59 protein-coding genes (2 of these 59 only partly in view) are annotated in these 57671 nt (G+C 35.7%); 27 read left to right on the top strand and 32 right to left on the bottom strand.

Annotated features, from left to right (window positions below; genetic code table 11):
- Positions 1 to 2269 carry the 3' portion of a preprotein translocase subunit SecA gene (gene secA / locus ACY2RT_RS03720; RefSeq protein ID WP_490154529.1) on the top strand. Its footprint begins 1085 nt before the window's first position, so only the last 2269 of its 3354 coding nucleotides appear in the window; the start codon falls outside the window, past its left edge; it ends in the stop codon at positions 2267 to 2269.
- A 99-nt stretch (positions 2270 to 2368) separates the two neighbouring features.
- Positions 2369 to 2845 (top strand): DUF4199 domain-containing protein, encoded by a 477-nt coding sequence (locus ACY2RT_RS03725; RefSeq protein WP_490154530.1) that lies wholly within the window; start codon positions 2369 to 2371, stop codon positions 2843 to 2845.
- Between the two features lies 1 nt (position 2846).
- On the opposite strand, the gene ACY2RT_RS03730 is transcribed toward ACY2RT_RS03725, so the two are convergent.
- The gene (locus ACY2RT_RS03730) at positions 2847 to 3239 is read right to left on the bottom strand and encodes a hypothetical protein (protein ID WP_490154531.1); all 393 of its coding nucleotides are present in this window, start codon (positions 3237 to 3239) and stop codon (positions 2847 to 2849) included.
- On the bottom strand, positions 3223 to 3810 hold the full coding sequence (locus ACY2RT_RS03735; RefSeq protein WP_490154532.1) for an RNA polymerase sigma factor: 588 nt from the start codon (positions 3808 to 3810) through the stop codon (positions 3223 to 3225). Before ACY2RT_RS03735 ends, ACY2RT_RS03730 begins: the two co-directional genes overlap by 17 nt.
- 138 nt (positions 3811 to 3948) lie before the next feature.
- Between ACY2RT_RS03735 and ACY2RT_RS03740 the strand changes: the two genes are divergently transcribed.
- Positions 3949 to 4299, top strand: a complete 351-nt coding sequence (locus tag ACY2RT_RS03740) for a DUF6249 domain-containing protein (RefSeq protein WP_490154533.1) — start codon at positions 3949 to 3951, stop codon at positions 4297 to 4299.
- Between the two features lie 61 nt (positions 4300 to 4360).
- Here ACY2RT_RS03740 and ACY2RT_RS03745 read toward each other — a convergent pair whose 3' ends face one another.
- Genes ACY2RT_RS03745 through ACY2RT_RS03755 form a run of 3 tightly spaced genes read right to left on the bottom strand, consistent with a single transcriptional unit; the run spans position 4361 to position 7011 of the window.
- Positions 4361 to 5914 (bottom strand): hypothetical protein, encoded by a 1554-nt coding sequence (locus ACY2RT_RS03745; RefSeq protein WP_490154534.1) that lies wholly within the window; start codon positions 5912 to 5914, stop codon positions 4361 to 4363.
- Positions 5886 to 6479, bottom strand: a complete 594-nt coding sequence (locus ACY2RT_RS03750; protein WP_490154535.1) for a hypothetical protein — start codon at positions 6477 to 6479, stop codon at positions 5886 to 5888. Before ACY2RT_RS03750 ends, ACY2RT_RS03745 begins: the two co-directional genes overlap by 29 nt.
- Positions 6463 to 7011: an RNA polymerase sigma factor gene (locus tag ACY2RT_RS03755; protein ID WP_490154536.1), complete on the bottom strand. Its 549-nt coding sequence runs from the start codon at positions 7009 to 7011 to the stop codon at positions 6463 to 6465. Before ACY2RT_RS03755 ends, ACY2RT_RS03750 begins: the two co-directional genes overlap by 17 nt.
- 108 nt (positions 7012 to 7119) lie before the next feature.
- Between ACY2RT_RS03755 and ACY2RT_RS03760 the strand changes: the two genes are divergently transcribed.
- A complete protein-coding gene (locus ACY2RT_RS03760; protein WP_490154537.1) occupies positions 7120 to 7692 on the top strand; it encodes a DUF2911 domain-containing protein in 573 nt (190 codons plus the stop codon).
- 1 nt (position 7693) lies between these two features.
- Here the strand turns inward: ACY2RT_RS03760 and ACY2RT_RS03765 are convergent, their stop codons facing one another.
- Positions 7694 to 8119, bottom strand: coding sequence for an organic hydroperoxide resistance protein (locus tag ACY2RT_RS03765; protein ID WP_490154538.1), 426 nt, complete (start codon positions 8117 to 8119; stop codon positions 7694 to 7696).
- A 91-nt stretch (positions 8120 to 8210) separates the two neighbouring features.
- Between ACY2RT_RS03765 and meaB the strand changes: the two genes are divergently transcribed.
- On the top strand, positions 8211 to 9293 hold the full coding sequence (meaB, locus tag ACY2RT_RS03770; protein ID WP_490154539.1) for a methylmalonyl Co-A mutase-associated GTPase MeaB: 1083 nt from the start codon (positions 8211 to 8213) through the stop codon (positions 9291 to 9293).
- Positions 9294 to 9345: 52 nt separating this feature from the next.
- On the opposite strand, the gene ACY2RT_RS03775 is transcribed toward meaB, so the two are convergent.
- Positions 9346 to 10284 (bottom strand): NAD-dependent epimerase/dehydratase family protein, encoded by a 939-nt coding sequence (locus tag ACY2RT_RS03775; RefSeq protein ID WP_490154540.1) that lies wholly within the window; start codon positions 10282 to 10284, stop codon positions 9346 to 9348.
- 107 nt (positions 10285 to 10391) lie between these two features.
- On the opposite strand from ACY2RT_RS03775, the gene ACY2RT_RS03780 reads away from it, so the two are divergent.
- From ACY2RT_RS03780 to ACY2RT_RS03790, 3 genes are read left to right on the top strand one after another with little or no spacing between them, the layout of a single operon-like run.
- Positions 10392 to 11102 (top strand): glycosyltransferase family 2 protein, encoded by a 711-nt coding sequence (locus ACY2RT_RS03780; RefSeq protein ID WP_490154541.1) that lies wholly within the window; start codon positions 10392 to 10394, stop codon positions 11100 to 11102.
- Complete coding sequence (locus ACY2RT_RS03785) at positions 11099 to 11731, top strand: lipid-A-disaccharide synthase N-terminal domain-containing protein (RefSeq protein WP_490154542.1); 633 nt, start codon at positions 11099 to 11101, stop codon at positions 11729 to 11731. The genes ACY2RT_RS03780 and ACY2RT_RS03785 overlap by 4 nt, the downstream gene beginning before the upstream one ends.
- Entirely contained in the window at positions 11718 to 13352 is a 1635-nt protein-coding gene (locus tag ACY2RT_RS03790) for an ArnT family glycosyltransferase (protein WP_490154543.1), read from the top strand. The genes ACY2RT_RS03785 and ACY2RT_RS03790 overlap by 14 nt, the downstream gene beginning before the upstream one ends.
- Here the strand turns inward: ACY2RT_RS03790 and ACY2RT_RS03795 are convergent.
- Genes ACY2RT_RS03795 through ACY2RT_RS03805 form a run of 3 tightly spaced genes read right to left on the bottom strand, consistent with a single transcriptional unit; the run spans position 13336 to position 15528 of the window.
- Positions 13336 to 13854: a phosphatase PAP2 family protein gene (locus tag ACY2RT_RS03795; RefSeq protein ID WP_490154544.1), complete on the bottom strand. Its 519-nt coding sequence runs from the start codon at positions 13852 to 13854 to the stop codon at positions 13336 to 13338. The genes ACY2RT_RS03790 and ACY2RT_RS03795 overlap by 17 nt on opposite strands.
- A gap of 46 nt (positions 13855 to 13900) precedes the next feature.
- Complete coding sequence (locus ACY2RT_RS03800; protein ID WP_490154545.1) at positions 13901 to 14131, bottom strand: DUF8828 family protein; 231 nt, start codon at positions 14129 to 14131, stop codon at positions 13901 to 13903.
- A gap of 20 nt (positions 14132 to 14151) precedes the next feature.
- Positions 14152 to 15528, bottom strand: coding sequence for an MATE family efflux transporter (locus ACY2RT_RS03805; protein WP_490154546.1), 1377 nt, complete (start codon positions 15526 to 15528; stop codon positions 14152 to 14154).
- Between the two features lie 141 nt (positions 15529 to 15669).
- Here ACY2RT_RS03805 and ACY2RT_RS03810 point away from each other — a divergent pair, with 141 nt between their 5' ends.
- Positions 15670 to 16131: a DUF1801 domain-containing protein gene (locus ACY2RT_RS03810; RefSeq protein ID WP_490154547.1), complete on the top strand. Its 462-nt coding sequence runs from the start codon at positions 15670 to 15672 to the stop codon at positions 16129 to 16131.
- A gap of 243 nt (positions 16132 to 16374) precedes the next feature.
- Here the strand turns inward: ACY2RT_RS03810 and ACY2RT_RS03815 are convergent, their stop codons facing one another.
- The 10 genes from ACY2RT_RS03815 to ACY2RT_RS03860 all read right to left on the bottom strand — a co-directional run bounded on the left by ACY2RT_RS03815 (position 16375) and on the right by ACY2RT_RS03860 (position 27535).
- Entirely contained in the window at positions 16375 to 17862 is a 1488-nt protein-coding gene (locus ACY2RT_RS03815; protein ID WP_490154548.1) for a helix-turn-helix domain-containing protein, read from the bottom strand.
- Between the two features lie 195 nt (positions 17863 to 18057).
- Positions 18058 to 19470, bottom strand: a complete 1413-nt coding sequence (locus ACY2RT_RS03820) for a M28 family peptidase (RefSeq protein ID WP_490154549.1) — start codon at positions 19468 to 19470, stop codon at positions 18058 to 18060.
- Positions 19471 to 19480: 10 nt separating this feature from the next.
- The gene (locus ACY2RT_RS03825; protein ID WP_490154550.1) at positions 19481 to 20359 is read right to left on the bottom strand and encodes a PPK2 family polyphosphate kinase; all 879 of its coding nucleotides are present in this window, start codon (positions 20357 to 20359) and stop codon (positions 19481 to 19483) included.
- Positions 20360 to 20365: 6 nt separating this feature from the next.
- Positions 20366 to 21529: a sigma-54-dependent transcriptional regulator gene (locus ACY2RT_RS03830; RefSeq protein ID WP_490154551.1), complete on the bottom strand. Its 1164-nt coding sequence runs from the start codon at positions 21527 to 21529 to the stop codon at positions 20366 to 20368.
- Positions 21530 to 21531: 2 nt separating this feature from the next.
- A complete protein-coding gene (locus tag ACY2RT_RS03835) occupies positions 21532 to 22425 on the bottom strand; it encodes a DUF6268 family outer membrane beta-barrel protein (protein WP_490154552.1) in 894 nt (297 codons plus the stop codon).
- Between the two features lie 15 nt (positions 22426 to 22440).
- Positions 22441 to 23367, bottom strand: coding sequence for a mechanosensitive ion channel family protein (locus tag ACY2RT_RS03840; RefSeq protein ID WP_490154553.1), 927 nt, complete (start codon positions 23365 to 23367; stop codon positions 22441 to 22443).
- Positions 23368 to 23373: 6 nt separating this feature from the next.
- Positions 23374 to 24681, bottom strand: a complete 1308-nt coding sequence (locus ACY2RT_RS03845; protein WP_490154554.1) for an ABC transporter permease — start codon at positions 24679 to 24681, stop codon at positions 23374 to 23376.
- A 9-nt stretch (positions 24682 to 24690) separates the two neighbouring features.
- Positions 24691 to 25617, bottom strand: coding sequence for an ABC transporter ATP-binding protein (locus tag ACY2RT_RS03850; RefSeq protein WP_490154555.1), 927 nt, complete (start codon positions 25615 to 25617; stop codon positions 24691 to 24693).
- Between the two features lie 252 nt (positions 25618 to 25869).
- Entirely contained in the window at positions 25870 to 26991 is a 1122-nt protein-coding gene (gene dnaJ / locus ACY2RT_RS03855; protein ID WP_490154556.1) for a molecular chaperone DnaJ, read from the bottom strand.
- 1 nt (position 26992) lies between these two features.
- Complete coding sequence (locus tag ACY2RT_RS03860) at positions 26993 to 27535, bottom strand: nucleotide exchange factor GrpE (protein WP_490154557.1); 543 nt, start codon at positions 27533 to 27535, stop codon at positions 26993 to 26995.
- A 491-nt stretch (positions 27536 to 28026) separates the two neighbouring features.
- Between ACY2RT_RS03860 and ACY2RT_RS03865 the strand changes: the two genes are divergently transcribed.
- Both ACY2RT_RS03865 and ACY2RT_RS03870 read left to right on the top strand, forming a co-directional pair.
- Complete coding sequence (locus ACY2RT_RS03865) at positions 28027 to 28965, top strand: IS1595 family transposase (protein WP_490154558.1); 939 nt, start codon at positions 28027 to 28029, stop codon at positions 28963 to 28965.
- A complete protein-coding gene (locus ACY2RT_RS03870) occupies positions 28958 to 29083 on the top strand; it encodes a hypothetical protein (RefSeq protein ID WP_490154559.1) in 126 nt (41 codons plus the stop codon). Before ACY2RT_RS03865 ends, ACY2RT_RS03870 begins: the two co-directional genes overlap by 8 nt.
- Before the next feature lie 200 nt (positions 29084 to 29283).
- Here ACY2RT_RS03870 and ACY2RT_RS03875 read toward each other — a convergent pair whose 3' ends face one another.
- Complete coding sequence (locus ACY2RT_RS03875) at positions 29284 to 29925, bottom strand: hypothetical protein (protein ID WP_490154560.1); 642 nt, start codon at positions 29923 to 29925, stop codon at positions 29284 to 29286.
- 328 nt (positions 29926 to 30253) lie between these two features.
- On the opposite strand from ACY2RT_RS03875, the gene ACY2RT_RS03880 reads away from it, so the two are divergent.
- Both ACY2RT_RS03880 and ACY2RT_RS03885 read left to right on the top strand, forming a co-directional pair.
- A complete protein-coding gene (locus tag ACY2RT_RS03880; protein WP_490154561.1) occupies positions 30254 to 30766 on the top strand; it encodes a hypothetical protein in 513 nt (170 codons plus the stop codon).
- Positions 30767 to 30907: 141 nt separating this feature from the next.
- Positions 30908 to 31579, top strand: a complete 672-nt coding sequence (locus ACY2RT_RS03885) for a YceI family protein (RefSeq protein ID WP_490154562.1) — start codon at positions 30908 to 30910, stop codon at positions 31577 to 31579.
- Positions 31580 to 31631: 52 nt separating this feature from the next.
- Here ACY2RT_RS03885 and ACY2RT_RS03890 read toward each other — a convergent pair whose 3' ends face one another.
- From ACY2RT_RS03890 to ACY2RT_RS03900, 3 genes are read right to left on the bottom strand one after another with little or no spacing between them, the layout of a single operon-like run.
- Positions 31632 to 32534 carry a TIGR01777 family oxidoreductase gene (locus ACY2RT_RS03890; RefSeq protein WP_490154563.1) on the bottom strand — a complete coding sequence of 301 codons (903 nt, stop codon included), beginning with the start codon at positions 32532 to 32534 and terminating at the stop codon, positions 31632 to 31634.
- 30 nt (positions 32535 to 32564) lie between these two features.
- On the bottom strand, positions 32565 to 33239 hold the full coding sequence (gene mnmC2, locus ACY2RT_RS03895; RefSeq protein WP_490154564.1) for a tRNA (5-methylaminomethyl-2-thiouridine)(34)-methyltransferase MnmC2: 675 nt from the start codon (positions 33237 to 33239) through the stop codon (positions 32565 to 32567).
- 3 nt (positions 33240 to 33242) lie between these two features.
- Positions 33243 to 33752 (bottom strand): DUF4920 domain-containing protein, encoded by a 510-nt coding sequence (locus ACY2RT_RS03900; protein WP_490154565.1) that lies wholly within the window; start codon positions 33750 to 33752, stop codon positions 33243 to 33245.
- Positions 33753 to 33864: 112 nt separating this feature from the next.
- Between ACY2RT_RS03900 and ACY2RT_RS03905 the strand changes: the two genes are divergently transcribed.
- Positions 33865 to 34932 (top strand): branched-chain amino acid aminotransferase, encoded by a 1068-nt coding sequence (locus ACY2RT_RS03905; protein ID WP_490154566.1) that lies wholly within the window; start codon positions 33865 to 33867, stop codon positions 34930 to 34932.
- Between the two features lie 18 nt (positions 34933 to 34950).
- Here ACY2RT_RS03905 and ACY2RT_RS03910 read toward each other — a convergent pair whose 3' ends face one another.
- Entirely contained in the window at positions 34951 to 35337 is a 387-nt protein-coding gene (locus ACY2RT_RS03910; RefSeq protein ID WP_490154567.1) for a pyrophosphohydrolase domain-containing protein, read from the bottom strand.
- A gap of 737 nt (positions 35338 to 36074) precedes the next feature.
- Between ACY2RT_RS03910 and ACY2RT_RS03915 the strand changes: the two genes are divergently transcribed.
- The 6 genes from ACY2RT_RS03915 (at position 36075) to ACY2RT_RS03940 (ending at position 41915) form a co-directional block, all read left to right on the top strand.
- Positions 36075 to 36404 carry a hypothetical protein gene (locus ACY2RT_RS03915; protein WP_490154568.1) on the top strand — a complete coding sequence of 110 codons (330 nt, stop codon included), beginning with the start codon at positions 36075 to 36077 and terminating at the stop codon, positions 36402 to 36404.
- Between the two features lie 2 nt (positions 36405 to 36406).
- The gene (locus tag ACY2RT_RS03920; RefSeq protein ID WP_490154569.1) at positions 36407 to 37687 is read left to right on the top strand and encodes a hypothetical protein; all 1281 of its coding nucleotides are present in this window, start codon (positions 36407 to 36409) and stop codon (positions 37685 to 37687) included.
- The gene (locus ACY2RT_RS03925) at positions 37675 to 38109 is read left to right on the top strand and encodes a hypothetical protein (protein ID WP_490154570.1); all 435 of its coding nucleotides are present in this window, start codon (positions 37675 to 37677) and stop codon (positions 38107 to 38109) included. The genes ACY2RT_RS03920 and ACY2RT_RS03925 overlap by 13 nt, the downstream gene beginning before the upstream one ends.
- Entirely contained in the window at positions 38109 to 39893 is a 1785-nt protein-coding gene (locus tag ACY2RT_RS03930) for a sensor histidine kinase (RefSeq protein WP_490154571.1), read from the top strand. Before ACY2RT_RS03925 ends, ACY2RT_RS03930 begins: the two co-directional genes overlap by 1 nt.
- On the top strand, positions 39890 to 40516 hold the full coding sequence (locus tag ACY2RT_RS03935; protein ID WP_490154572.1) for a response regulator transcription factor: 627 nt from the start codon (positions 39890 to 39892) through the stop codon (positions 40514 to 40516). The genes ACY2RT_RS03930 and ACY2RT_RS03935 overlap by 4 nt, the downstream gene beginning before the upstream one ends.
- Positions 40517 to 40622: 106 nt before the next feature.
- Entirely contained in the window at positions 40623 to 41915 is a 1293-nt protein-coding gene (locus ACY2RT_RS03940) for a hypothetical protein (RefSeq protein WP_490154573.1), read from the top strand.
- Positions 41916 to 41971: 56 nt separating this feature from the next.
- Here ACY2RT_RS03940 and ACY2RT_RS03945 read toward each other — a convergent pair whose 3' ends face one another.
- On the bottom strand, positions 41972 to 44023 hold the full coding sequence (locus tag ACY2RT_RS03945) for a dipeptidyl-peptidase 3 family protein (protein ID WP_490154574.1): 2052 nt from the start codon (positions 44021 to 44023) through the stop codon (positions 41972 to 41974).
- A 92-nt stretch (positions 44024 to 44115) separates the two neighbouring features.
- Between ACY2RT_RS03945 and ACY2RT_RS03950 the strand changes: the two genes are divergently transcribed.
- Positions 44116 to 45177, top strand: coding sequence for an SRPBCC family protein (locus ACY2RT_RS03950; RefSeq protein ID WP_490154575.1), 1062 nt, complete (start codon positions 44116 to 44118; stop codon positions 45175 to 45177).
- Entirely contained in the window at positions 45177 to 45548 is a 372-nt protein-coding gene (gene crcB, locus ACY2RT_RS03955) for a fluoride efflux transporter CrcB (RefSeq protein WP_490154576.1), read from the top strand. Before ACY2RT_RS03950 ends, crcB begins: the two co-directional genes overlap by 1 nt.
- Here crcB and ACY2RT_RS03960 read toward each other — a convergent pair.
- A complete protein-coding gene (locus tag ACY2RT_RS03960) occupies positions 45545 to 46156 on the bottom strand; it encodes a DUF1684 domain-containing protein (RefSeq protein ID WP_490154577.1) in 612 nt (203 codons plus the stop codon). The two genes, crcB and ACY2RT_RS03960, sit on opposite strands and share 4 nt — an antisense overlap.
- A gap of 250 nt (positions 46157 to 46406) precedes the next feature.
- Here ACY2RT_RS03960 and ACY2RT_RS03965 point away from each other — a divergent pair, with 250 nt between their 5' ends.
- Both ACY2RT_RS03965 and ACY2RT_RS03970 read left to right on the top strand, forming a co-directional pair.
- The gene (locus tag ACY2RT_RS03965) at positions 46407 to 47633 is read left to right on the top strand and encodes an MDR family MFS transporter (RefSeq protein ID WP_490154578.1); all 1227 of its coding nucleotides are present in this window, start codon (positions 46407 to 46409) and stop codon (positions 47631 to 47633) included.
- Between the two features lie 14 nt (positions 47634 to 47647).
- Positions 47648 to 48400, top strand: a complete 753-nt coding sequence (locus tag ACY2RT_RS03970) for a DJ-1/PfpI family protein (RefSeq protein WP_490154579.1) — start codon at positions 47648 to 47650, stop codon at positions 48398 to 48400.
- Positions 48401 to 48404: 4 nt separating this feature from the next.
- Here the strand turns inward: ACY2RT_RS03970 and ACY2RT_RS03975 are convergent, their stop codons facing one another.
- Positions 48405 to 48848 (bottom strand): Lrp/AsnC family transcriptional regulator, encoded by a 444-nt coding sequence (locus ACY2RT_RS03975; protein WP_490154580.1) that lies wholly within the window; start codon positions 48846 to 48848, stop codon positions 48405 to 48407.
- Positions 48849 to 48979: 131 nt separating this feature from the next.
- Between ACY2RT_RS03975 and ACY2RT_RS03980 the strand changes: the two genes are divergently transcribed.
- A complete protein-coding gene (locus ACY2RT_RS03980; RefSeq protein ID WP_490154581.1) occupies positions 48980 to 49375 on the top strand; it encodes a hypothetical protein in 396 nt (131 codons plus the stop codon).
- Positions 49376 to 49608: 233 nt separating this feature from the next.
- On the opposite strand, the gene ACY2RT_RS03985 is transcribed toward ACY2RT_RS03980, so the two are convergent.
- The 3 genes from ACY2RT_RS03985 to ACY2RT_RS03995 form a co-directional block, all read right to left on the bottom strand.
- Positions 49609 to 51147: an alanine/glycine:cation symporter family protein gene (locus ACY2RT_RS03985; protein WP_490154582.1), complete on the bottom strand. Its 1539-nt coding sequence runs from the start codon at positions 51145 to 51147 to the stop codon at positions 49609 to 49611.
- 96 nt (positions 51148 to 51243) lie between these two features.
- A complete protein-coding gene (locus ACY2RT_RS03990; protein WP_490154583.1) occupies positions 51244 to 52362 on the bottom strand; it encodes a helix-turn-helix transcriptional regulator in 1119 nt (372 codons plus the stop codon).
- Positions 52363 to 52468: 106 nt separating this feature from the next.
- Positions 52469 to 55918, bottom strand: coding sequence for a methylmalonyl-CoA mutase family protein (locus ACY2RT_RS03995; protein WP_490154584.1), 3450 nt, complete (start codon positions 55916 to 55918; stop codon positions 52469 to 52471).
- 180 nt (positions 55919 to 56098) lie between these two features.
- Between ACY2RT_RS03995 and ACY2RT_RS04000 the strand changes: the two genes are divergently transcribed.
- Positions 56099 to 56809, top strand: a complete 711-nt coding sequence (locus ACY2RT_RS04000; protein WP_490154585.1) for a DUF4197 domain-containing protein — start codon at positions 56099 to 56101, stop codon at positions 56807 to 56809.
- Between the two features lie 128 nt (positions 56810 to 56937).
- On the top strand, positions 56938 to 57108 hold the full coding sequence (locus tag ACY2RT_RS04005; RefSeq protein WP_490154586.1) for a Lacal_2735 family protein: 171 nt from the start codon (positions 56938 to 56940) through the stop codon (positions 57106 to 57108).
- 12 nt (positions 57109 to 57120) lie between these two features.
- On the opposite strand, the gene ACY2RT_RS04010 is transcribed toward ACY2RT_RS04005, so the two are convergent.
- Positions 57121 to 57671 carry the 3' portion of an ABC transporter substrate-binding protein gene (locus tag ACY2RT_RS04010; RefSeq protein WP_490154587.1) on the bottom strand. The gene runs 157 nt beyond the window's last position, so only the last 551 of its 708 coding nucleotides appear in the window; the start codon falls outside the window, past its right edge; it ends in the stop codon at positions 57121 to 57123.

The following is a 57671-nucleotide window of genomic DNA, read 5'->3' on the forward strand; positions in this document are numbered from 1 at the left end:
CAAAGAGGGTGGTTTCCAGTTGTTGCGTGTCTATCGTGGTTTACCAAAAAATAAAGCATTAATCAAGTTTTTATCAGAAGAAGGAGTAAGACAAGTTCTTCAAAAAACAGAAAACTTTTATATGCAGGATAACAATCGTGAAATGCCAAAGGTAGATGCCGAACTGTATTTTGTGATTGAAGAAAAAAACAATCAGATCGAGTTAACAGATAAAGGAGTGGACTTTCTTTCAGGCGCGGATAATCCGGATTTCTTTGTGATGCCCGAGATTGGTGTAGAGATCGCAAAAATTGAAGAAAAAGGATTAACTCCAGAAGAAGAAGCCGAAGAAAAAGAAGAGCTCTTCAGGGATTTTGGTGTAAAAAGCGAACGTATACATACACTTAACCAGTTACTTAAAGCATATACCTTGTTTGAAAAAGATACCCAGTATGTGGTAATGGAAAACAAAGTAATGATCGTAGATGAGTCAACAGGTCGTATCATGGATGGACGTCGTTATAGTGATGGCTTACACCAGGCGATCGAGGCCAAAGAAAATGTAAAGATAGAAGCTGCAACTCAAACCTTCGCTACTATTACGCTTCAAAACTATTTTAGAATGTATCGCAAGCTTTCGGGAATGACAGGTACTGCTGTAACCGAAGCAGGCGAGCTTTGGGAAATCTATAAATTGGATGTAGTAGAGATTCCTACCAATCGACCCATTGCGCGTCATGACCGGGATGATAAAATTTACAAAACAAAACGGGAAAAATACAATGCAGTTATTGATGAAGTAACCGAACTTTCAAATGCAGGACGCCCTGTATTGATTGGTACTACTTCTGTAGAAATTAGTGAATTGCTAAGCCGTATGTTGAGTATTCGAAATATTCAACACAATGTTCTGAATGCTAAAATGCATAAAAAAGAGGCAGATATCGTTGCCGAAGCCGGAAAAAGTGGAATGGTAACCATTGCAACCAATATGGCAGGACGTGGTACGGACATTAAGCTAAGTGACGAGGTAAAGACAGCAGGAGGTTTAGCAATTGTAGGTACAGAGCGCCATGATTCGCGTCGTGTGGATAGACAGTTACGAGGTCGTAGCGGTCGTCAGGGAGACCCTGGAAGTTCACAGTTCTATGTTTCGTTAGAAGATAATTTGATGCGCCTCTTCGGAAGTGAACGTATCGCCAAAATGATGGACCGTATGGGCTTGAAGGAAGGCGAAGTGATTCAGCATTCTATGATTTCAAAATCTATTGAACGTGCACAGAAAAAAGTAGAAGAGAATAACTTTGGAATTCGTAAGCGATTACTAGAATATGACGATGTAATGAATGCACAGCGTGAAGTAGTATACAAACGTCGTTACCATGCGCTTTTTGGAGAACGTTTACGCGTGGATATTGCAAATATGATCTATGATACTGCTGAAGTAATTACTGATGGTAATAAGGCAGCACAGGATTACAAGAATTTTGAATTTGAATTGATTCGTTATTTTTCTATGAGTTCTCCTGTTTCCAGTGAGGAATTTGAAAAAATGGATGTTCAGGAAATTGCCGGAAAAGTTTATAAATCTGCATATAGTCACTATCAGGAAAAAATGATCCGTAGTGCCGAAACTGCTTTCCCTGTAATTAAAAATGTGTACGAAACACAAAAAGATAAGTATAAGCGTATTTTGGTGCCATTCACAGATGGTATTAAAACACTTAATGTTGCTACCGATCTTGAAAAAGCTTATGAAACAGAAGGAAAACAGTTGGTGCAGGATTTTGAGAAGAACATTAGCCTTGCCATAATAGACGATGCGTGGAAAACACATCTTAGAAAAATGGATGAGTTAAAACAATCTGTACAGCTGGCAGTTCACGAACAAAAAGATCCATTACTTATCTACAAGTTTGAAGCTTTTGAATTGTTTAAAGAGATGATCGAAAAAGTAAATAAGGATGTTATTTCTTTCTTGTTCAAAGGAGAACTTCCACAGGAAAATCAACAACAGATACAAGAAGCTCGTCAGGTAAAGCCCAATGAAAAACTAAACGAACAAAAGGATGAGATTCCAAATATGGATGAACGTGCTGCACAATCTCGTGCTGCAGGGAATACCCAACGTCAACAAGTTACCGAAACTATTGTCCGTGAAAGACCTAAAATAGGACGTAATGAAAGAGTTACCATTAAACATGTGATGAGCGGTGAAAATAAAACCCTAAAATTCAAACAGGCAATTCCTTTATTGGACAAGGGCGAATGGGTACTTATTGACGAATAGAATTTTAAATATCTTTCAAAATAAAACCTCGAAACTTAATTGTTTTCGAGGTTTTTTATTTTTAGTATCTTCGAATAAAGCTATTGATACCTTCTAAAAATGAAGCATATTAAGATTGAATTAAAATGGGCTGTTGTATTTACTATTATGACGCTGGCATGGATGTTACTTGAAAAAACTCTGGGTTGGCATGATGAAGATATAGCAGATCATTACTGGCTTACACTCCTCTTTATACCCTTTGCTATTTTTATGTATGTCTTGGAAATTAGAGAAAAAAGAAGGCGTTTCTATAATAAAAAAATTACCTGGAAACAGGCATTTTTGAGTGGTTTGCTTATGAGTGTTTTTGTTGCTTTACTCTCCCCTTTGGCTCAATACATTACCCACAATTACATCACGCCGGAATATTTTAAAAATGTAATTGATTATTCCGTTACCAATAAATTAATGACGATCGAAGCAGCCAACAACTATTTCAACATCAATAGTTATATACTACAGTCTGTCTTAGGTGCCTTGATTGGTGGAATTACTACTTCTGCAATCGTAGCTATTTTCATGAGAAGGAAATAAGTTATTTATATCGCTTTAAAACATAATGTTTCAGAAAAGGGATTTGTACCAAAAACAATGCTAAAAAACCTAACGCATAGGTAAAGGTTTTGGATGCTTTGAGTTCAGGAAAAGAAAAATTGAAATTCATTTTTTGAGAGATTCCTAAATTTTCAAAAAAAGGATTATTAACTATTGGTAAGAAGTAAATTCCAACGAAACTAATAATTGCCGTTATTGCCAGAATATTCCATGCTCTTCTTGTAATTAAGGGCCTGTACACTTTTGAAGGTACTGTCTTGGCAGCTATAGCTTCCATCACTCTATCTGAAAAGTCTACCGAAGGTTTTGATACTCCGGCTTCTTTGATCATTTTTTGAGTGAACGCTTCGAAATCTTTATATGGCTTTTCCATTACTGTTTGATATTTCAGGCAGCACAAAATGTTTTAGTAAAATAAACAATTTTTTTCTGCTTCGGTATAATTTTATTTTAATATTGTCTTCTGAAAGCTCCGTTATAGAAGCTATTTCCTTTATAGATTGCTCTTCAAAATAATATAGGGTTATAATGGCCGCTTCTGCCTCAGCTAATTTCAATATGGCTTCCTGTATTATTTTTTTTCGTTCTTCATCCTGTAAATATTGCAAAGCATTTTCAATAGATTCAAAATTGCTTTCTGTTATTTCTTCAATTAATTCTGAAATTTGATACTTACTGTTCTTTCTAATGCGGTCCAAAGCTTTTCTGTATGCGATACTGTACAACCAGCTCGAAAATTTAGAATCTCCACGAAAAGTGGATAAAGACTCGAAAGCCTTTATAAATGTATCCTGAGATACCTCTTCTGCTTCCTCCCTGACCTTGACCATTCTGTATACAATAGTGAATACAAAATCCTGATATCGCTCCACTAACACACCATAGGCTCTTGTATCGCCCTGCACCGTTTTATCGATGTAATATTGGTCAGTGTTCCGGTTCATTCTATAGTAAGACGTATTAAAAAATAGATTGGTTACATAAATATCCCCAAAATAATCTAAATAAACTTGTAACCGATCTGAAGATAGCTACGTCTTAATAGCAAACGAACAGTAAAATCAATCTAAAAAATTAAAATTATGGGATCAGAGTTAATTATTATACCAATTATGTTCGGAGTTATCTTCGGAATCTTTTATTTATTTATTTCGGCAAGGAATAAAGAACGGTTGGCCTTAATTGAAAAAGGAGCAGATGCTTCTATATTTTATGGCAGGGATAAAAGAGTGACACCTATGTGGAAGGTCATTGTTATCAATCTTGCTTTATTGCTTATGGGTATAGGTATAGGGATCTTTATTGCAGCAATCATGCATTACAATTTGGGAGTGGATGAAGATGTTGCCTATCCCGGAACTATCTTTTTAATGGCAGGAATTGGTCTTTTTGCCGGATTCTATTTTACCAAAAAATTGAATAACGACGCTTAAAGCCCGTTTGTGTTTAGTTGAAGAAAATCATTTTGGGTAGTTTCTACCTGAAATGATTTTTTTATTGCATTCTTACATTACTATAAGTTGCATCTATAGTAATTTGCTTGTTGGTTGTATTGTCTTTATTAAATCCTTTTACGATAACCTTACCATTCTTTTTTGAGTTATTTAATTGTAATGATTTTGGATAAAGTAATGGAGATTTTTTTCCGGTGAAATTAAATGAAAAAGCCGTTTTAGGTAAGCTTATTTTTGCATCTGTATTTTCTAAAACAATATCTAAACTCTTAAACTCATTTGAAATAGTATTGATTATCAAATTCCCAAAAGATCCCGAAAGCAAAGCACGGTCTATAATATTATTTATAACAACATCACTTGAATTTGCATCCAGATTAATTCTGGTCACATTATTAATACGACAGTTATCTACAAACTTAAGGTCTAATTCACCCTGTTTCCAATTGTTTATCATTACAGGGGCATAGGAAGCATTGATGAGGGTTTCCCCCCCATCAATACTGTTAGCAGATAATGCCGAGTAATTCAAAATTGCTTTTATATTGTAAGCATCTGCCATTTTCACTTCACCATGTCTTACATTGATATCGGTCTTAGTGCCTTTAGGCATTCTTATAATAATGGTTTTCTTGGCTTTTGTATTTCCTTCATAAAGAAGATCACTTTTATCGCTATTAATGATAATATTTCTATTAGGTGAAATGATCACTCGATCTCCTTCAAAATCTTCAAACTGCTCGGCCCATTTTTCCATATCCTTACCAAAGGATTCTCCCCATTCTTCCATCTTTTCACCAAAGGATTCTCCCCATTCTTCCATATAACTACCAAATTCTTCTCCCCATTTCTCCATTTTCTTCTCGAATTCAGGACCAAATTTATCTTCAAATTCTTTTCCAAAATCTTCTCCCCACTCTTCCATCACTTCTGAAAAATCTTCACTCCATTCTTCAACTTTATCCAGCCAGACATCTACTTCTCTAACAGTAGCATTAGCCTTGTATTTTTTATTTAGTTTGTTTACGTACCCTTGTTTGTCTTTTTCATATTCATCTGTATCAAAATTCATAGACCTTCTCCTGTCTATTGTAATGTTCATATTGCCATTACCCGAAGAAATACTAGGTTGATCGTCTCCAAAAGGCCAATTAGGAAAATCTCTAAAATCCGGTACATCAGGAACTACAAAATTGAAATTGAAATTTCCTAATTCTGAAAGACCATACAAACCCTCCAAGCCCTTTAATGCCTCAAGATTCCCTATAGATTCTACTCCACCCCAAAGGCTTCCTGAATTTGAAGTAATTACAACTTTCTTACTGTTACCTAGTACATCAATATCCCAATTTTCGAATATTTCTGTTTTCTCTTTTTCGGTTAATTCTTCCCCGTCTATAAAGGCTTCTACTTCAACATAATTTTTGTTCCATGTTTCAAAAACAACATTGGTATGCGAAGTATTCACAGATACTAACGCATCATTGCCAATTTTAAATGTCTCCTTGTAACTATTTTGAGCTACAAGTACCGGTATACTGAGCAGTAAAGCAAATATTGCAATACTACGCTTCCATATTAATAAATTGCTCATTTTCTAAATTTTTAAGTTCTTTTAATTTGTTTTTAAGTTTGAACAGCAATTCCAAACGTAATTTCAAATTATCTATTAATGCAGTGATGGTTGCTTCAGTAGGGCCTACTTCGTTTAATTCTTTATTAAGTACTGTATATTCAGCATCCAATTCGCTTAATCGTTTCATATAACCATTAATAAGTTCCTTATTATCATCTGTAAGCTCCAGAGAAGCCAATTGAACATTGATTCCGTTTAAATAGAAATTCTCTATTTTTTTAAGATCCGGAGAGATATCGCCCAATGTAATCTGGTTGATATTCTCCTCGTTTTCTGTCTCTGTTTTTGAAGGAGTATCTGCCAGTGAATCTGTAGTATCTGTTGATAGTTGTTGGTATCCAAAATAACCTGCTCCCAAAATTACTATAGCAATGGCCACCACTTTTAACCAATAGAATGAGTTTTGCTTCTTTTGAGTAAAAGCCTTATTTAAGCGTGCTTCAAAACGAGCTTCATGTCCCTGAGGTAAACCGGAAGGTTCCTGCTTGTGTTCCTCCATCATCTTTCTAATATCCTGTACCATATTGCAAATGTTTTAAGTGTTGTTTTAATTGTAATTTTCCACGGTGTAAGTTAGTTCGGGAGGCGCTTTCAGAAATATTCAATATTTCAGAAATTTCCTGGTGGTCATAGCCTTCCAATAAATAAAGTTTCACTACCGTTTTATAATTGCTGGATAATTTATCGATTGCAGAAATTATTTCAGAATGAGTTGTTTCATCAGACACCTGCCAATCGCTGTCATCGTCATTAGTAATACTCATTACTTCATCATTTATGGCATATAATTCCATTTTTCGTGCTTTGATAATATCCAAACACCTATTAATTACTATTCTTTTTAACCAGGCCCCAAAGGTGACGTCCCCTTTGAACTGATCTAGTTTTTGAAACGCTTTAATAAACGCTTCCTGCATTGCGTCTTCTGCCGTCGCAGTGTCCTTTAGATACCGCTGAGCAACAATAAACATCCCTTCACAATAACGCTTATAGAGCGCCATCTGTGCTTTATGGTTGCTTTGTTTGCATTGTTCAACAAGTAAAGAATCGGACAAACTTGATGGTTTTTGGTTGCTGTTCGTGTTAAAGACGACTAAAAAATATAGGTGTTGCAAAAAATTACAATAATTTACTACCTTTAAAATTAACAAACTATAGATATTATGAATAAAGGATTAAAGATTTTTCTTTGGGCTATTGGAATTATTGGCGTTTTGGCCATTCTACTCTTCTTTGTGATAGGGCCCATAATGAAAAAACAAACCAAAAAGCATAGCCCGGAGCAACATATAGAATATAGTAATAACGGTTTAGAACTGAACGTTTTTTATTGCAGTCCGTCTAAAAAAGGAAGAAAGATATTTGGCGAACTCGTTCCTTATGGAGAAGTATGGCGAACCGGTGCTAATGAAGCTTCTACCTTTACTACCAATAAAGACCTTGAAATTGGCGGAAAAAATTTGAAAGCAGGTACATATACATTATGGACGATACCTAACAAAGAAAGCTGGGATGTTATCTTTAACTCCAAAATGTATGATTGGGGAGTTAAAGTTACCGACAGGAAACCTTCCCGAGAACCGGACTACGATGTGCTTGTAACTAAAGCTAATGTATCTCGCAGCATTACCAGTGCAGAAAATTTTAGTATCTCCTTTACCGAAGGTGTAGACAATGTCATTATGGCGTTTGCCTGGGATAACGTTGTGGTACCGGTTGAAATCAATCAAAATTAGGTTATTCGTCCAGCATTAAATTTAGAGTAACTGTAATATTATCACGTGTAGCCTTTGAAAAAGGGCATATTTCATGTGCCTTATTTATTATATATTCACCTGTCTTTACATCTACTCCGGGAATGTAACAATCTAATGTCGCCTCCAAAAAAGCTCCTTCTTCATCTTTACAGAACCCAATGGTAGCAGTTACACTAAAATCCTTTCCAATTTCTAATCTTTTCTTTCGTGCAATAAGTTCTATAGCCCCTCCAAAGCAAGCAGAATAAGCACATCCAAATAATTGTTCCGGATTCACTCCATCTCCGCCATCGCCTCCCATAGCTATAGGTTCAGAAAGATTTAAATCTAATTTTCCATCTTCGGTGATAGCATGACCGTTTCTTCCTCCCACTGTTGTAGAAGCTGCTTCATATAAAGTTTCCATAGTGTTCATTTTATGTTTAATAATTTTCAATATACTATCTAATTATCGTGTATAAAAGTTGATATTCATAAAATTGTTATAAATTTCGACTGTGGCAAAAAAAGAAAAACATAGTAGTGCCTTATCTGAAAAAGAAGGGGTTCAACCTCCAAAATCTGTAAGTGATTCGTCTGCAAAGAAACTCAAAGAGAAAAGGAAGAAAGTTCCTTCTGTTTCTCAGCTGATCACCGGAATCTTAGCAGGTGATAAAACTGCTTTGAGCCGTGCCATTACATTGGTTGAAAGTACTGCCGTCAAGCACCAATCCCAAGCGAGGCAAATCATTGAAGCATGCTTGCCACATGCAAATAAATCTGTGCGCATTGGAATTACTGGAGTTCCGGGTGTTGGGAAAAGTACTTTTATAGAAGCATATGGAAGGCTGCTTGTTTCTGAAAACCATAAAGTAGCGATTCTTGCAGTTGACCCGAGTAGCTCGCTTAGCAAAGGAAGTATATTGGGAGACAAAACACGTATGGAAGAACTCGTAAAAGAACCCAACGCTTTTATACGCCCTTCCGCAAGTGGAGATTCTTTAGGAGGTGTGGCACGTAAAACCCGTGAAACGATCATTCTCTGCGAGGCAGCCGGTTTTGATACCATTATCATCGAAACTGTTGGTGTTGGGCAAAGTGAAACCGCAGTACATTCTATGACCGATTTCTTTTTACTACTTAAGCTGGCTGGAGCAGGTGACGAACTGCAAGGCATAAAACGTGGAATTATCGAAATGGCAGATGCCATTGTGATCAATAAAGCCGATGGTGAAAATGTAAAAGCTGCAAGATTTGCAAAAGCAGAGTTTAACAGGGCACTACATCTCTACCCACCTAAAGATAGTGATTGGGTACCAAAAACAGTGACTTGCAGTGCAGTAAAAAATGAAGGAATCACCGAGGTGCGTGAAATGATTGACCGGTATGTTTCTGAAACCAGATTAAACAGTTATTTTTCAGAAAAAAGAAAACAGCAAAATAAATTTTGGTTATTACAAACCATAGAAGATACTATAAAAAGTGAATTTTTTAATAATCCTGAAGTAAAAAAAGAGTTGAAAAAACAATTAAAGGCTTTAGATACCAATACCACTACCCCATTTGAAGCCGCACATATAATTCTTCAATTAGTAAAATAAAATTTGTTCAAAAAGTATAGTGTAGAAAATTGTACATTGGTTCTATAAACACCTAGAAATTAGCTTTAAACCACTCCACCTGTGCTTCCAGGCCTTCCCTTAAACCGGTTGTTGGGTTATACCCCAATAGTTTTCTCGCTTTATCTATATTGGCTTTAGTACGCGACTGATCTCCGGGCCGAGCCGGTTTATTCTCAATCTGTATTTTCTTCTGAAGTATTTCTTCTACTGTTGCTATTCCCGTAGCTGTAGTATTTTCTTCTTCGGTCCCCAAATTAAATATTTCCCCATTACAAACATTTTTGTGCTCCATCACGCTCACAATCCCATCTACAATATCCTGTACATAGGTAAAACTTCTTAAATGAGCTGCACTACCCTCGTATAAAGGAAATGGCTTGTCATTCAATCCGCAATCTATTAGCCTGGTGTATAACTTATCCGGCCTTTCTCTGGGGCCATAGACCGAATAGAGCCTAAGGGAACAACTTTCCAGCATTCCCCTACGAGAATATGCCAGTACTAATTGTTCTGCCGCTAATTTGGTAACACCATACCAGGAAGCGGGCATAGGAGCTTCATCTTCAGTTAGTGTAGCATGGAGTCCATAGATGGAAGAAGTAGCTATGTTAACAAAAAAAGGTTTAGTGTCGAGGGTATCGATGGCATCTAAGATCCGTTGTGTGCCAAAAAAATTATTACTGAAATAATCTTCAAACAAACTGTCTGTTGAAATCCCGGGTTGTGCGGCAAAATGAAATATGAAATCAATTTCTTCGGTAATTACCTGACTTAAATCATCATTTCGAAGATCGATTTTTTGGACCATTACCCCTTTTTCTGCTAGTGCTTCAGAATTCAATTCCTTTAGGGAAACATCGTAATAGTCAGAAAAATTATCAATAGCCACAACTTTATGCCCCATAGCTGTGAGCCTTTCGGCAGTATGAGATCCTATAAATCCTGCTGCTCCTGTAACTAAAACCTTCATATAAATTGTTTACTACTGCAAATTAACATCTTTTTTACAGTTCTGTTTTAAAATCTGCTCATTGTTGAAAAAAGAAATACTTTTGCAAAAACATTTACCCGTAAAATATGTACGAGTTTACCATTATAGTTCCGGTATATAACGAAGAAGAGAACTTAGAACGTGTTGAAAAAGAATTACTGGCTTATTCCGGAATTGCTACAAAAAAAACTGCTATTCTTTTTGTGAATGATGGGTCAAAAGATAAAAGCCAGGAATTGATTGAAACTATTTGTGATCGCAACGATAACTTTCAGTTTATCAGTTTTAAAGAGAACAGAGGCTTGAGTGCTGCTATAAAAGCAGGTTTTGATCACGTGGAAAGTCCTTTACTGGGGTATATTGATTCTGACCTGCAAACAGCCCCCGAAGACTTTAATTTATTGTTGGAACACATTGATGCTTATGAATTGGTAACAGGAGTACGTGCTAACCGTAAGGACTCTTTTGTGAAAAATATGTCTTCTAAGATCGCGAACGGAATCCGCCGTACATTTACTCATGACGGAATGGATGATACAGGCTGTCCTTTGAAAGTTATTAAAACCGATGCTGCTAAAAGAATTCCAATGTTTAAGGGGTTACATCGATTTTTACCGGCTATGATCTTGCTTCAGAACGGAAAAGTGCTACAGGTTCCCGTACAACATTTTCCACGCATTGCCGGTACCGCTAAATTTGGCCTTTGGAACCGTCTTCTGGGTCCTTTGATGGATTGCTTTGCCTACCTTTGGATGAAGAAAAAATATATCAATTACGAGATTAAAAACAAAGGATGAGCAATTGGCTTATTTACGGAATTGGCTTTTTAGCACAAATCCTCTTTTCGGGGAGATTATTGGTGCAATGGATTCTTTCTGAAAAAAACAAGCGTGTTGTTACACCTTCGTTATTCTGGAAACTGAGCTTATTAGCCTCTTTTTTACTCTTTGTATATGGCTACCTCCGTGATGATTTTGCAATTATGCTTGGTCAATCACTTACATATTTTATTTACATCCGGAATTTACAATTGCAGGGAGAATGGCAAAAATCTCCAAAATGGTTTCAAATCTTTTTGCTAATATTTCCTGTAATTATAGTGATCTATTCTTACAATAATGGGGAATACGATCTACAGCAATTATTTAACAACGAAGACATTCCTTTTTGGTTGTTGTTATTAGGTATTTTCTCTCAAGTGTTATTCACTTTCCGGTTTGTTTACCAATGGATGTATTCTGAAAAAACCAAAACCTCTCAACTTCCGGTTGGTTTCTGGCGTATGAGTGTTTTAGGTGCTTCTCTTATCTTAACGTATGCTATCTTTAGAGAAGACCCGGTTTTATTTGTTGGACATATAGCCGGATTGATTATTTATATTCGCAATATCTTTATTTGGAAAAAACAAGCCAATGAAAGTGCTTAAAAATAATTACATACTGCTATTGATAGTAACATGCATTGTCATTTTCTTCGTGAATCTCGATGCATTGTATGTAAATATTATGGAAGCGCGGAACTTTACAACTGCACGCGAAATGTTGAATGATGGTAATTGGCTGTTGACAACACTTAATGGAGAACCGCGCTATCAAAAACCTCCCCTACCAACTTGGATAACAGCTATTTCGGGAGCAGTCTTCGGACTAAAAAGTTTAATAGCCTTGCGTATTCCGGCTGCATTAGCAGCCTTATTATTAGCATTATTTTCATATAAATTCTCAATAAGGCTTACTACTCATAAAACATATGCTTTTATAGCCACTTTAATTTTAGTGACTTCTTTCTACATAGTTTTTGCTGGGCGTAATGGACAATGGGATATTTTTACACATGCGTTCATGATGGTCTGTATCTACCAACTGTATCGGTTTTTTACTTCCGAAACAAGAAAATATCAATACGCTCTGGTTGCAGCATTGTTTTTTGGGTTTTCCTTTATGAGTAAAGGTCCTGTTTCATTATATGCCCTATTATTACCTTTTCTAATAGCCTTTGGAATTGTTTACAAATACAAGAACTTAAAAGCTAAGCTCCTTCCTTTGTTTTTATTTTTAATCGTTTCCCTCTTACTTTCCGGATGGTGGCATTGGTATACATATACTTTCGACCCTGAAGCAGTAACAGAAATCACCAAAAGAGAAACGAACAACTGGACAGGTTATAATGTACGCCCTTTCTATTACTATTGGAGTTTTTTCACTCAGAGCGGGGTTTGGACCATTCCGGCATTCATCGGGCTATTGTATCCTTATTTGAAGAACAGGGTTTTTAATAAAAAAGCATATCTGTTCACTTTTTTATGGACTGCGATTTCTGTAGTCCTGTTATCCATTATTCCTGAAAAGAAATCACGTTACCTTTTACCTGTGCTTATCCCATTAGCCTTGAACACAGCTTTTTATATTGAATATTTATTCCGTAGGTTCTCTGAATTAAAAGACAAGCGTGAAACAGTTCCTGTTTACTTCAATTTTAGTTTAATTGCCGGTATCGGACTTATATTTCCTGTTGCCGGATATTTTTTTCTGAAAGATGCTCTTACCGGTAAATGGATTTGGTTTATTCTTCTTTCATCGGGCCTTTTTGCAATTGGCTTCTATATGTTTCGAAACCTTTTCAGAAAAAAAATACAACCTGTTTTCTATCTAACAGTCGCTTTTATTGCAACAGTAATATGTTTTGGAATGCCAATGGCAAAAGTGCTAACTGTAAATCCTGAATACAAAGGCCTTTCACAATTAAATTCGTGGCAAAATGAAACGAATCTAATTATATATGAGTTTTCTTTTTTTACTCCGGAACTCATTTGGGACTATGGAGATACTATTGAGGTACTAAAAAAAGAATGTGAAATTACTATTCCTTCCGAAGAAAAGTTTGGTGTTTTAGTGACTGAAGATGAAGCTGTTATTTTTTTAAAGGCATTTGAAGGCTATTCCGTAGAAAAGATTACTCACTATGATATGAATGCCAAAGGTAAGGAAGACCGCTCTCATAAAAACCGCCTATATCGCGATTTGTATTTGGTCAAGAAGGCGGAATGATTTTTTTTCGGCCCCAACTTTGCAATTGGAAAAATACCCATCCTAAGATTCCACCAAAAAACATTCCTGTAATTATATCTAATGGATAATGCACTCCCAAATAGATACGACTGTATGCAATTACAATTGCCCAAAGAAGTAATAAGAATGGTAAATAGCGGTACCATTTCTTAAGTAGTAATCCTAAAAAAACTGCTGCTGCCATAGAACTTGCCGCATGTGCCGAAAAGTATCCGTAACGGCCACATCGTTCTGCGGCAAATCGCATTATTTCTTGCAGGCTTTCAACCTGACAGGGTCGCGGGCGTTGGATTCCGTATTTAAAAAGATTGGCAAGTTGGTCTGTAGCTGTGATCATTAAGGCCGCACTAACGACAATGACAACAGTTGCTTTAATTCCGTAGTGTTTATACACCAGATAGAGTAAAACAATATAAAGCGGTATAGATGACCATTTAGCAGTAACTATTTGCCAAAACCCATCCCAGTTTTCGCTTCCCATTGAGTTGAGGAGCAAAAATAGCTCGGAGTCATATTTCAATAGTTCCTCAATCATCTTCGTAGCGAGAGATCTCCCTGTCGTAAAATTCGGTAGCTTCTCTTATATAATTTTCGGTTTCAGATTCCAGTTCTTTTTGGTCATGATTGTCAAATTCTTCCAACCATTCTACTTCATCATTTTCCAGGTTTATAATAAAACGAGGAAATTCAGTATGAATTACAAAGATTGCCGTAGGGTAGTCTGTATTGTCACCGAGTAAATATTTTGGAAAATCCATGATTTCAGATTATTTGAAAATTAATTAGCCGCGTTTTCTATCAATCTTTTCGAAAGATAATTAAATCTAATGAAAAGCATCACTGCAGATGCAGTAAGTCCTGCAAGTAAACCAATCCAAATACCAGAACTGCCGTAATCACTATACATACTTAAGTAGAATGATATTGGAAATCCTATAAGCCAATAAGCCACAAAGGTAATTAGAGTTGGTATCTTCACATCCTGCATTCCGCGAAGGGCTCCTAAAGTTACTACCTGTATTGCGTCACTAATTTGAAACACTGCAGCGATCAAGAGTAATTTTGAAGCAATTGTAACCACCTGAAAATTATCAACAAAGTTTTCAGTATCATCAAAATCAAGATATAACCTAGGAAGTGCCGTATTAAAGATCATGAAGAATATTGCAAATACAACAGCCATAATAGTTGTTAGTAAGAAAATAGAGAAAGCAATACGCCGTAATTCTTTAAAACGGCTCATCCCTTTTTGATTTCCAACACGTATCATTGCCGCTACACTAAACCCCATTGCTACCATAAAGGTCATCGAAGACAAATTAAGCGCTATTTGATTGGCTGCCTGAGGGTTTTTCCCAAGTATTCCAGAAAGCCATATAGCAGCCGTAAAAATGGCAACTTCAAAAAACATTTGCATAGAAGATGGAAACCCTAAACCAATGACCTTTCTTAGCATTGCTTTAGTTAGCGTAAATAACTTTATATGCAGTACATATTCTCTGGATTTATAGTGCTGCGAAAGCATATACCAAAGGTATCCCACCATAATGAGTCGGGAAGCTAATGTGCCAATAGCCGCACCTACAATACCCAGTTGCGGAAACCCAAACTTTCCAAAAATGAACAGATAATTAAGTATGATATTTACAATATTCGCTGCTATTGTTGCATACATTGGATAACGTGTTAGTGATAGTCCGTCACTAAACTGTTTAAATGCCTGAAAAATAATCAAAGGAATAAGTGATATCGCTACCAGATTTAAATAAGGCATTGCCAGATCTACCACTTCCTGTGGCTGGTTCATTACATGCATTAGAGGTTTTGCCAGCAATACCATTAAAAACAATGCAATCCCAAGTACAATACACAGAAATAGACCATGTTTAAAAGATGATTTACCTGCTTCAAAATTACCTTCTCCATCCGCTTCAGCCACAAGAGGTGTAATTGCCGTGGAGAAACCTATCCCCAACGACATTGCAATAAACATAAAACTATTACCCAGAGATACAGCGGCCAATTCTGCCGTGCCTAACTGCCCTACCATGATGTTATCCACCAAAGCAACCAGAGTATGTCCTAACATCCCTAAAATCACAGGTGTTGCCAACGAAACATTGTACTTAAACTCTTTGGTATAATTTGAAAGCAATAATGTAGTTTTTAATGAAGTGCTAAGGTAAAAAACACTCTCATTTTCGAAGCATAAACTTTTATATATTTAGGTTTTGATTGAAAGCATACCTTTTGATCTTTACCAAAAAAAGCAGTATTTTTATTAAAAGCCGAAACTATGCAATCTAAAGCAACATCTCCGGACCAGTATATTGAAGAACTTCCGGAAGAACGTAAAGAAGTTATGTCCAAACTTCGAAAAATTGTTCTTGATAATCTTCCGGAAGGATTTGAAGAAACCATGAACTACGGAATGCTGGGATATGTGGTTCCTCACTCCAAATATCCAGGCGGATACCACGCTGATCCAAAATTACCCCTTCCGTTTATAAATCTTGCTTCTCAAAAAAATCACATCGGGTTTTACCATATGGGTATTTATAGTGACCCGGAATTATTAGGATGGTTTACAAAAGAATATCCAAAACACGTATCAAATAAATTAGACATGGGTAAGAGTTGTATACGTTTTAATAACATAAACAAAATACCTTATGAGTTATTGGGAGAATTAGTGAGTAAAGTTTCTTCCGATGAGTGGATTAAAACGTATGAAAACGCAATAAAAAACCGTCTGTAAGTTGCTTTACAGACGGCCCATCAACTAACACAAAACCTATTATAATTGGTGCTGCGTATTAAAAGCCTGAGTAAATCAAAATGATTTAACAAAAATCTTCCGTATATAAAGACAAAGTTTGGAAGGAAGAAAAACTCACTACAGACTATCATTTAACTATAAATCAAATTAAGTAATTATTTAATTTAAAAGAGGTAAAGCCTATAATCCCTTACTTTTACCTGAAGAAAATTTACTTTTAATTTACACCCGAAGTGACATAATGTATTGGGATGGAGTTTGGGAAAGGTATTTCTTAAAACTTTTATTGAAGGTTACTTTATTATTGAAACCTACTTCATAAGCAACTTCAATAATACTTAAATTTTTATTGGTATCTTTTTTCAGTATATCTGAAGCTTCTATAATTCTGTACTTGTTGATCAATTCAAAGAAATTTAAATTGAAATGCTCGTTAATGACCTGAGAAGCATTATGCCGCGTAGTATCTAATTTTTCAGCTAAAGCGTCCAGATTAATATTATTGTTTCTATAAATCTTTTCCTCATCCAACAGATAAAGAAGCTTTTCTTTTAGATCTTGAGAATAACTAGGTGTAAGCCCGGATTTTTTGTACTTGAATAATCCTATTGGATCCACTAATTTTACTACTCCTTTAAATATATCCGGTTGTTCGTGTGAAATGTATGCTACATAAAATACCAAACTAACCATTACCAAAATCTGCAAATGTATTAAAGAAGGAAAATTGATGATTTTTGTAATTATTCCGGCATATATAATGTAAGATATAACGTAAGCAACATTGATCGCCATAATATTACGTTGCCATAATAACTTATTTTTGTCTTCTCTTTTCTTAGTAGCTTCGTTGGTCCTGTAAATCTTATAAATTAAATATGCATATACTGCAAGTGATAAGATTTTAATAGTAATTATTGCATATGCTCCCGGTAACAAAAAACCTTCGGTATCAAAAATAACATTGAACTTTTCGTTTGCCGACATTAGGTAGTACGGCATAATATACATTAAGAGTATCAAAGACGGAACCAGATGCAATACATCTCCAAGCCTGAATTTATAATTAAATGTAATTCTTTTAAAATAAAAATAAAGTAACGGGCCGTACAGGAAAGAAAAAGTAGTGGAAATAAAAAGTGTATGAGGCAAATAGTACTGGTAATTGATCACATACAAACTCAAGTGTAAAATAAACAATGAATGGAATAATATAAAAAGGCCTATCAATAGATTGCTTATCCTGTCAGCAGCTTTTTTAAAGTTGAATATGATAAAAATATAGAAGCCTAAAAAACCTGCATATAAATACAATAGCGACAAAAAAGTAATATTTGGAGTATATTGTTCTTTAATGTTTTGATAGGAGTGCGTGTCCTTAATATTAACAAATAGATGATCGTTTAGTATGGTTAAATCTGTGGTAGCACTTATATACTTTAGAATATATTCTGAAGCTATTTCCGGTTCATTTTTTTGTGCAAAATAAATCGCATGAGACTTAAATGCTTCAATAGAATCTTTAGAGGCATTAAGAGCGGCATTCACCTCTGACAAAACAAACTTAATGCTCCCATTTTCATATCTTTCAACTCTAAAATCAGGTAAGCTTGTATCGGCATTATCCTGTGCAGCAACATTAAGAGTGAGTAAAAAGAATAAAATTAGAGCATTCCAAAGATAAATTCTTATTTGAACTTTTCCTTTCACAATGGATGGTTTCTTTTTATTTTAAAGATACAACTTGTTTATTAAATATAGAGTAAATAAGTATCTCCCGATAATAATTTACTAATTGCCGTTAGTTATTTTTAATGTTGCTAACTTACTAAAACGCCAATAGATTTAGCCATTCAGTAAGGTTTTCAAAGAAAAAAGGTTAAAGCTTTCAACTAACAAAGAAAATTAATTTTTTACTTCTGTCACTTCGGTTTTAGTGCCGTATTTATCCATTAAGTAAACTAAACTAGCCATAGCAGCTCCTCCTAATTCCAGTTCTCTCTTGTTAACAGCATCAAAGGTGTCACTAGCTGCATGATGGTGATCAAAATATCGTTGTGAGTCCGGACGTAATCCGGAAAGTACTACACCATCTTCTTTCAGGGGGCCAATATCTGCTCCACTTCCTCCTTTTTCAAAATAATGTATCAAATAGGGCTTAAACAACTGCTCCCAGCTCTTAATTTGTTTGAAGTTGGCATCATCGGTATCAAAAGAAAAGCCACGAGGTGTAAACCCTCCTGCATCACTTTCCAAAGCAAATACGTGTTCTTCTCCTTTTAACTTAGCTATTTCAGCATATTTTCTTCCTCCCCTCAATCCATTTTCTTCGTTCATAAACAATACTACACGAATACTATGCTTGGGTTTATAGTTTATCTTTTTAAATAATCTGAGTACTTCCATTGATTGTACACAACCTGCTCCATCATCGTGAGAACCATCTCCCAAATCCCAGGAGTCTAAATGACCTCCTACAATCATAAATTTGTTAGGGTAGGTAGTACCGGTAATTTCTCCAATTACATTGTAGGATTCTACATCATTAAAGGTTTTACAGTTTTGTTTGAAGTAAAATTTGAGATCGGGTTTTATTTTTAGCACACTACTTAAATATTCCGCACCATTAGTACTTATGGCACATGCAGGTATACGTTGATTTGCAGGAGTGTCTCCATAGGTCATCGATCCTGTATGAGGAAAATCGTCCAAACGCAAACTCATAGAACGTACAACAACCCCTACTGCTCCATATTTAGCAGCCTCCATGGCTCCGGCATACCGTTGGTCCACACAGCCGCCATATGCTTGGAAAGTATTTATTAGGTCAGCTCGCATGGGACGGTTATAGAATACTATTTTACCTTCGATCTGTTCTTTTCCATAACGCGCCAGATCTTCAATACTTTGTACTTCTATTACTTCTGCTTTCAGGCCACCTTCCGGAGTGGCAACAGAACCTCCCAAAGCACAAATATTGGTTGTTGAACTTAGTCCGGGAGCAGTTTCGATATAAGCATACTCAGCAATTCCCCGTGTCCATTTAGGAACCATTACCGGCTGTAGCCATACTTTATCAAGTCCCAGTTCATTCAATATTGTTTCAGTATACTTAACTGCTCTTTCTGCTTCCAGTGACCCTGACAACCTTCCCCCTATTTCATTAGAAAGATGCTCCAGCCATTCATAGCTTTTTCCATTGAGCAAGGCCATATCATAGATATTCCGGATGGTTAACGAATCTTCTGTATTTACTTTCTGTGAGGTTGCTTCAGAAACAATACATATGGAAATTAATATAAAAAGTAGGTTTTTCATTTTGATATAATTATTCATTCTCAAGTTGTTGCTTATATTCCGAAATCTTAGCTTTTACTTCAGAATCTAATTGCGGTTCTTTTATGTCTTCATACTTTTTCAATTCTTCCAATAAAATAGTAGCAACTGCTAAACGTGCTGCCGGTTTATTATCCGCAGGTATATTATACCAGGGAGCATAAGGCTTTGAAGTACGATTCATAATATCTTCGTAACATTTCTGATATTCATCCCATAGTTTTCTTTCATCCAGATCACCGGGAGAAAATTTCCAGTTCTTCTCGGGTTTATTCAGCCTCCGTATCAAACGGTTTTTTTGTTCCCCTTTTGAAAGATTCAAAAAGAATTTAAAAATAAGTGTTCCATTTTGAGCTATGGTTTTCTCAAATGCATTGATCTGTTCAAATCTTTTATCCCAAAATAAATCATCTATATCTTCAACACTGTGAACATTTGGCAAAAATTCTCCCAAAATATAATTAGGATGTACTCTTGTAACCAGCACATTCTCATAATGTGTTCTGTTAAAAACTCCAAACTTTCCTCTTGCTGGCAGTGCAATATAGTGACGCCATAAATAATCGTGTTTACGCTCCAATTCGGTAGGGACCTTAAAACTATGCACTACTACGCCCCGGGCATTAAAATCCTTAAACACTTCCCGTATTAAACTGTCTTTTCCTGAAGTATCCATCCCTTGTAAACATACCAAGACCGCATACTTTCCATGTGCATATAAGGTATCTTGTAACTTTCCAAGTTTTTTGCGGGTACTTTTTAATTCACTTTCCAGTTCCTCTTTTGAAGCTTTCAAGTCAACAATTGTAGGTAATTCAGATATTTTTACTGCTTTAGTAATTTTAAAGTCCAACATGTTTGTTTTTTCCATAACACATTATTTAGTCGCAAACAATTTTACGTCTTCTTCACTAACTTCACTTCCTCCTAAGATAATAAGTCGCTCGATAACATTCCTTAATTCACGAATATTTCCGGTCCAGTCATATTCCTGTAAAAGTTTCAATGCCTTTTTTGAAAATTTCTTTTGCGCGGTTCCATGCTCCGAAGCTATTTTCATAGTAAAATAATCCACCAGTAACGGAATATCTTCACGACGATCATTTAAAGCAGGTACATCAATCAAGATCACTGCTAAACGATGGTATAAATCTTCTCTGAAGTTTCCTTCTTCAATCTCCTTTTTCAGGTCTTTATTGGTAGCTGCAATAACCCGAACATCAACTTTTATATCTCTATCGCTACCTACACGCTGTATTTTGTTTTCCTGTAATGCCCGTAGCACTTTGGCTTGCGCCGAAAGACTCATATCACCAACTTCATCAAGAAAAATGGTACCTCCATTTGCAGCTTCAAATTTTCCTGCGCGGTCTTTATTAGCAGATGTAAAAGCTCCTTTTACATGTCCAAATAACTCACTTTCAATAAGTTCACTTGGAATTGCGGCACAATTCACTTCTATCATAGTTCCTCCGGATCTATCGCTTTTTTGGTGCAACCAGTGGGCTACCAGTTCTTTTCCTGTTCCATTGGGGCCTGTAATAAGTACCCTTGCTTCGGTTGGAGCAACTTTTTCGATCATTTCTTTTATTTGAGTGATCGCAGGAGATTCTCCTATCATTTCGTAGTTTTTACTTACCTTTTTCTTCAAACGGGTATTTTCAACTACTAATTCTTTTCTGTCTAATGCAATGCGTACAGTATTTAAAAGGCGGTTTAGGTCCGGTGGTTTCGATATATAATCAAACGCACCCAAACGCATTGTATTTACGGCTGTATCCAGGTCTCCATGTCCCGAGATCATGACTATTGGAATTTCAGGCTTTATCTTTTTTACGGCTTCCAGTACCTCTACGCCATCCATTTTGGGCATTTTGATATCACACAGCATTAAATCAAAATCTTCTTTTTTTACGAGGTCTATTCCTGCAAGTCCATCTTCTGCTTCGGTAACTTCATAGCTATTGTTTTCTTCAGTAAGTATTTTTACAAGTACTCGGCGAATAGCCGCTTCATCTTCAATAATTAATATTTTTGACATTGTTAAATTTTAAATTTAATTCCACCTCTAAGGTAAAAAGTATTTTCTTCATTAATTTTATATAGACTGTTTCTATCGGTGTCCCTTACTCTTATTTCATTAAAAAAGGTATATCCTCCATAGGTATACAGCAAAAGGTGCTTCGTAAAATAATATTCATATCCTATGCCTCCTAATACTAATGTCATAGATATGTTATCTGCAACCGCCGTTGAATCATCCGGATAGTTCACCAAAAGATCATTTTGAATATTTGAAAAGAAGCCATCCAAGGTTAAAAACCCCTGAAAAGCATTTTTAGTATCTAAATTATATTTAAGGTTCGTTTTAGGGCTTCCTACTGAAAATGACCACTTAGGATGAAACTTTTTGTAATAATTGATAATAGGAATAGGAAACGGCCTTCCGGCATTTGTAGAATACTGTAATCCAATTATCAATCTTTGTGGAGTTTCATACTGATCACCTGTACGGTCCTTAATTAAATAAACAGCTCCCGTGAATCTAAGGTCACCACCCTGAACGTCTCTTTTTTCAAAATTTGAAGCTATCTCAAACCCGGTTTTAGCTCCAAATCTCCAGTCCTTCTTCAATTTAAATGTATAGGCCAGGCTAATTCGGAACATCTGAAACTTTTCCAAATTATCAGTACTAAATGGCACGGGATCCTCAAAATCCAGATCCAGATTTCGATATTCAATTCCCGGAACCAAATAACTACCCTCCCATCCCATTTCTATTGGAAAATTAAAAAAAGTTCGAAAACGGCTTACTGAATTATCTGATTTAGCTTGTGGTATGTAAGTATACTCTATACGTGCCAGATCTGTTGTTTGCGCTAAAAAAATATTAGTAAAACATAAAAAGAAGATACAAGCCAAGAAGTGTTTTTTCATAAATGAATTTCCATGTTAATCCTCTGCCATATTTACAGAACTATCTGTTTTTGACTGATTTGTAAATAAATGCACATCTCGCTGCGGAAATGGAATTGAAATATTATTTTCGCGGAACAACGTGTCAATTCTAAAACGTATTTCACTTTTTATACGAGGGTCAATAAAGCTGTCCGTAATGAAAAAATAAACACTGAAAATAAGGGCCGAATCTCCAAAATCCTCAAACAGAACAAAAGGTTTAGGTTTTTTTAAAACCCCTTTCTGAGCTACAACACTCTCCATAAGTAATTCCTCTACCTTTTTAGTATCGCTGCCATAGGCCACCCCTACCCTTACAAATTCTCGAGTAGTACGATGATTTTGTGTATAATTAAATATTGTGTCTTTAATGAACTTATGATTGGGAATTATAATGATTTTATCATCTCTGGTAAGTGCTCTTGTAGTGCGTAACTTGATATCTATAACACGACCAACCTTTCCATCTACCTCTATAACATCACCTACTAAGAGCGATTTATCAATTATAATGAAGATACCGCCAATAACATCTTGAAAGAGCTCCTGTAATGCAAGTCCTAATCCAACAAGTAAAGCAGCAGAAGCTGCTAAAAAGGGAGTTATGTTTATTCCTGCAAAACTTAGTACTGCAAAAACAACTATGATGTAGACAACATATTTTATAAACTTAAATACACTTATAAATTTAAGTTTATCTGTTTCCTCCATTTTTCGGGTGAAAAATAAGCGGATCCATTTCAACAGAAAACCGGCAATAACAAAGGAAACAATAACAAGTAAGACCAAACCAACAGTGATATGAATTTGGGTCTCACCTTTACCAAAATGAACTCCCCAATTGAGAAACTCTTGTATAGTACCCCAAATATCGTCTTTTACAACATCTGCAATTTTTTCTGTTACCTTTTCTTCCTGCACTTTTGTTTAATACTTAAGCCATTTCATAATCTCTTTATAGCTTGGCTTTTTGCCATACATTAAAATACCAACGCGATATATTTTTGCCGCAAACCAAACAGTCCCGATAAATGTAGCAAATAAAATGACAACTGAAAGAATTTGTTGCCAAACCGGTACTCCAAAAGGAATTCGCATCAACATAACAACGGGAGACGTAAAGGGTATATATGAGAATACTTGAGAAACAGTACCATGAGGATTATCAATGACAGTAAAGAATCCTACATAAACTGCCAAAATCAAAGGCATCAAGACAGGTAACATAAACTGTTGTGTATCTGTTTCACTGTCTACAGCTGCTCCTATTGCCGCATATAATGATGCGTATAAAAGATAGCCGCCAATAAAGAAGAGAATGAACATTATAACAAGATTTGCAATAGGCAGGTTACCTATTTCAAGCATAACATCCTGAAATATATTCTCCATTTCGCCACTCCCGTTTTCCAGCATTTCCTGTTGCGGACTTGGGACTGCAGCAGGATCAATACCAAAAATAGAAGTCACTACAGTACTTAAAACACCTATTAAAACCACCCAGGCCAAAAATTGAGTAATTCCTGCCAATGAAGTTCCAAATATCTTTCCTAATAATAGTTTCATGGGTTTTACCGAAGAAATGATCACTTCTATAATCCGACTTGTTTTTTCTTCAATTACACTTCGCATGATCATATTTCCATAAATGATAATGAACATGAATAGTAAATACCCGGCAGCACCTCCAAAGGCAAGTTTTAACCCTGAGCCTAATTTTGAAGTCTCCTCACCTTTAAAAGTCTCAAGGTTAGCATCTATCTTAATACGAAGTTCTTTGATGGCCTGAGCATCAATTCCCGCCTCAAGAAGTTTTAACGCATTTGCTTTTTCTTCAATAGCTTCCTCAATATTATCCATTACAATAAGCGACGGAGAATCTTCAGAATAGAAGGTAATCGCTTTTGAAAGCCCTTCAATATTCTCAATTTTGGGAATATACAATAAACCGTAATTTTCATTCTCTTGCACAACAGTTTTTGCTTCAGAAAGAGATATCCCTGTAAGCATTTCGTATTGGAGGCTTTGAGAGCTCTCAAACTGATTGATAAACAATCCACTTTCATCCAGAATAGAAACTGTTCTTTCTTTATCGTTGTTAAGCTGTGATAAATAAGCTACTAATGTAAATATCCCAACCATGATCAAAGGGCTTAAAAACGTCATAATGATGAACGATTTGTTACGCACCTTATTTAAATATTCTCTTTTTATAATAAGTGAAAGATGATTCATGCCTTACAATTAATTGTTTTGAACAGTTTCAATAAAAATATCATTTGCCGATGGGATCACCTCCACAAAATGAGTGAGTTGCCCTTGTGTAGTCAAATAACTTACCAGGTCGTTAGCAGAGGCAGTTTCTGAAACTTTAATCTTATACTGAAGTTCGTTATTTATACTTTTAAAAGATGCCGGAAACACTTCAAACCTCTCATGCAATGCGGCAGTTACTTTCTCTTGATCTGAAGTGTGTAAACCAACTTCAAAAGTATTGGATTTATAGGCTCGTTTTATATCGATGAGTTTTCCATCAAGGATCTTATTGGATTCGTGGATAAGTGCTATATGGTCACACATCTCTTCTACAGACTCCATACGGTGAGTAGAAAAGATAACTGTGGCACCATCTTCCCTGAGTTTTAAAATTTCATCTTTTATAAGATTTGCATTGATGGGGTCGAATCCACTAAAAGGTTCATCAAAAATAAGAAGTTTAGGCTGGTGCAATACAGTTACAACAAACTGTATTTTTTGTGCCATCCCTTTAGATAATTCCTGTATCTTTTTATTCCACCAATCGCCTATTTCCAATCTTTCAAACCAATATTTCAAACGTTTCTTTGCTTCTTGTTTTGAAAGGCCCTTTAGTTGTGCAAGGTATAGTGCCTGTTCTCCTACTTTCATAGACTTGTATAAGCCACGTTCTTCCGGCAAATAGCCAATATGTTTAATATGCTCAGGCTCAAGGGGTTCGCTATCCAAGATTACTTTACCGGTATCGGGCATAGTAATTTGATTGATTATACGGATAAATGTAGTCTTACCTGCACCATTGGGTCCTAAAAGTCCAAAAATACTTCCTTTGGGTACTTCAATTGAGATATCGTTTAAAGCTTTATAATTGCCAAAAGATTTGGAAATATTTTGAGCTACTAAGAGTTTTTCCATAGTTAGAAGTAAGATTTTATAATGGTATTGATTTGCATATGAAGCAATATAAGCATTAAGAGTATTTCAAATAGTTTGTAAGCTATTAAAGACGTTTGTTACACTACAATTAAAAAATATCTAATAAAAAACAAAACCCACCCTCAAATAAATGAAGGGTGGGAAAAAAATTGCTATGAAAAAGAAAAATTATCGCCATTAGTTTCAGCGATGTTCAAATATATATAAAATAATTTGAATATTAACTTATATTTAAGAAAACATATCTTTCACTTTTTCAAAAAAGGATTTGTCTTCTTTTTCAGGTTTAGGGTGAAAATGGTCATCACTCATCATTCTTTCAAAAAACTCTTTTTGTTCTTTGCTGAGTGATTTTGGCGTCCAAACATTTATATGCACCAAAAGATCTCCGGTACCATATCCATTTATGCTTGGGATTCCCTTATTTCGTAAGCGCAATATTTTTCCACTTTGAGTTCCGGATTCAATTTTAATACGAACCTTACCGGTTACCGTGTCAATTTCTTTTGAAGTTCCCAAAGCCGCTTCAGAAAAACTTACATACAGATCGTAGTGTAAATTATCTCCTTCACGCTGTAAGGTTGGATGTGGCTTTTCTTCAATTGCAACGAGGAGATCTCCTGCAATTCCTTTACCGGGAGCATCATTTCCTTTTCCTGAAACTTTCAGTTGCATTCCATCTACCACACCGGCCGGTATCTTAATGGAAACCGTCTCTTCGGTAACCAACATACCCTGTGCATCTGCATTGGCAGGTTTTTTATCAATTATTTGTCCGCTTCCGCCACAAGTATTACAGGTTGCTGAAGTTTGCATACGTCCCAAAATAGTATTTTGAATACGTGTTACTTGTCCGTGGCCGTTACAAGTTCCACATGTAGTATATGTGGTTCCTTGAGCAACTTTTTTGCGCTTTACTTTTATCTTCTTTTCAACTCCATTTGCAATTTCTTCCAGTGAAAGCTGTACACGAATACGAAGGTTACTACCTTTAACAGAACGGTGCCCACCGCTTCCAAAACCACCAAAGCCACTAAAGCCTCCTCCGCCAAAAGCACCTCCAAAGATATCTCCAAACTGACTAAAGATATCTTCCATATTCATACCGCCTCCGCCACCAAAGCCTCCACCTTCAAATGCTTGATGGCCAAACTGATCGTAGCGGGCTTTTTTATCGGGATCACTTAGAACTTCATATGCTTCGGCTGCTTTTTTAAACATCTCTTCGGCTTTTGCATCACCCGGGTTTTTATCAGGATGATATTCAATTGCCTTTTTACGATATGCCTTTTTAATTTCTGCTGCCGAAGCACCTTTAGAGATGCCTAATATTTCATAAAAGTCTTGTTTCATATTATTGTCCTATAACTACTTTAGGGTAGCGAATAATTTTTTCGCCTAATGTGTATCCTTTTTCTATCACATCTATAATCTTTCCCTTTAGTTTCTTAGAAGGTGCAGGAATTTGTGTTACAGCTTCGTGGATCTCAGCATCAAAAACATCTCCTTCTTTTGTTCCTATGGGCTCTAAGCCCTTGGCACGAAGAGTTTCTCTAAATTTATTGCTTATCAATTCCACCCCTTTAAACAAATTATCATTTTCAGATTTTTCGATCTCTTTCAACGCTCTATCAAAATCGTCTATGACCGGAAGTAAGGATACCATTACATCCTGACTTGCAGTTTTAAACAATTCGATACGCTCACGACCGGTACGTTTTTTATAATTCTCGAACTCTGCGAAAAGACGTAAATAGCGATCTTTCTCAGTTTCCAGTTCGGTTTGTAACTGCATTATCGGATCTGCTTTTTTGTCTTCTTTTTTAGAAGTAGCCTGCTCTTTCGTTTGTACTTCCTCTTCAATAATTGTTTCTTTAGCTTTATTCTTTTTGCTCATAAATGAGTTTCTTTTCTGTTTTCTCTCAAGGGAGCAAAAGTACTGCCATTTCTTATAAAATGTCAAAATGTCACTACATTATTTTAAGGCAATGATATATCTGTGTAACCCACCGTATGACACGCTGTCAGAGGGATTACGGGAGATAGTACCACTATTGGGCTTAAAAATTTACTCATTGAAAATTAAATTAGCTGTTGAAGGAAGAAAACTTTACCCTCATCATCCTTATAATCAAAATATCTTGCGTGTTTAAATTGCCTATAAAAAAAGTGATAATTCCTGCAACCTTTTGCCATTTTCTGCAACTTAATATGAAAGTCCTTGAGGTTCGTATCAAAACATACGACTTCGTTTTTAAGTATAGCGACATAGAATGATTTAATTCGTTCTTGCATCGGGTAAATTTACAAATAAATATCCAAATATTTGCAAAAATACTTGTATATGCAAATATATGTCCGTATATTTACACTATAAATAACAAGGATATGTGTAACAAAGCCAAAGATTTAAGAGATTTCGATAGTTTATTCGACTTACTGGATTATTTCACGACTGAAGAAGTGTGTCAAGACTACCTTGCTGTACTTCGTTGGAACGGTGCGCCTACATGTCCTTACTGCGAAAGCGACAGAGTAAATGAGTTAAAGGGTAAAAACAAACGTTATAAGTGTTATGGATGTCGTAAGCAGTTTAGTGTAAAAGTTGGTACAATTTTCCATGATACTAAAGTGTCTCTTAGAAAATGGTTTATAGCCATATACCTTGTAACAGCCCATAAAAAAGGTGTTTCATCACATCAGTTAGCTAGAGATTTGAAAATTACACAGAAAAGTGCATGGTTTATTTTACAGCGAATACGTGAAACTTATAAACCTGTTAATGATAAATTTACTAATGAAGTTGAAGTAGATGAAACTTATATAGGAGGTAAAGAAAAGAACAAGCATAAAGTTAAAAGAACGGCTAATACACAAGGAAGAAGCATTAAGACTAAAACTCCTGTACTTGGTATATTAGAGCGTAATGGTAAAGTTTATGCGGTTCCAGTAAAGGATACTCAAACTAATACTCTTATTCCGATTATGAAAAAAAGAGTTGTAAAGGGCGCAAATATCTATACTGATGAATATAGACCATATAGAGGTTTAAAGTATAATTTCAAGCATGATTTCGTTAGACATGGTGCAGATCAATATGTTAGTGGTACAGTACATACAAATAATATCGAAAACTTTTGGTCTTTACTTAAAAGAGGTATCGTAGGTATCTATCATCATGTTTCAGATAAGCATTTGGAAAAGTACTTAAATGAGTTTACCTTTAGATACAACAATAGAAATTTAAGCGAAGGTTCTAAATTTGATGTTGCTATTGCAAATGGAGTAAACAAGCGTTTAGATTACAAAACTCTTATAAATGCCTAAGAAGAAAGAGGATGTTAAACGTCCTAAAGAAGATATTAAAATAGATAAGAAAGAGCCTAAGTTTAAAGAGGTTCTTTCTACTATTATAAAGAAGAAAGTAGATACTACTGAAAAATAGTATATTTGCTAATAAGAAAGCCCTACCGAAGACCAATTTCCTACTTGGAATGTAGGCGGTATCTAAGGCAGGACTTCTAGGAAGACGGGTTGAGTCTATTAAACTCGGTTTAAGAACGGACTTCCCTCCGTTTTAGCTGCTAATGAGACAGTCTTCAACCCCCATCTATAGAATAAGCACCCAATAAGGGTGCTTTGTTTTTAAAACGATATTTCTTTTTGAATTTTTGAATTTTTCAGTTTTTTAAATTGGTGCTTACTTAAAATTCCTCCATCCGAACTCATCCAGGCTTTTTTACCCCAAACCGTGTCTTTCGTGGAATTTCCGAATTTATAGTTAGTTAGTCCTTTAACCTTGTTATTGGCTAGTGCATGTGATATAACAGCAGAAACACGTCTTTGAACTTGCTTTAAGGTCTTATCAGGATAAAGAGGGGCAATAGCTTCGGCAATTTCTATATTATGAACAAATCTGTCACTATCCTTAATAAAGTTAATGACTTGTTCTAGCCAAGTATCTCCTTTAGGAGCTCCCACAGGAATAGCCTTACCTCCTCCATAAAACTTAACATCTCTAAAACTATACTCCTTTTTAGGCTCATTTACTCTTTTAGAAGAAGCAATACCAATTATAGCAGAGAGCGCAGTATTTACTTCTAAAAGCTCTTGCTCTAGTTCTCTTTTACGTTTAATTAAATCTTCTTTAAGGCTCATAATATCAACTTTATTTTGGTTATTTTCAGAATTTACCGTAAATTCGTATACCTTAAAAGGTGGACCGGGTGGGTATCGAACCCACTGTTTTAGAATGACAAGTCCATTAACATCGCCAGACCGGCCCACAATTTTTAAGACAATTTTGAAAATTAAAAAGACCCTCTTGTTCCACCTTGGGGGTTTTTTCTTTTTAAATTCTTTCGCTAATATACGTAAAAAAGATTAGAAAAACGAACTAACAAAACAGATTAATGAACAAACAAAGATTTTGAAGAGTTACGAGCATAAAAAATGAAAATATAAATTCCTTTATATCAATAACTTACGTTGAAATCTAAAAAAGTATTAACATTCTAAATGTTAATAAATTGTGCAAGTAGTCGTAATTCAAAAATTGAGGTAATTTCTATATCTTTGAGTTGTCCCCCTTTATTTATTTACTAAGCATTTTTTTATGAAAATCAAGCATAAGGATAGCGACCATATAATATCGGTGTCTCCAGTAGAATGGTTGAACAGTTATTTAAGATCAGACCATGATAAATACATAAACTACGAGATAGTGGATCCATGCGATGTCTACGAACTGCATAGGATTGATGAAACAACCGGCACTATAAAATTCAGCTTGCTCATTGATAAGGCTCTTTGGGATAAACAATTTAGTAGGGAGCCTAAACGATTTGCTCTAAAACCTTTTCAAAAAGAAAATTTTGATGAATATTTAAGACCTGTAAAGTCAAAAACTAAAAGCTACTTCTTAAAACGTTCACGTAAGCCCAATGCTATTAAGACTAAGCCTGCACCCAACAAAGCAGAAGGCAAATCTATAATTGATAAGGCTTGGAACTTAATCTCAAATAATAAACTTATTACTGGTATCATATTAATAATTATTGCTGCGATTATTAAGGCCAAATCTGTCGCAAGCTGGATTGATAAAATAATTGAAGGTTGGATTAATTAAGCCCTTTCGTATTTAGTTGAGCTTTTATCTCTAAAAATTGGGTTACACAGATATATCATTGCCTATTTTAATATATATTTAAGAAGAAATGATTCGGCTTATAAATATTTTTGTGCCTTTAACCATAAAACAAAAGAATTAATGAAAAGAATTGTATTGAATATTGCTTTAACTGCATTTGTATTTGCAGGAGTTGTTGCTTGTAAAGAAAAAGGAGGTGATGTTACTGTCGGTGAGGTGAAAGAAGTGGCTGAAGCTACTGAAACAGCTGTAAACTATAACATAAATGTGGAAGAGTCACAGATTTTGTGGAAAGGAGAAAAGCCAACCGGATCTCACAATGGTACAATGAAGCTTGCTTCGGGAACACTTGCAGTAGCGGCAGATGGTGTGATTGAAGCCGGAAACTTTTCCATCGATATGAATTCGATTAGCTGTCTTGATCTGGAAGGGGAGTTAAAAGAAAAATTAGAAACACATCTTAAAGGAACCGTAGAAGGCAAAGAAGGTCACTTTTTTAACGTAAACAAATACCCTGAATCTACTTTTGAATTAACGGGTATTTCAGAAAAAGAAGGAAAAACCATCGTTAGCGGAAATCTAACTATTAAAGACAAAACGAATGCTATAGAATTTCCAGCCACCGTTTCAATGGAAGAACATACTTTGAAACTACAAAGTGAGTCTTTTGAAATTGACAGGACTAAATGGGATGTTAATTATGGCTCCAAAACTATTTTTGGTGACCTGGGAGATAAATTTATCGATGATGGTATTGAGTTAACCGTTTCTTTAGTTGCAAAGACATCTTAAGTTAAAATCCAGATTTATAGTTTATGGGGCGGCCAATGGCCGCCCCATATCTTTACAGCAGGTCCTCAAGTGCGCTTTCAATAGTTTTGTACCTAAAATCATACTTTCCCTCTTCAATTTTTTGGGGACTGACCCATTGACCTTCCACTACGATCTCCGCCATTTCTCCTAATATTAATTTTAGCATAAATCCAGGTATATTAGGTAGCCACAAAGGTTTATTGAGATGGTTGGCAATCTGTTTAGTCAAATTTTTATTCGTCACCGGATTGGGTGCTACCGCATTATAAACACCTTTCAATCTGTTTTTTAAAATGTGGTAATAGATCTCTGTAATATCATCAATATGTATCCAGGATTGCCATTGGTTACCGCTTCCCAAAGGAGCTCCCAATCCCATTTTTACAGGTTTTACAATTTTAGGCAATGCCCCTTCTCCTGTAGCTAATACAACACCTGTTCTCACTTTCGAGACTTCTATATCTAAGTTTTTAAACTGATCTGCAGCTGCTTCCCACGCAATCACGACTTCAGCTAAGAAAGTGGTATCAACTTCATTACTCTCTTCGGTATATTGTTCAGTATTTGAATTAGGGTAAATACTAATACCACTGGCAGATATGAAATGTTTCACATCGTGTTCTATGTTTTCAAGTGTTTTAAAAATAAGATCTGCAGTATGTACCCTACTTTCCAGAATTACTTTTTTATAGCTGTTTGTCCAACGTTTGGACACCGTTGCTCCTACCAGGTTTATAATTACAGAAACTCCTTTGAAAGCTTCTTCATCAATTTCATTTTTTTGAGGGTTCCAGTAGAACCCCTTATAAGCAGAAGTAGTTTTTATTTTTTCCTTTCGGGTTGTAAAATAGTGAACTGTGATGCCTTTTTCTATACATTTCTTTGTCAACTTTCTACCTATAAGTCCGGTAGCACCTGTAACTAATATCTTCATATCTAATCTTTAAAAAAAGGCACAAACACCCTATTGATCTGCTTTAACGGCTCTTAACATTTGACGCTTGCCGGGAGGTCCGGGTAACCGTTCAACTTTAAAACCAACACTTTGCATGGCACGACGAACACTACCTTTTGCCGAATAGGTAACCAAAACACCTTCTTTCTTTAAAGCCTTATACATTTTTCTGAAAATCTCTTCTGTCCAAAGATCTGGTTGTACACGTGCTCCAAAAGCATCAAAGTAAATGATGTTGAAGACATCTGTATCTTCTATCTCTGAAAAAAATTGTTTGCGTTTGGTCAATCGAAAATTCGGACTGATCTTCGATGTCATTTCCCATTTGGCCTCGTGAAGCTTCAAGAAATATTTTTCCGAAGCATGGAGCATTTCCGCATAATTAAGCTGTAAAACCTCTGAGGGATCGACCGGATAGGCTTCAATTCCTGTGTAGTTGATCTGAAGGTTTTTTCTTTCGGCTTCCAAAGAAGTGAGAAAAGCATTTAAACCGGTACCAAATCCTATTTCCAGTATTGAAATAGATTCATCATCATTTCCTGAAACAAAATAATGCAGCCCGGTCTTTATGAAGACATGCTGTGCTTCAGCAATGGCACCATGTTTAGAATGGTATTGTTCATTCCACTCCGGTAAATGGATAGTGACAGACCCATCTCCGGTAGTAAGGAATTCCCGCTTCAAAATTTACTGTTTTTCTGGAATAAGGACTCCGGAAGAAACGAAAGAGAGTGTTCTTTTGGGTTCGGTAATAGCCTCTATCTCTTCTTTGGACTTTCCGGCATCTTCAGCATAATGGCGCTGGTCATCGACACTCATCTCTTCTACAAAAGCCATTCCCTCTACTATTACTTCCTGCCCGGCAATATCTTTTGGCATAAAGAAGGCATAATCTTTAAACTTGACCATTGCTTCTTCTTCACCCATATCCATTCGCATCCAGCAGCCTTTACTTTGGCATACTTCTTTTACTTCGGAAGTAAATTTAACCGCAACAGTATCTCCCGCTTTCAGGTTTTTGTATTTCTCTATTATTTCGGTTTTGGAGAGTACTCCTTCATCGTTGATTTCTTCTCCGAAAGATTGATATGCAATTTCCATTTCTTCGGCTTCAACAACAGGGTTTTCTTTCTTTTTTTCTTCATTGCAACTTACCATTATCAGGCTTAATGTTGCTATAAAAAGTATTTTTTTCATTGTAAGTTTTTCAGAATTTAATTGTCTATTAAGATACTGCAATTTTATTAAAATTTTAGGTTTTTTATGCCCTATTTTTTGTATAATTTTGCAATCTAATCCCAGTATATTCATGAACTATATCACCCAAGACAAAATTTCTGTAAAAAGAGCCGAAGCAACCAGAATAAATGAAGTTGATTTTGATAATCTTGTTTTCGGGAAATCTTTTACAGATCATATGTTCGAGTGTGATTTTAAGAACGGTGAATGGCAAAACCCTACCATTAGACCCTATGGACCATTGACCATATCACCTGCTGCAAAGGTGTTTCATTACGGACAGGCTGTTTTTGAAGGAATGAAAGCTTATAAAGATGAAAGTGGAAAGGTATTTCTTTTTCGTCCGGAAGAGAATTTCAAACGTATTAACAGATCTTCTGCTCGTATGGCAATTCCTGAATTTCCAAGGGATCTGTTTTTTGAAGCTTTACACAAGCTTATAGAGCTGGATAGGGACTGGGTAAAACCAGGTGTTGGGAACTCACTTTACATCAGGCCTTTTGCAATGGCTACAGAAGCAGGAGTCTCTGCCTCTCCTTCTAATGAGTATAAGTTTATGATCCTACTCTGTCCTGTGAATGCTTATTATTCCGGAGATGTAAAAGTGGTCATTGCCGAAACATTTAGCCGTTCTGCAGACGGTGGTGTTGGTTATGCAAAAGCAGCCGGAAACTATGGAGCACAGTTCTATCCAACCAATCTGGCACGCGAAAAAGGATTTCAACAGGTAATCTGGACCGATTCTAATGAACATAAGTATCTGGAAGAAGCCGGTACCATGAACGTATTTTTTAGAATAAATGACACTTTGATTACTGCTCCGATCAGTGATAGAATTCTGGATGGGGTCACACGAAAAAGTGTCATAGATCTTGCAAAACGTAACGGTATTCCTGTTGATATACGAAAAATACAGGTTTCAGAACTTCTAACCGCTTCCAATAATGGTACTTTGAAAGAGATTTTTGGCGCCGGTACTGCTGCTGTTATAAGCCCTGTAAGTGCTTTTGGATACCAGGAAAAAATATATGAACTCCCTACCAATGCTGACAGCTATGCTGCCAGATTCAAAAAGGAATTGATGGATATACAATACAATCGTGCTGAGGATCCGTTTGAATGGCGTTACGAGCTTTAGATTTCCTTATTTTTAAATTTAAGATTCTAAGATCGCCTGTATGTCTGGCTTAAAGTAATTGGGGCCTTTTAATACTTTTCCATCTTCTCGATAGATAGGTTTACCGTTTGCACCCAGCTTACTCATATTACTGCGTTGAATTTCATTGAACACTTCTTCTATTTTATCCTGCATACCGTGTTCTATGATCGTTCCACATAAAATATAGAGCATATCTCCCAAAGCATCAGCCACCTCAACCAGGTCGTTATTATTTGCTGCTTCCAGATATTCTTCATTTTCCTCGCGCATGAGTTTGTATCGTAACAGGTTTTTGGCTTCTCCAAGCTCGGCAGTAGGGGTTTCTTTTATTCCTAATCCGAAAGCTTTGTGAAATTCATGTACAGCAGCAATTTTGTTTTTCATAGTTAATCTGATTATGTTCTTGATTCGTTATTTTATTGATTTTCAGATAATTGTTTAATACTCCCAACTTCGTACTTCAAACTTCGCTCTTCCAACTTCATATGTACTCCCATGTTATTCCGAACGATGTGAGGAATCTATAAGATTCTTCGGTTGCTATGCTCCCTCTGAATGACACACCACACTCCCCAACTCCTATTTCATCCATCTTTGACGTAGAAGGAAGGACTTCCAACTTCAAACCCCATACTTCCAGCTTCAAACTTCCAGCCCCAAGCTTCATACCCCAAACCTTATACTTCACACTCCCCTTCAAACTTCAAAATTCTTAGATAATAACAGTATTAAAATACGTAAATTTGCAATCGTAAAACTACAAATTTATGTTTAGTACCAACCAATTAATTTTTGCGATCTGTTTTCTAATAGCTTTTATCATTTTGATGGTATTTAGCTACCGAAGAGATAAAAAACTGCACAAAAAACACTATAAAGGAAGCTTATGGATCTTAATTGGATTTTTGGTTTTTGTAGGGCTGTTGGTTCTTATTAAAGCAATATTAAGGCATTAACAATCATATTTCGTATACAAAAATTAAATTAATAGTTGGTATTTCAATAACAACAACTTAACTTAGTAATCTCCCCTTTATTAAATGATAATAAAATATACCCGGTATTGGGTATGTTCTCCCCTTTTGTTTTAGTATAAAATTGTCTAATCAAATTTTTTAATTATGAAAAATTCACCGGGGCTTATGTTCCTATTTGGCATTATTGCCTTCGCAGTTATCATGATCGTTGTATCAAAGAATAATTTTAGTATGGATAGTGCCGAGTTTTGGTTCTATAGAGTATTAACAGCCTTAGCAGCTGCTTCTATTAGTATTTCCATCCCGGGAATGCTACATGTAAATTACACTTCTGACGGACAGGGTGTAAATATGCTGTCCGATGAAAAACAGAAACCCATTAAAATGACGCTTGCAGAAAAGGAGCCTACCATTACTGCTTCCGGAGCCATTGCGGTTTTTGTATTGGTGTATCTGTTTAATCCGATTGGGTAGTTATGAAAGCAGATATCATTTATAGTAGTGAAGATCATGCGAATGAAGTTTTGGAATACTATGAACAGTTTATATTCCTATATGAATACGTCAACTATGTTGCAGTTGTAAAATCTGAAAACCCAAAACGACCAGGTTACGGACTTGAGATTGGTCTGAGAAATGATTCTATCAACCTTGTTGAAAATTTTTGTGACCATAGGGCTTATTTTGGTGATTTCCCAAAAAATAAAATTCCCGCCTATCTACCAGTCCCATCTGAATATAGAATTGAATTGTTGAAAAACAAAGGATTGTGTCCTTGCAGATATTGTAACAAAATTGAAAACACTAAATCACGCACCAAAAATTATCAAGTACCAATAATCTCTTTACTTACAAACGGTTCAAAAGGGTATGAGGATAATGATTCTGTTGATAGTAAAAAAGAAAAAGTCGTTAAAGAGAATAGAATAGTAAAAGAAAATCTATTTTCGAATTATTATGACAAAACAAAAGACTGGTATGATTATCCATATGGAGCACAACCTATATCTTATATATCAGGGAACCTATCAGGATCAGGCACATTGGGAGGAATATTCAAAATCATGGAATATCCGAATGATCTATTTGGAATTTCTAATTGGCATGTATTGGCTAGCACAGAATTTGGTTTAGGAGATCTGATTGGAAATAGCAATGGTGACAATATTGGTCGTCTTTTTTGGAAAGCGATTGACACTTATAGAGAAGTTGCAATTATCAAATTTAATGAACTAACAGCAAACAGATTAATAAAAACCTATAATCTAGACAAAAAAAAATGGACAATAACAAAACCTAAAATCGGTATGCAAGTTCAAAATTTTGGTTTTGGGACATTTGAATCTGGTGAGTATTTTAAGGAAAGAAAAGGAACTATAAGATCTACAAATACAACCGTTAGAGTAGGTATTAGTGAAGATAATGAAATGAGTAGATTATTTAGAAAGCAAATTCTGATAGATCGAATATCAATTGATGGTGATTCTGGCTCTATTGTTGTAACAAAAATGGATAATCAAACTCATGCCTCAGCATTATTATTTGCAATTGCTTCAGGTTTAGAAATTGACACTGTTGAAAACAACGAGGGAGATTTAAAAAAATACTCCATTGCCAATAATATTAGCTACATTTTTAATCGTCCATTTAGACATAAGCAAGAAGTCCTACACGATATTAATCCTAGTACTAACTTTAAAGTAACCACCTTCTTAAACAAATTCACTCTTAAAAATTTAAAATTATGGCACAAATAATTAGAACTCTAACATACCCTGAAGGGTATTTAGAAAGGTTTCTCATGTATTTTGACAATGAAATTAATTTACATGCAAAACTAACTTGGAACAAAAACTTTGTAACTAAAATAATTTTTAACTTAGAAACCAATCCAAATTCAAAATACATCTATGAAATTTGTGGTTTTGAAAGATGTATCGGGCAAGATGCTGAATACAAAGATTATACTGTAATATACCTATCTAAAAAGGGTACAAATTCTACTCAAACAAAAACTTTAAATATACCTACTGGTAAACTCGATTTAAAAAAAGGAAAGAAACATTACTTTCTATTTAAAGTACATAAAAAAGCATGTAATGAATATGAGTCTTTTGTTTGTCGTTTGGACGGAGGTACGCCAAAAACAAAGGATGGCTCAATAATCATCTCTGGCTAGTGATTAGGCATATTTGGAATATATGTTTTATTTATTCAGCGCTTTTTTTAAGCGCTGAAGGTGTTTTTTGTCAAAATGTAAATTTTAATTCAATTTTAAATGCTTTTAAAGAAAAAAAATTTGAAAAAGTTGTCTACGAGTTAAAAGCAATTGATACTTCGAATATCAACAGCTATGATAAGGCTACTTGGTTCTATTATCTCGCAGATTATTATTTTCGGATAGACAATAATTCTAAAGCATATAGTAGCGCAAAAAACTCAAAATATCTTTTCAACTTACTAAAAGAAGATAGTGACGTTAATGATTGTAATTTACTGATATGGAAAATATTACGACATCAAAATGATCTTAAAATTGATACAAAAGAAATTTTAAATGAAATAAATAGTTATGCAGAGGCCGCAAAAGATTCTCTTACTCTTAGAATGAAAAACCAAGCCATTGCGGAAAGCTTTTTAGACATTGATGATCAAAAGCTAGCATTAGAGTATTTTAGAAAAACCATAAATTTAGATAGGTTGATGAAGGATACTTTAAAAATGGCCTATGGCAGTATTAATATTGGTTCTGTTTATCAAACAACAGAGCCAAAAAATTTGGATTCTTCTTTACATTATACCTTATTAGCTGTGCCTATTCTCAAAAAGTATAAGGATACTCTAAATCTAGCTTATTGCTACAATAATATAGCTGTTAAATACAATCTTCTAAAAGAATACAAAAAGGCAATAAAATATTATAAATTGGCTGACTCTATTCCGCTCAAAGAGAATGTTATCAAAAGCAAAATTATTTTTTATGATAACATTTCGGTCGCCTACAACAACATCAAGGATTATAAAAATGAAGCATTATACTTAAAAAAGTTAAAATCACTAAGAGATAGTATAAATGATATTCAACAAAATATTGATATCGCAAGAATAAAAGAACAGTTTGACAACGAAAAATTGCGGGCGGATAATCTGGAAAGTGAAGCTAAAAGAAGGCAAAATGAAACCATTGCCATTGGCCTTGGAGGCGGCTTATTGGCAGTTGGTATTTTCGCTTTTCTTATCTATAAAAACACCAAGCGGAAGCAACGTATCGCAGAACAAGAACGGGAAATAGAGATTCGGAAAACGGAAAAGATCCTTAAAGAACAGGAACTTACCACAATAGATGCAATGATCTCCGGGCAGGAAAAGGAACGGCAACGCCTGGCTGGTGACCTGCACGATAGTGTAGGTGCTACTTTAGCTGCTGCCAAATTGCAGTTCGGTCATTTACAGGCAAATCACAAGAAAATTGACGATCTTGATGCATTATTTACCAGTACCGAAGAACTGCTCAACCAGGCGTATGATGAAGTTCGTTCCATGGCACATCTTAAGAACAGTGGAGTTATTGCAAAGAATGGGTTGTTGCCTGCTATAGAGAAACTCGCAAAAAATGTCTCAGGGGTCAATAATTTAAAAGTGGATGTCCAGGATTTTGGATTGGATGAACGCCTAGAGAATTCATTGGAAATAGCTATCTTCAGAATTATTCAGGAGTTAGTGACCAATGTAATAAAACATGCAAATGCTTCCGAAGCCAGTATTTCTATTACGCAACATCACGATTCCCTGAGTATTATTGTAGAAGACAATGGAATAGGTTTCGATGCCAAAAAAATTCAGCAGAAGGAAGGCATGGGCCTCTCGGGAATCGAAAGAAGAGTTGAGCATCTGGAAGGAACCATGGAAATAGACTCTACTCCCAAAAAGGGAACCTCTGTTCTAATCGATATACTCTTATGATAACCCTAGCCATAGCCGAAGATCATCAATCCCTCGTAGACGGTATTAATCTGTTGCTGGAATATGAGGAAGACATTTCTATTGTAGGGATGGCAAATGATGGTGAAGCACTTCTGGAAATTGTTAGAAAGAAACAACCCAAAGTTGTACTCACCGATATTAAAATGCCAAAGATCGATGGTATTGCGGCTACCAAACTCATAAAAAAGGAATTCCCGGATACTAAGGTGATTGCGTTTACCATGTTCGATCAGGATGAGGCAGTTTCACAGATGATTGCCGCCGGAGCTTCAGGTTATTTATTAAAAAATTCTGCTTTGGAAGAGGTTTTGCATGCCATACATGCAGTTGTAAAAGGAGAAGAGTTTTTCGATGCTGCATTGGACATTTCATTGATAAAAGATACGGCAGCCACTACTGCTAAAAAGTCCGTCTTGTCCAAAAGTGAACGTGAAATTTTAAACTTGATCGGGCAGGGAAAATCTACAAGTGAAATTGCGGCAGTACGCTTTACAGCAGTCTCTACTGTGGAGAAACACCGTAAGAATATGATCCGAAAACTGGGCCTTTCCGGTAAAGGGGAACTACTTCGCTATGCATTGGAAAGAAAATACGATTTCTAAATAAATTCTCTATAGTCAAACTTTTAAAATACCCTTCACCGGGTATTTTTTTGTGATATGATGTCAGATAGATTTACAAAAATAAATTATCACCATCATGAAAACTATGCATTTCCTTTTACTATCGATCTTATTGTTTCTGTCATCTGCACTTCGAGCACAAATTAGTATTGGTTTTGACCAACCCAGACAAGTTTTAGACTATAAGTCAGGAGAATCTTTTAAAATACCATATACGTTAGAAATTGACGGAAACAAATTCCCATCTGAATCGAATAAAATATCGGTCGAGATAACAACTGACAATGACCAACTGAACTTATTTAAAGTTAGTTCAGATGTATCAATAAGCCAATCGATAACCAAAGATCATTTAGAATTTAAAAGAACTGAAGATCTTCAGGGAAATTTGCAAGGCCTTCTGGATTCAATAATAAAGCATAAAGGAACAATAACACTTACTATTGAATCTCTTTCTGAAAAGCAATTCGATATAGAAAAAGACACAGCAAAAAAAGACATAGTAAAAATTGAATTAAAAAATCATATTCAAACTGTTATTCTAAATACAGAAAAGAAAAATAAATCGGATAAATATAATTTTTTCATAGGAGCCAATTTTAACTTTGGAGAAAAGGTAAAAGTGAAGAGTTTTTATTCGGAAATAGATGTATTTCTTCCGGGACTATTCTTTAAAAATGGAAAGGGAGCATATTGGGGAGGTATTCGTGCAGGAATTTACAGAAATAGCTCAACGACGCTCCAAAAAGATAAAGAAAGAGATGATATTATTTTCCTTGTTGAGGACGAAAACCTTCAAAATGATTCGATTTCATTAATTGCTAAAAGAGTGATCAGGACACCCGAAACAACATCTGAAAATCTGGGCTTTTATGGACAACTATTATTTCGTGTGTTTGAAAATGATACTAAAAAATTTCAAACGTACTTAGCCTTACATACCGAGATCATCCAACGTACAGAAACTACAAAATTCAATTTTAAAGATACTTTGCATATTTCTCAAAACTATATTCCTCGTGATTCGCTATTAGACCCATTCCTGCGAAGACAATTAAGAGAAAGCAAAGAATTTACCGATAAATTGTATAGTTCCTATTTTGGGGTGGGAGCACCTATGAAATATGCAGACAAAAACATTGAAGTATTTCTAAATCCTGTTATAGGCTATGGCGATACCGGAAGAAGAAGTCGTAATGGAACAGGACAGTTTTTTGGCCTTTTTCAATTCTATCTTATGGAACAAAAACACGGAATTAAAATAAGTGGCGAAGTAAGAGAATACTTTTCAGATCAAAATCCACAAATGGTCGTAAATCTATCCAAAACGTTTGATATAGAGTCTTTGTTGGATTCAAACAAAGGAAAGTCAGATTAAATAAAAACCTCCCTGCGTTAGCCACAAGGAGGTTTTTTAATCTCTATCTTAGTTCGTTATAACTTTAACTTCTCGACTGTAGTTAAGTTACTGTGGTTATCAGAGTATTTCAGCATCTGTTCTTCAAAGGTAGCAGGTTGCTTAATACTAAAGCTTTCTATTTCTCCATCATCATTCATATTTGGAATAATTTCCGGGTTTACGAATCCGCCATAGGGAGCCGTAGTAAATTGTTTGTTGCGCTCTAAGACCTCAGCGTGTAATGTTTGGTCTACTTTCACTCCATAACCTTCTACCAAAGCTTCCACGGCAGCGTAATCTCCTTCAGACTTGATACGTTGTGTTTCACGTAATAATTGTCCAAAAAGGTCATGCAATTTATCATAATCATTAATGTTATAATACGTCTTTCCATCACGTGTTACTTTCTCGATCACATTATCTGCCGCTCCTTTTTCAAAAACCCAGGCACTTACCCACTGGCGGTTACGCATATGTGATTGTTCCACATCATCTCCTAAGTTCAATCGGATCAATTGCGTCATTAACCCATTACGGATATAACCATCGTACGCAGCCATTCCCACTTTTTTCCAGTCATCCACCAAACCTAGTTCCTGTAGTTTAGGATTGTATAAATAATATAAGCCTACAAGGTCCGCGCGTCCTTCTTCAAGAGTAGATGCATAGTTCTTCAGCGTTTCTTTAGTTTCTCCTACACCCGGATTTAGTTGCCCGGAAGCATGGCCTATTACTTCGTGTAAAGCAGTATGCAACTTATCCCCTACTTGTCCGTATTTTTCTTCCAGTTCATATTCTTCTTCATCATGAACAAATTCTTTTAAACGTCCCGAGCCCCCTGCATTGTTGTATGCATTTATAATATTCCCCAGAGAAACCGACTTACTTCCCACTGCTGCACGGATCCAGTTAGCATTTGGTAAATTAACTCCAATAGGTGTACTTGGAGATGCATCTCCGGCTTCACCGGCAACATTTACTACTTTATAGGTCACACCTACAACATTTTTCTTTTTGTGCTCTTCCATTAAAGGTGAGTTATCTTCAAACCATTGTGCATTTTCAGATAGTACAGCCATTTTTTCAGACATATCAAAATCCTTAATCTGTACAATATTTTCAAAGGAACCTCTGTATCCCAACGGATCATTATACACTTCAATAAAACTATTGATATAGTCGATGTTACCTTCTGTCGCAGCTGTCCAGGCAACATTATAGTCATCCCATATTTGAAGGTCGCCTGTTTTATAGTACTCGATCAATAATCCAAGTGCATCGCCTTGTGCCTGATTTTCAGCAACGCCTTGCGCCTTTTCAAGCCACTCTACTATTTTATCGATAGCAGGGCCATACAATCCGCCGGATTTGTACACCAATTCTTTAAGTACTCCGTCTTCTTTTACCAACTTAGAGTTCAATCCATATGACAGTGGTTTTTCAGGGTCCGGAGATTTTTTTGCCGCATAAAACGATTCTACATCAGCATTGGTCACATTGGGCCCATAAAAGTTCACGGCAGAAAGTGCTACGTTATCAACACCTTTCGCCCGGTTCACTTTTTTAGCATCTACATCATTGAAAATCACATCGAAAGCTTCTCCTTCCAAAGTTGTACTTGTTTCAGCTAATAGATTTTGAAGATATTCTGAAGAAAATTCCGGTTTTATTTTATCATTAGAATAATGGTGATGGATTCCGTTAGAGAACCAAACACGCTTTAAATAAACTTCAAAATTTTTCCAATCTTCAGATTCTTTATCTCCATTATAAGTTCTGTAAACATTTTCTAAAGCCGTTCGTATGGTAAGATTGTGACGATAGTTTTGATCCCACATAATATCTCTTCCTGCCAAACCTGCCTGGGTAAGATAGTATACCAGCTTTTGTTCTTTAAGTGTTAAACCGTCCCAACTAGGAATTTGATAGCGTAATATCCTTAGATCTGCAAATTGATCTACATTATAATCAAAGTCATTCGTTTCAACTTTAGCAATCTCTTGTGGTTCTTTTTTATTCTTGTCATCTGCACAAGAAAAAAATAGCAATCCACTCATAGCCATGGCTATAAAAAAAGTGTTCTTCATTTTTTAATTTTATTGGTTTTCAACAAATGTAGCAAAATATTAAACGTCAAAATTGATTATCTTAGCACAAATAACCAATAATCACTATTTCAATGAAGATATTAAAATATTTTTTGTTTCTAATTCTTATTATTCTAATTGGCGGAGCTATTTATTTTGGTACTAAAGACGGGAAATTTGATGTAGCTGAAAGTAAAGTGATGGAAGCCCCTGCCGAAGTGATTTACAACAATCTAAAAGATTACAAAAGCTGGCAGGAATGGGGGCCCTGGATGAAACTGGATCCTAACATTCAAATTAATTATGCTGAAAAGACCGAAGGTGAAGGTGCTTCTTATTCCTGGAGCAGTGACCATATGGAGATAGGTAACGGTTCTATGAAAACAGTTAAAGTAATTCTCAACAAAGAATTGGATCAGGAGATTACTTTTAATACACCTATGGGTGATAGTGAAAGTAATGTGTACTGGCGCTTAGAAGAAACCGGAATGCCTGGTCAAACAAAAGTAACCTGGGGGATGAAGGGTGAGCAAAGTTTTATGGAGAAAGTGTTTATGGCCTTTCAAAAGGAAGATATGGAAACCGGAATCGGTAAAATGTTCCAGCAAGGATTAACAAATCTGGATGAGATAGTAAAAGAGCAAATGGAAACGTTTTCTGTAAATGTAGATGGTATTACAGAATATGGAGGCGGTTATTATATGTACAATACTACTGCTTCAAATTTAAGCGATATCGCTACCAAGATGGCTGCAATGTTTGGACAGGTGGTTGGTTATATGCAACAAAACAATTTGATAAGATCGGGAATGCCCTTCACCATTTACAATCAATTGGACGAAGCAAACGGTACTGCTATCTTTTCAACTGCATTACCTGTTAAAGAGAGAGTCATTACACCTTCAGGAAGCCCGGTCATTTGTGGGTTTATGGAACCTGTCACTGCTTTAAAAACAACGCTCAAAGGGAAATATGAAAATCTCTCGAAAGCTTATGAAAAAGCAAAATCTTATATTTCTGAAAATAATTTACAGGTACATCCTACTGCAAAAATGTTTGAAGTATATGTAACAGACCCTGTAGCCGTTCCTAATCCGGCCAACTGGGTCACTGAGGTTTATATTCCTCTTGTAGCACCTCCAACTCCTCAATAATGAAACATCTTTTACTGGTATTTTTAGGTGGCGGTCTAGGTAGTTCTTTACGATTTTGGATTGGCAACTATTTAAATAGTGACAAAACCGGAATTCCATACGGTACGTTTCTCGCTAATATTTTAGGTAGTTTACTTATTGGAATCATATTAGGTTTAGCATTAAAGAATAATACCCTTTCCCAAAATACTATTCTGTTTTTAGCTACCGGTTTTTGTGGTGGTTTTACTACTTTCTCTGCCTTTGCCTATGAAAACCATGTTTTTTTGAAATCAGGTGATTTTATGACATTTGCCTTATACACTATAGGTAGTTTTGTCATTGGTTTTGCTGCAGTCTTTTTTGGAATGTGGTTTGTTAAGTACTTCTAATGGTTTTCTCCAAAATCTTTTACCCCTGCCTCAATACGAACTAACAGGTCATTTTCTTTTGGTGGAATAGGACAAGAATACTTTTTGTTATAGGCACAATACGGATTATATAATTTATTGAAGTCTAGCAGAATGGTATCGCCATCCGGAATTCGTGCATCTAAAAACCTCCCTCCTCCATAAGAACCCTCACCACTCGTTAGGTCTGTAATTGGTAAAAACAAATAGTCAATATACTCCGGGTCTTTGGAAGGTGTTGTACTTTGGTATAATTCCAATTTCAATTTTTTCCCATGCAATGTAAAGTGTGCTTCGCCATATTTTACATATTCCGGAAGACGGTCTGTGGTCGTTGGCATTAAAAAAGGCTTTTCGCCAGGAGTGCGAACAAACTTTGCTGTTACTCTATATTTTAAGTCTATAGGATAAAATTCTAATCCCGAAAAAGTTTTAAAATCCTCAGGTTCCAAAATAGTAGTTTCTTCATTACTAAAATCTTTATTTTCGGAAGCCTGGTACTTCTTAATTTCCTTTATGATCTTTCGGTCACTTTGCGCGTTTGCAAAACTACTTGCGAGTACTATAAGTAAAATGATACATTTTTTCATTTTTATAAATTTTAGTAAATATAACTTTTAAACATAAATTCTTAAGTAGTTGCCAATTCAAAAAAATTATTACATTTGCTTCTTAATTCATTAAAAATGAAAAACAGAACATATATCATTCAACAAACTTGTGTTGTTTCACAGTCGAAACACAGGCGATGTATGTACTATTTATAGAGAAATAAGTTAATTCAATATAAAAACGTCCCGCCTTTGAGCGGGACGTTTTATTTTTATACCAATCCAACCAATGAAAAAAATATACACCAATTACATAAACAACTTCAAAGGACTATCCCGTGAGATCTGGCTGCTTTCTTTGGTGACATTTATTAACCGTGCAGGTGCCATGGTCATCCCTTTTTTATCTCTCTATCTCGTCAATGCAAAAGGGTTTACACTTCCACAGGTAGGATGGATCATGACCAGTTTTGGAGTTGGATCACTGGCAGGAACTTGGATCGGTGGGAAATTGACCGACAGTATTGGTTTTTATAAAGTGATTGTGCTAAGTCTGTTTCTGGGTGGAATCGGATTTATACTCCTTCAATTTATTGAATCCTTTTATGGGTTTTGTATTGGAATCTTTTTGTTGATCTTGGTAGCAGATGCCTATCGCCCTGCCATTTTTGTAGCTGCAGACACTTACAGCAAGCCTGGAAATGTTACCCGCAGTATTACATTGATTCGATTAGCAATCAATTTAGGTTTTTCCATTGGCCCGCTTATAGGAGGAATTATCATTGCTACAATTAGCTATACGTCTTTATTCTGGATCGATGGAGTTTCATGTGTAATTGCTGCAATAGGTTTATTTATTTGGTTAAAACCAAAAAAATCTAAAACTTCCGAACCTGTAGTTAAACATGATAGAAAAGAAGGAGTGCCTCCTTATTTAAATGGGCTGTTTGTACTTTTCATTATCATTATGATTGCTAATGGTACTACATTCGTTCAGTACTTTTCTGTGATGCCATTGTATTATGAGAAGGCTCATTTCCTTACAGAAGATCTTATAGGGTGGCTCATGTTCTTAAATGGAGCAGTAATTGTCGTATTCGAAATGCCCTTAATTGCTTGGTTGGAACGCAGAAAATTATCAAAGACCATGGCTACCTTCTGGGGAATTGTATTTACAGCTTTGAGTTTCGTTGTTCTTAATCTTACCTCGTGGAGCGGTGTTCTTGTTATTGGGATGTTATTAATGACGCTAGGTGAAATGATAGGCTCTCCGTTTTCAAACGCTTTGGCACTGGAAATGGCCCCCAAAGGAAGAAAAGGAAGCTATATGGGGTTGTATAGTATGAGTTTCTCCTTCTCTCACATTATCGGGCACAACGGCGGAATGAATTTAGTTGACAATTTTGGTTTTGATGCTACCTGGTATTATATGTTTATGCTCTTAGTAATTATCGCAATACTTACTTTATGGTTATATCGATTGCTAAAAAAATCACTTAAATTTACTACATACTAATAAAAAATAAATAGATGAAATATTGTATTACTATTCTTATCTGCTTCGGAATGATCTCCTGCGGAAATCCTTCTGCTGAAAAGAAAGTCGTTCATACTACCAAAACTGAAACTATTTCTAAATCATTTCCGAAGTTAGATTCCTCTCGTTATAATGTAGCATTTTTAATTATGGATGGGGTATACAATACAGAACTAACAGCTCCGTATGATATTTTCCAGCATACCATATTCAGAGAGAATATAAAAGCGATGAATGTGTTTACCGTTGCAAACACTGATGATCCGGTTACTTCTTTTGAAGGATTGCGAATGCTTCCGGATTTTAATTATACAAAGGACAGCCTGCCAAAGATCGATATTTTGGTGGTCCCTAGTGCGGAGCATCATCTGGATATCGATCTGGAAGATCAAATTATGCTCGAGTTTGTTCGTAAGGCCAATGAAGAAGCTATGTTTGTCACTTCACATTGCGATGGTGCTTTTGTATTGGCTAAAGCAGGTATTCTGGAAAATATCATCTCCACTACTTTTCCCAGTGATATAAAGGCCATGCGAGAGATGTTCCCAAAACTGGATATTCGAGAAGAAGTACTTTTTGTTCACGATGGAAAATATATCACCTCGGCCGGAGGTGCCAAAAGTTTTGAGGCTGCTTTATATCTATGCGAATATTTATACGGTAAAAAAGTTGCAGAGTCTCTGGCAGGCGGTTTAGTAATAGATTGGGATCTTGAAAAGGTGCCACATTTGATCATTGAAAAATAATATGTTATTTTACTTCTTTAACCTCGTTGTGACTCACTACATGAGATAATACAATTTGTGTTTTGGTTTCTCCATAACTAATTAATTGATCAATAAAAGCTTCCAGATGGTTTTGATTCTTTAAAACCACTTCCATTACAATATTCTCGTTTCCCGTAATACGGTAACAATTAAGTACTTCATCGTATGTTTTTACTTTCTCTAAGAAAGGCTTCAATTTTCCCATAAAAGCACGCAATGTGATAATAGCTTTTAACTGATATCCTATTTCAAAAGGAGACACTATTGTTTTATACCTGTCAATAATTCCGGAGTCTTCCATCTTTTTAATGCGTTCACTCACGGCAGGAGAACTTATTCCTACCTGTCTGCCTATCTCTGCATTAGACTGCCGGGCATTTTTCTGAAGGCATTCCAATATTTTCCAGTTTAGTGAATCAATACTCATTTTAATGATATTTTAACTAAAAAAATTAAAAACTAAAGCTAATATACGTATTTACTTTAAAATCGAAAGTCAAAAATGAAGCGATGTTCTTAAATTTGAGTGTTTTGTAAACCCCCACACCTACTAGTAAAATGATACCACATATTCCACATGGCCTGCCACAATCACCTATCTATAAGAAGGCTATGGAAATTTTCACGCTTTCCCGCCATATTTCCAGTTATATAACTCATGATCTGGCTCCATTGCGTCAAAATGGAAGGGAAGATGATACCATTTATTTTACCGGGGACATTGTGCAACAATCTGTTTCCTTAGCTCCCGAAATCTTAAAAGCAGAAAGTCAGACTTTTTCCGAAGAAAAACACAAATATGCAGCTTCAGTGAACAGGCTTGTCAATTCCTTGTATAAAAACTGTGAACGTTTGGAGCATGTCAATAGCAACGGAAAAGAATTTCTTCCTATTCTCAGAACCGAATTGAAAAAATTTAGAAAGTTACAGCGTACCTGGATGTTGACTTTATAAACTTGTTACTTATTTTCAAGACTTTTCAATAATTGATCAAATTCACATTTTATGTAAGACCTGAAGATGTTATCATAAGGCACAAAAGAACAGCTATTTCCGAACAAGAAATTTTTAGAGTCTCTAAAGTACATCACGTAATATTCTATTTTATTAAGAAATAACATGATGCCACCGTAAATGTAGAAGTTACAAAAAATAAAGAACCAGCATATTTAAACGTTGTTACGGTTTTATCCTTTAATTACCTTTTGATACCTTTTAAGTTCTTCTTTAACCTTAGATACTAACAGAAAAATTCCAATCATATTTGGCACCAGCATTGCAAAAATCATAGCATCACTAAAATCGGTTACAGCTCCCAAAGTAGCCGCAGCTCCTATAACAGTAAAAGTACAAAATAGTAGTTTATATGTATATTCAGTCTTTTTTCCTCTTCCAAAAAGAAAACTCCAGGCTTGGTATCCATAATAGGACCATGATATCATAGATGAAAAAGCAAACAAAATAACAGCAAAGCACAGAACATAAGGAAACCAGGAAATACCACTCTCTAAAGCCGAAGCGGTAAGTAGGACCCCTTCTTCATAGCTTATTTCAATACCTGTTGCTACTTGGCCAGTTATAATAAGTACTAAAGCGGTCATTGTGCATACCACCACAGTATCAATAAAAGGTTCTAATAAAGCGACAAGCCCTTCACTTGCCGGGTATTTGGTCTTCACGGCACTATGCGCTATCGATGCACTTCCAATACCGGCCTCATTGCTAAAGGCTGCTCTTTTAAACCCCTGAATTAATACTCCGACAAAACCTCCTGCAATTCCTTGAGGGCTAAATGCACCATCCCAAATGGATTGGAATGCAGCTGGAATATTACTATAATTTATTCCCAAAATAATCAATACTGCAAGGATATATATTGCTACCATTATGGGAACTATCTTATCGGTTACTTTAGCTATTTTCTTGATGCCCCCAATAATAACAATACCCACAAAGATTGCCATTATTAATCCAAATATCCATCCCTTGCCATAAATGAAACTTGCTTCTGCTCCGGTAACATGTTCAAATAACTGAAATGCCTGATTGACCTGAAACATATTACCTCCTCCAAAAGAGCCTCCCACACACATAATAGCAAAAAGTATCGCTAAAAACTTACCTAGTTTTGGAAGCCCCAGTTCACGCAATCCTTTCTTCAGATAGTACATAGGTCCCCCATAAACGGTTCCCTCAGCGTTAACTTCACGATACTTAACACCCAAAGTACATTCAACAAATTTTGATGACATTCCTAATAACCCTACTAATACCATCCAAAATGTAGCCCCGGGACCTCCAAGTGCTAAGGCTATAGCAACTCCAGCTATATTTCCCAATCCTACTGTAGCTGATATTGCTGCAGTCAAAGCTTGAAAATGACTTACTTCCCCCTCTCCTTCTACTCTTATTGTATCTGGATTATCTCCATCCACACTCAAAACAGAATCTGATACAGAAACATGGCCGTGATCTTCCAAAGAATCATATTTTCCCCGAACTACTTTTAATGCCGTCAAAAATTCTTTAATGTTTATAAATTTAAAGTAGATAGTGAAGTACCCAGCTCCCAAAATAAGTACTATAAGTACCCAAGGGATACCACTAGCTTCAGAAATTGGAATTTCTGCAAATATTCCATCAGTAAACCAACTTGTGGCATTACTGAATTGTTCATTTATACGTTCGTCTAGTGATTGATTGATTGATTGTAAAAAAAGAGACATAGTGATTTGATTTATGAAGCAATTTGCCTCTAAATCAAAAAACATGTATGGTTAATCACTAATGAAAAAATTTAACCAGAATGGTTACCTATATGGTTAAGCATTGTCTTTAACTGTAGCGTATTTAAGAAAATCATTACTCTTGGCAAATTCAATTAATTGTTCTTTTCCTCCTGCCCCGCTTATGTTAAGCATCTTTTTTATTTGATGGATATGTGTTTGAAATCCGTCTAAGCTGATATACATTGCTTCAGCAATTTCTTGATAAGATTTTGTATTTCCAAAGTATAACAGATTACCCAAAACTTCTTTTTGCCTGTCAGAAAGCTCTATTTTATTTGCCTCTTGTAATTGCTTTAATTCTACTTTCATTCCTTTAATCGTCTCTAAATGGCTTTCATTTGCCAACTCGAAATGCTCCAGGCGTTTTTCTAATTCATTATTTTTGATTCTTAGCTCCTGTGCAAGTGTTTGCTGTTGCTCTTTTTCAGAAAGAAATTTCCAACTATACAACAAAATAGAGAACAACAGTATAAATAAAAATTTAAACGAAATTGCGGTAATACTTCCCATCAATGCCCAAAATTCCTGATCTATTATTTGTACTACTCTATCCTGAGGGATAATACGGTGACTTACCGCGATAAGAATCAAGACAAACAATGCAAATGTAGGTAAATACATAAAACGCATCTGACGGGCAGTAAAAGCTTTGTTCAATTCATATAGTAGTGAAATAGCTACTAAAACAGAGATTGGAATATCAATGAGCCAAATGAAATTATTACTTATCTCAGCATTATTATAGGAAGTTGCTACAAATACAAATGCTACCATTCCCAACACACCGGAATAAAGCAAAATAAACTCTTTGGTAGTGAAACGTTCTACCAATCTTACAATAATACTTCTGTTTTGCTGATGCTCTATGGAAGGCAGTGAAAGCAAAATAAACAATGAATTTGCTAAAGAGACAAAAACACCTAAGTAAATAACCACTCTATTTACCGGTTCCCATTGAAAAACAGTGACCAAAATAATATTTGTCAATGCGCCAATTCCCCAAACAAAAATTGCAAGGCCAAACCATTTAATACCTTGTATTGTTTTTTTTCCGGTTCCACTTAACGCTTCTTTAATAAAAATACGTTGAATTATAATTGCAGAAATTAAACAAACAATAGCCGTGACTGTATATTCTATTACAGATAACATGTGATAAAGATATTGAAAAAAAATCCGAAGAGAGGATCCTCCAAAAAGTCATCTTCAAAAAATCACATTTTGAATATATCTCTAGAATTGAAACAAATAGTATATACTACATATTTCTTCGATACTGCCCTCCTACTTCAAACAATGCAGAGGTTATTTGTCCTAAAGAACAAACTTTCGTAGCTTCCATTAATTGTTCAAATATATTTTCGTTGTGAATGGCTGCTTGTTGTATTTTTTCAATAGTGGCTTTAGCTGTATCTTTTTTAGCTTCATGAAGATTCTTTAAAGTATCTATCTGTGCTTGCTTTTCTTCTTCCGTAGCACGAATCACTTCTGCAGGTAGTACCGTTGGCGATCCTTTACTGCTTAAAAAGGTATTTACACCAATAATTGGAAATTCTCCGGTATGTTTTAAAGTTTCATAATACAAACTCTCTTCCTGAATCTTACTGCGCTGATACATGGTTTCCATAGCTCCTAATACACCACCTCGTTCTGTAATACGGTCAAACTCTTCAAGAACAGCAGATTCCACAAGATCTGTTAGTTCTTCAATGATGAAAGAACCCTGAATAGGATTTTCATTTTTTGCCAGTCCCAACTCTTTATTGATGATCAACTGGATCGCCATCGCGCGACGTACACTTTCTTCTGTAGGTGTTGTAATGGCTTCATCGTACGCATTGGTATGTAGAGAGTTGCAATTATCATAAATTGCATATAATGCCTGTAAAGTAGTGCGAATGTCATTAAAATCAATCTCCTGAGCATGTAACGAACGCCCTGAAGTTTGAATATGGTACTTTAACATTTGCGCCCTTGGATTAGCTCCGTATTTTTCTTTCATGGCCTTTGCCCATATCTTACGGGCCACACGACCAATCACCGAGTATTCCGGGTCGATCCCATTACTAAAGAAGAATGACAGATTAGGTCCGAACTTGTTGATATCCATTCCACGGGAAAGATAATATTCAACATAGGTAAATCCGTTGGAAAGTGTAAATGCCAACTGTGTTATTGGGTTTGCACCTGCTTCGGCAATATGATATCCGCTAATAGAAACCGAATAAAAATTACGGACCTTCTTTTCAATAAAATATTCCTGTACATCACCCATCAATCTCAAAGCAAATTCTGTTGAAAAGATACAGGTGTTCTGCGCCTGATCTTCCTTTAAAATATCAGCCTGTACTGTTCCGCGAACCTGTTGTAAGGTTTCGGTCTTAATTTTTTGGTATACATCCGAAGGCAATACCTGATCACCGGTGACGCCCAGCAACATAAGTCCAAGGCCATTATTCCCTTCAGGCAGTTCTCCGTAATATCCCGGACGTTCTACTTTTTTATCCTTATAGATCTTAGCTATCTTTGCCTCTACTTCTTTTTCTATTCCATTCTCTTTAATGTATTTCTCACAATTCTGGTCAATTGCCGCATTCATAAAGAACCCAAGCAACATAGGTGCCGGGCCATTAATGGTCATACTTACCGAGGTCATTGGATGACTCAGGTCAAAACCGGAATATAATTTTTTGGCATCATCCAGACAGCAGATAGAAACTCCGGCATTCCCTATTTTTCCATAGATATCCGGACGGTAATCCGGATCATTTCCGTAGAGCGTTACACTATCAAAAGCCGTTGATAATCGTTTTGCCGGTAATCCCATACTTACATAGTGAAAACGGCGATTGGTACGTTCAGGGCCTCCCTCACCCGCAAACATACGTGTAGGATCTTCTCCAGTACGTTTAAACGGATACAATCCTGCCGCATAGGGAAATTCTCCCGGGACATTCTCCTGGAGTGTCCACCGTAGTATATCTCCCCAAGCCTGATATTTTGGTAACGCAACTTTTGGAATCTGTGAATGTGACAAAGACTCCGTATGTGTATCAATATTAATTTCCTTGTCTCGTACTTTAAAGGTATAGACCGGGGATCTGTAACGGTTCACTTTTGCATCCCATTCGGTAATTACTTCCCAGTTATAAGGATCCAGATCCATCTTCACACGATCAAATTCTTTGACAAGCAATTGTAAGAACTCTTTGTCGCCTTCATTCTGAGCATATTGAAGAATCTCTTCTTCATTTAAACCGATTTTAGTAAATAAAGATTTTTCAGCTTGGTCTGAAATATTAGAGACTGAACAGATCGTTTTAAAAATTCCATAAAGTTTTTGTGCTACTTCAGCCTGTGTCTGTACCTTTTTATCATAAGCTCTGTTTACTTCGCTGATTTCGGAAAGGTAGCGTGTACGTGCCGGAGGAATGACGAAGATTTTTTCGGACATTTCATCACTGATTTCGTAATCACTCTTTAAATCTGAATCTGTCTTCTCAACAATCTTGTCCATGATCGCCTTGTAGAGCTTATTCATTCCGGGGTCATTGAATTGTGAAGCGATCGTACCATAAACAGGCAAATCATCTTGTGGCGTATCCCATAATTGATGGTTACGCATGTATTGTTTTTTAACATCACGCAGAGCATCCAGGGAACCACGTTTATCAAATTTATTGATTGCAACCAGATCTGCGAAATCAAGCATATCGATCTTTTCCAATTGGGTAGCAGCACCAAATTCCGGAGTCATAACGTATAAAGAAACATCGCTGTGATCCAGAATTTCGGTATCACTTTGTCCAATTCCTGAAGTTTCTAAAACGATCAGGTCATACTCTGCTGCTTTTAGCACCTCTATGGCTTCCGAAACATATTTGGACAATGCCAAATTACTTTGACGTGTCGCCAGACTACGCATATAGACTCGTGGTGAATTAATGGCATTCATACGAATACGGTCACCAAGTAAGGCACCTCCAGTTTTCCTTTTAGAAGGGTCCACAGAAATAAGTCCAATTGTTTTTTCAGGAAAATCGATTAGAAACCTTCGTACGAGTTCATCTACTAAAGATGATTTTCCCGAACCTCCTGTTCCGGTAATTCCTAAGACAGGAGTTGTAATTTTTTCATTTTTTTTATGAATTTGCTGAAGCGTATCTTTGACAACTTCAGGAAAATTCTCGGCGGAAGAAATGACACGGGCAATTGCACCAGGTTCTTTTTCTGTAAGCCTGTCAATTTCACCATTTAATTGATCTCCAATAGGGAAATCGGAAGTTTGTACCAGATCATTGATCATTCCCTGCAAACCCATCTCACGTCCATCATCGGGAGAATAGATACGGGTAATACCATAATCCATCAATTCTTTTATTTCAGAAGGTAGAATAACACCGCCACCGCCACCAAAGATTTTAATGTGCTCCGCTCCTTTTTCTTTGAGCAGGTCGTACATATATTTAAAATACTCATTGTGGCCTCCCTGATAGGAAGTCATTGCAATGGCATTAGCATCTTCCTGAATTGCCGTATTCACAACTTCTTCAACACTGCGGTCGTGCCCCAAATGGATTACCTCGACCCCTGTAGACTGAATAATGCGACGCATAATATTAATAGCTGCATCGTGGCCGTCAAATAATGAAGCTGCGGTTACAATACGTACTTTATTTTTGGGCTGATATGGTGCTTTTTGCTGCATTGATAGTATCTAAAACTTTTGGAGCTGCAAATTTACGAAATTCGCAGCAATGCGAGTACTTTGTTAGAATTTATACTTCATTAAAAATAAACCACAAATTATAATCTGGTATCAAGAAGAAGCTTCAATCTTATAGGCTGCTTTTTTATATCTTTGTCCTCTATTAATTAATACGCTACTATGTTTCCTAAAAAATTAGCTCTTATCTTTTTATGCTTTGCAGGTGTTTCCTGCGCCGAATTACAACAGGTTGTAAACACACTTCCAAATGGTCAGGGAGGAGGCACTGCTATTGACATTGCCGGCGGTTTACGTCAGGCCCTGGATTTTGGCATTGACAAACAGGTTTCCAAACTCACTAAACAAGATGGCTTTTACAAAAATGAATTGGTAAAGATCTTATTACCACAGGAATTGCAAAAAGTTGACAAGACTTTACGTGATATTGGGTTAAGCAGTTTGGCAGACGAAGGCTTAAAGGTTTTAAATCGTGCTGCTGAAGATGCCGTAAAAGGGGCAACTCCTATCTTTGTCAATGCAGTTAAAGAAATCACTTTTACAGATGCAAAGAACATTCTTTTAGGAAGTGACAATGCGGCAACTTCCTATCTTCAGGCAAAGACCAATCAGGCGTTGTATGCGAAATTCAACCCAGTAATACAAAACTCATTTGCAAAAGTAGGCGCTGACGATATCTGGAGTAACATCATTACCAAATACAATTCCATTCCATTTGTAAATAAGGTAAACCCGGACCTTACAGATTATGTTACGAACGAAGCCTTAAAAGGGGTCTACAAGATGATAAGTATTGAAGAAAAGAACATCCGTACTAAAATCTCTTCAAGAACCACCTCACTTTTACAACAGGTATTTGCACTTCAGGATTAAAACAATAGTTAAGTTTTTAACTAAACTTTTCTTCGAACAGTATATATTAAGATAGTATTAACCAAGCGTTAATACTATTTTTTTTCTTTACGTTTTACCTTTGTATTGATAAATGAAAAGGAAGTATTATGTTACGTTGGTTTAAAAAAAAATCAAGACTGGAAAAACTTAAGTGCCGTTATGTCGAGCTCATGAAAAGGTCTTATGCAGTTGCCTTAAAAGATAAAAAGAGAAGTGAGGAAATTCATAAGGAGGCCTATGAAGTTTTTCAAGAAATAAAACATCTTTCCGCGAAATAATTGGTCAATTATTTAATGTAAGCTTTTGAAGTAATCGAAGGCATTTAGTAATCGTGATCCATACCAGCTAAAATATTCCCCATCTACCAGACGCACTTCTTTTTGCAATACCTTTTGTAATTCGGTAACATCTTCTTTTTTGAAAGGATAGGGTTCTGAAGATAATAGCACTATCTCTGCTTTCTTTAAAGAGTTTAAAGCTACTTCGGGGTATCTCCCGTCTTCATTAGTGATTACATTTTCAAAATGATTTATCTCTAATAAGGTATTGACAAATGTATTGGTAGCAGCAGCCATATATGGGTTCTTCCAAATAAGATAAGTTACTTTTTTAGAAGGTTTGTTCTTTATAAATTCTAAAAAGTCATCTTTTTTAGAATTAATTTTTGCTATTATTTCCGAAGCTTTTTCAGGAATATTAAAAATTGTCCCGAATGCTTTTATCATTTCAAGGCTATCTTCTATGGTTTGGATATCACTTACCCAAACCGGTGCGATCTTATTAAGTTCCTCTACCATTTCCTTAGTATTCTCTTCCTTATTACAAATAATAATGTCCGGGG

The organism is Ulvibacter sp. 2210JD10-4 (genome assembly GCF_058148525.1).

Bases quoted from the DNA above. Each gene is read 5' to 3' on its own strand.
- ACY2RT_RS03760 (WP_490154537.1), top strand. From the start codon at position 7,120: ATGAATAAAGGATTAAAGATTTTTCTTTGGGCTATTGGAATTATTGGC.
- ACY2RT_RS03790 (WP_490154543.1), top strand. From the start codon at position 11,718: ATGAAAGTGCTTAAAAATAATTACATACTGCTATTGATAGTAACATGC.
- ACY2RT_RS03820 (WP_490154549.1), bottom strand. From the start codon at position 19,470: ATGAAAAACCTACTTTTTATATTAATTTCCATATGTATTGTTTCTGAA.
- ACY2RT_RS03775 (WP_490154540.1), bottom strand. From the start codon at position 10,284: ATGAAGGTTTTAGTTACAGGAGCAGCAGGATTTATAGGATCTCATACT.
- ACY2RT_RS03890 (WP_490154563.1), bottom strand. From the start codon at position 32,534: ATGAAGATATTAGTTACAGGTGCTACCGGACTTATAGGTAGAAAGTTG.
- ACY2RT_RS03810 (WP_490154547.1), top strand. From the start codon at position 15,670: ATGCAATCTAAAGCAACATCTCCGGACCAGTATATTGAAGAACTTCCG.
- ACY2RT_RS03830 (WP_490154551.1), bottom strand. From the start codon at position 21,529: ATGTCAAAAATATTAATTATTGAAGATGAAGCGGCTATTCGCCGAGTA.
- ACY2RT_RS03885 (WP_490154562.1), top strand. From the start codon at position 30,908: ATGAAAAGAATTGTATTGAATATTGCTTTAACTGCATTTGTATTTGCA.
- ACY2RT_RS03860 (WP_490154557.1), bottom strand. From the start codon at position 27,535: ATGAGCAAAAAGAATAAAGCTAAAGAAACAATTATTGAAGAGGAAGTA.
- ACY2RT_RS03900 (WP_490154565.1), bottom strand. From the start codon at position 33,752: ATGAAAAAAATACTTTTTATAGCAACATTAAGCCTGATAATGGTAAGT.
- ACY2RT_RS03850 (WP_490154555.1), bottom strand. From the start codon at position 25,617: ATGGAAAAACTCTTAGTAGCTCAAAATATTTCCAAATCTTTTGGCAAT.
- ACY2RT_RS03945 (WP_490154574.1), bottom strand. From the start codon at position 44,023: ATGAAGAACACTTTTTTTATAGCCATGGCTATGAGTGGATTGCTATTT.
- ACY2RT_RS03740 (WP_490154533.1), top strand. From the start codon at position 3,949: ATGGGATCAGAGTTAATTATTATACCAATTATGTTCGGAGTTATCTTC.
- ACY2RT_RS03985 (WP_490154582.1), bottom strand. From the start codon at position 51,147: ATGTCTCTTTTTTTACAATCAATCAATCAATCACTAGACGAACGTATA.
- ACY2RT_RS03950 (WP_490154575.1), top strand. From the start codon at position 44,116: ATGAAGATATTAAAATATTTTTTGTTTCTAATTCTTATTATTCTAATT.
- ACY2RT_RS03730 (WP_490154531.1), bottom strand. From the start codon at position 3,239: ATGGAAAAGCCATATAAAGATTTCGAAGCGTTCACTCAAAAAATGATC.
- ACY2RT_RS03935 (WP_490154572.1), top strand. From the start codon at position 39,890: ATGATAACCCTAGCCATAGCCGAAGATCATCAATCCCTCGTAGACGGT.
- ACY2RT_RS03905 (WP_490154566.1), top strand. From the start codon at position 33,865: ATGAACTATATCACCCAAGACAAAATTTCTGTAAAAAGAGCCGAAGCA.
- ACY2RT_RS03735 (WP_490154532.1), bottom strand. From the start codon at position 3,810: ATGAACCGGAACACTGACCAATATTACATCGATAAAACGGTGCAGGGC.
- ACY2RT_RS03980 (WP_490154581.1), top strand. From the start codon at position 48,980: ATGATACCACATATTCCACATGGCCTGCCACAATCACCTATCTATAAG.
- ACY2RT_RS03990 (WP_490154583.1), bottom strand. From the start codon at position 52,362: ATGTTATCTGTAATAGAATATACAGTCACGGCTATTGTTTGTTTAATT.
- ACY2RT_RS03795 (WP_490154544.1), bottom strand. From the start codon at position 13,854: ATGGGAAGCGAAAACTGGGATGGGTTTTGGCAAATAGTTACTGCTAAA.
- ACY2RT_RS03825 (WP_490154550.1), bottom strand. From the start codon at position 20,359: ATGGAAAAAACAAACATGTTGGACTTTAAAATTACTAAAGCAGTAAAA.
- ACY2RT_RS03965 (WP_490154578.1), top strand. From the start codon at position 46,407: ATGAAAAAAATATACACCAATTACATAAACAACTTCAAAGGACTATCC.
- dnaJ (WP_490154556.1), bottom strand. From the start codon at position 26,991: ATGAAACAAGACTTTTATGAAATATTAGGCATCTCTAAAGGTGCTTCG.
- ACY2RT_RS04005 (WP_490154586.1), top strand. From the start codon at position 56,938: ATGTTACGTTGGTTTAAAAAAAAATCAAGACTGGAAAAACTTAAGTGC.
- ACY2RT_RS03915 (WP_490154568.1), top strand. From the start codon at position 36,075: ATGAAAAATTCACCGGGGCTTATGTTCCTATTTGGCATTATTGCCTTC.
- ACY2RT_RS03975 (WP_490154580.1), bottom strand. From the start codon at position 48,848: ATGAGTATTGATTCACTAAACTGGAAAATATTGGAATGCCTTCAGAAA.
- ACY2RT_RS03785 (WP_490154542.1), top strand. From the start codon at position 11,099: ATGAGCAATTGGCTTATTTACGGAATTGGCTTTTTAGCACAAATCCTC.
- ACY2RT_RS03870 (WP_490154559.1), top strand. From the start codon at position 28,958: ATGCCTAAGAAGAAAGAGGATGTTAAACGTCCTAAAGAAGATATTAAA.
- crcB (WP_490154576.1), top strand. From the start codon at position 45,177: ATGAAACATCTTTTACTGGTATTTTTAGGTGGCGGTCTAGGTAGTTCT.
- ACY2RT_RS03910 (WP_490154567.1), bottom strand. From the start codon at position 35,337: ATGAAAAACAAAATTGCTGCTGTACATGAATTTCACAAAGCTTTCGGA.
- ACY2RT_RS03865 (WP_490154558.1), top strand. From the start codon at position 28,027: ATGTGTAACAAAGCCAAAGATTTAAGAGATTTCGATAGTTTATTCGAC.
- ACY2RT_RS03750 (WP_490154535.1), bottom strand. From the start codon at position 6,479: ATGGTACAGGATATTAGAAAGATGATGGAGGAACACAAGCAGGAACCT.
- ACY2RT_RS03765 (WP_490154538.1), bottom strand. From the start codon at position 8,119: ATGGAAACTTTATATGAAGCAGCTTCTACAACAGTGGGAGGAAGAAAC.
- ACY2RT_RS03940 (WP_490154573.1), top strand. From the start codon at position 40,623: ATGCATTTCCTTTTACTATCGATCTTATTGTTTCTGTCATCTGCACTT.
- ACY2RT_RS03780 (WP_490154541.1), top strand. From the start codon at position 10,392: ATGTACGAGTTTACCATTATAGTTCCGGTATATAACGAAGAAGAGAAC.
- ACY2RT_RS04000 (WP_490154585.1), top strand. From the start codon at position 56,099: ATGTTTCCTAAAAAATTAGCTCTTATCTTTTTATGCTTTGCAGGTGTT.
- ACY2RT_RS03920 (WP_490154569.1), top strand. From the start codon at position 36,407: ATGAAAGCAGATATCATTTATAGTAGTGAAGATCATGCGAATGAAGTT.
- ACY2RT_RS03960 (WP_490154577.1), bottom strand. From the start codon at position 46,156: ATGAAAAAATGTATCATTTTACTTATAGTACTCGCAAGTAGTTTTGCA.
- ACY2RT_RS03845 (WP_490154554.1), bottom strand. From the start codon at position 24,681: ATGAATCATCTTTCACTTATTATAAAAAGAGAATATTTAAATAAGGTG.
- ACY2RT_RS03995 (WP_490154584.1), bottom strand. From the start codon at position 55,918: ATGCAGCAAAAAGCACCATATCAGCCCAAAAATAAAGTACGTATTGTA.
- ACY2RT_RS03970 (WP_490154579.1), top strand. From the start codon at position 47,648: ATGAAATATTGTATTACTATTCTTATCTGCTTCGGAATGATCTCCTGC.
- ACY2RT_RS03835 (WP_490154552.1), bottom strand. From the start codon at position 22,425: ATGAAAAAACACTTCTTGGCTTGTATCTTCTTTTTATGTTTTACTAAT.
- ACY2RT_RS03880 (WP_490154561.1), top strand. From the start codon at position 30,254: ATGAAAATCAAGCATAAGGATAGCGACCATATAATATCGGTGTCTCCA.
- ACY2RT_RS03925 (WP_490154570.1), top strand. From the start codon at position 37,675: ATGGCACAAATAATTAGAACTCTAACATACCCTGAAGGGTATTTAGAA.
- ACY2RT_RS03745 (WP_490154534.1), bottom strand. From the start codon at position 5,914: ATGAGCAATTTATTAATATGGAAGCGTAGTATTGCAATATTTGCTTTA.
- ACY2RT_RS03800 (WP_490154545.1), bottom strand. From the start codon at position 14,131: ATGGATTTTCCAAAATATTTACTCGGTGACAATACAGACTACCCTACG.
- ACY2RT_RS03725 (WP_490154530.1), top strand. From the start codon at position 2,369: ATGAAGCATATTAAGATTGAATTAAAATGGGCTGTTGTATTTACTATT.